General features: G+C 51.7%; 61 protein-coding genes (2 of these 61 only partly in view). 40 read left to right on the top strand and 21 right to left on the bottom strand.

Annotation, left to right across the window (positions count from 1 at the left end):
* A protein-coding gene (gene flgB, locus OGX93_RS07875; protein ID WP_012133701.1) for a flagellar basal body rod protein FlgB crosses the window boundary here: on the bottom strand, positions 1-290 show its 5' portion. It extends 61 nt beyond the left edge of the window; only the first 290 of its 351 coding nucleotides appear in the window; it begins with the start codon at positions 288-290; the stop codon falls past the left edge of the window.
* Between the two features lie 78 nt (positions 291-368).
* On the opposite strand from flgB, the gene flgA reads away from it, so the two are divergent.
* The 5 genes from flgA (at position 369) to OGX93_RS07900 (ending at position 4,417) form a co-directional block, all read left to right on the top strand.
* Entirely contained in the window at positions 369-1,160 is a 792-nt protein-coding gene (gene flgA / locus OGX93_RS07880) for a flagellar basal body P-ring formation chaperone FlgA (RefSeq protein ID WP_115626404.1), read from the top strand.
* A gap of 131 nt (positions 1,161-1,291) precedes the next feature.
* Positions 1,292-1,564: a flagellar biosynthesis anti-sigma factor FlgM gene (gene flgM / locus OGX93_RS07885; RefSeq protein ID WP_286449389.1), complete on the top strand. Its 273-nt coding sequence runs from the start codon at positions 1,292-1,294 to the stop codon at positions 1,562-1,564.
* Between the two features lie 2 nt (positions 1,565-1,566).
* Positions 1,567-2,004, top strand: coding sequence for a flagella synthesis protein FlgN (locus tag OGX93_RS07890; protein ID WP_012133706.1), 438 nt, complete (start codon positions 1,567-1,569; stop codon positions 2,002-2,004).
* Positions 2,005-2,077: 73 nt separating this feature from the next.
* Complete coding sequence (locus tag OGX93_RS07895; protein WP_286449388.1) at positions 2,078-3,325, top strand: class I SAM-dependent methyltransferase; 1,248 nt, start codon at positions 2,078-2,080, stop codon at positions 3,323-3,325.
* An 18-nt stretch (positions 3,326-3,343) separates the two neighbouring features.
* Positions 3,344-4,417 carry a glycosyltransferase family 2 protein gene (locus OGX93_RS07900; RefSeq protein ID WP_286449387.1) on the top strand — a complete coding sequence of 358 codons (1,074 nt, stop codon included), beginning with the start codon at positions 3,344-3,346 and terminating at the stop codon, positions 4,415-4,417.
* A 99-nt stretch (positions 4,418-4,516) separates the two neighbouring features.
* Here the strand turns inward: OGX93_RS07900 and OGX93_RS07905 are convergent, their stop codons facing one another.
* The 10 genes from OGX93_RS07905 to OGX93_RS07950 form a co-directional block, all read right to left on the bottom strand.
* A complete protein-coding gene (locus OGX93_RS07905) occupies positions 4,517-5,416 on the bottom strand; it encodes a glycosyltransferase family 9 protein (RefSeq protein ID WP_286449385.1) in 900 nt (299 codons plus the stop codon).
* Between the two features lie 98 nt (positions 5,417-5,514).
* Positions 5,515-6,456 (bottom strand): hypothetical protein, encoded by a 942-nt coding sequence (locus OGX93_RS07910; RefSeq protein WP_012133710.1) that lies wholly within the window; start codon positions 6,454-6,456, stop codon positions 5,515-5,517.
* A 33-nt stretch (positions 6,457-6,489) separates the two neighbouring features.
* The gene (locus OGX93_RS07915) at positions 6,490-7,923 is read right to left on the bottom strand and encodes a glycosyltransferase family 2 protein (RefSeq protein ID WP_286449384.1); all 1,434 of its coding nucleotides are present in this window, start codon (positions 7,921-7,923) and stop codon (positions 6,490-6,492) included.
* 5 nt (positions 7,924-7,928) lie between these two features.
* Positions 7,929-8,372, bottom strand: coding sequence for a flagellar export protein FliJ (gene fliJ, locus OGX93_RS07920; protein WP_049009295.1), 444 nt, complete (start codon positions 8,370-8,372; stop codon positions 7,929-7,931).
* 6 nt (positions 8,373-8,378) lie between these two features.
* A complete protein-coding gene (gene fliI / locus OGX93_RS07925) occupies positions 8,379-9,698 on the bottom strand; it encodes a flagellar protein export ATPase FliI (protein WP_012133713.1) in 1,320 nt (439 codons plus the stop codon).
* Positions 9,685-10,443 carry a flagellar assembly protein FliH gene (gene fliH / locus OGX93_RS07930; protein WP_052194407.1) on the bottom strand — a complete coding sequence of 253 codons (759 nt, stop codon included), beginning with the start codon at positions 10,441-10,443 and terminating at the stop codon, positions 9,685-9,687. Before fliH ends, fliI begins: the two co-directional genes overlap by 14 nt.
* A 3-nt stretch (positions 10,444-10,446) precedes the next feature.
* Entirely contained in the window at positions 10,447-11,484 is a 1,038-nt protein-coding gene (locus tag OGX93_RS07935; RefSeq protein ID WP_012133715.1) for a flagellar motor switch protein FliG, read from the bottom strand.
* On the bottom strand, positions 11,456-13,147 hold the full coding sequence (gene fliF, locus OGX93_RS07940; protein ID WP_047458642.1) for a flagellar basal-body MS-ring/collar protein FliF: 1,692 nt from the start codon (positions 13,145-13,147) through the stop codon (positions 11,456-11,458). The genes OGX93_RS07935 and fliF overlap by 29 nt, the downstream gene beginning before the upstream one ends.
* Before the next feature lie 10 nt (positions 13,148-13,157).
* Positions 13,158-13,526, bottom strand: a complete 369-nt coding sequence (fliE, locus tag OGX93_RS07945; RefSeq protein WP_047458644.1) for a flagellar hook-basal body complex protein FliE — start codon at positions 13,524-13,526, stop codon at positions 13,158-13,160.
* Positions 13,527-13,545: 19 nt separating this feature from the next.
* The gene (locus OGX93_RS07950) at positions 13,546-14,577 is read right to left on the bottom strand and encodes a sigma-54 interaction domain-containing protein (RefSeq protein WP_049009539.1); all 1,032 of its coding nucleotides are present in this window, start codon (positions 14,575-14,577) and stop codon (positions 13,546-13,548) included.
* A gap of 510 nt (positions 14,578-15,087) precedes the next feature.
* Between OGX93_RS07950 and OGX93_RS07955 the strand changes: the two genes are divergently transcribed.
* The 7 genes from OGX93_RS07955 to OGX93_RS07985 are packed head-to-tail and all read left to right on the top strand — an operon-like array spanning position 15,088 to position 21,380.
* Positions 15,088-15,972 carry a FliM/FliN family flagellar motor switch protein gene (locus tag OGX93_RS07955; RefSeq protein ID WP_047458648.1) on the top strand — a complete coding sequence of 295 codons (885 nt, stop codon included), beginning with the start codon at positions 15,088-15,090 and terminating at the stop codon, positions 15,970-15,972.
* Positions 15,965-16,363 carry a flagellar motor switch protein FliN gene (gene fliN, locus OGX93_RS07960; protein ID WP_012133720.1) on the top strand — a complete coding sequence of 133 codons (399 nt, stop codon included), beginning with the start codon at positions 15,965-15,967 and terminating at the stop codon, positions 16,361-16,363. The genes OGX93_RS07955 and fliN overlap by 8 nt, the downstream gene beginning before the upstream one ends.
* A complete protein-coding gene (gene fliP / locus OGX93_RS07965; RefSeq protein ID WP_286449382.1) occupies positions 16,360-17,112 on the top strand; it encodes a flagellar type III secretion system pore protein FliP in 753 nt (250 codons plus the stop codon). The genes fliN and fliP overlap by 4 nt, the downstream gene beginning before the upstream one ends.
* A 2-nt stretch (positions 17,113-17,114) precedes the next feature.
* Positions 17,115-17,384, top strand: a complete 270-nt coding sequence (gene fliQ, locus OGX93_RS07970) for a flagellar biosynthesis protein FliQ (RefSeq protein WP_286449381.1) — start codon at positions 17,115-17,117, stop codon at positions 17,382-17,384.
* A gap of 6 nt (positions 17,385-17,390) precedes the next feature.
* Positions 17,391-18,164, top strand: coding sequence for a flagellar biosynthetic protein FliR (gene fliR / locus OGX93_RS07975; protein ID WP_049009537.1), 774 nt, complete (start codon positions 17,391-17,393; stop codon positions 18,162-18,164).
* Positions 18,164-19,297 (top strand): flagellar biosynthesis protein FlhB, encoded by a 1,134-nt coding sequence (gene flhB, locus OGX93_RS07980; protein WP_012133724.1) that lies wholly within the window; start codon positions 18,164-18,166, stop codon positions 19,295-19,297. Before fliR ends, flhB begins: the two co-directional genes overlap by 1 nt.
* A complete protein-coding gene (locus OGX93_RS07985) occupies positions 19,284-21,380 on the top strand; it encodes a flagellar biosynthesis protein FlhA (RefSeq protein WP_286449380.1) in 2,097 nt (698 codons plus the stop codon). Before flhB ends, OGX93_RS07985 begins: the two co-directional genes overlap by 14 nt.
* A gap of 60 nt (positions 21,381-21,440) precedes the next feature.
* Here the strand turns inward: OGX93_RS07985 and OGX93_RS07990 are convergent, their stop codons facing one another.
* Positions 21,441-22,430 carry a lysozyme inhibitor LprI family protein gene (locus OGX93_RS07990; RefSeq protein ID WP_012133726.1) on the bottom strand — a complete coding sequence of 330 codons (990 nt, stop codon included), beginning with the start codon at positions 22,428-22,430 and terminating at the stop codon, positions 21,441-21,443.
* Between the two features lie 168 nt (positions 22,431-22,598).
* Here OGX93_RS07990 and OGX93_RS07995 point away from each other — a divergent pair, with 168 nt between their 5' ends.
* Positions 22,599-22,856, top strand: a complete 258-nt coding sequence (locus OGX93_RS07995) for a hypothetical protein (RefSeq protein ID WP_024130634.1) — start codon at positions 22,599-22,601, stop codon at positions 22,854-22,856.
* Between the two features lie 126 nt (positions 22,857-22,982).
* On the opposite strand, the gene OGX93_RS08000 is transcribed toward OGX93_RS07995, so the two are convergent.
* Positions 22,983-24,524 carry an EAL domain-containing protein gene (locus OGX93_RS08000; RefSeq protein WP_012133727.1) on the bottom strand — a complete coding sequence of 514 codons (1,542 nt, stop codon included), beginning with the start codon at positions 24,522-24,524 and terminating at the stop codon, positions 22,983-22,985.
* Positions 24,525-24,675: 151 nt separating this feature from the next.
* On the bottom strand, positions 24,676-25,020 hold the full coding sequence (locus OGX93_RS08005) for an anti-adapter protein IraM (protein WP_047458657.1): 345 nt from the start codon (positions 25,018-25,020) through the stop codon (positions 24,676-24,678).
* Positions 25,021-25,331: 311 nt separating this feature from the next.
* Between OGX93_RS08005 and OGX93_RS08010 the strand changes: the two genes are divergently transcribed.
* Positions 25,332-25,862: a hypothetical protein gene (locus tag OGX93_RS08010; RefSeq protein WP_012133729.1), complete on the top strand. Its 531-nt coding sequence runs from the start codon at positions 25,332-25,334 to the stop codon at positions 25,860-25,862.
* Between the two features lie 115 nt (positions 25,863-25,977).
* On the opposite strand, the gene cueP is transcribed toward OGX93_RS08010, so the two are convergent.
* On the bottom strand, positions 25,978-26,526 hold the full coding sequence (gene cueP / locus OGX93_RS08015; RefSeq protein WP_071260005.1) for a copper-binding periplasmic metallochaperone CueP: 549 nt from the start codon (positions 26,524-26,526) through the stop codon (positions 25,978-25,980).
* Between the two features lie 422 nt (positions 26,527-26,948).
* Here cueP and OGX93_RS08020 point away from each other — a divergent pair, with 422 nt between their 5' ends.
* A complete protein-coding gene (locus tag OGX93_RS08020) occupies positions 26,949-27,140 on the top strand; it encodes a hypothetical protein (RefSeq protein ID WP_049009530.1) in 192 nt (63 codons plus the stop codon).
* 76 nt (positions 27,141-27,216) lie between these two features.
* Here OGX93_RS08020 and OGX93_RS08025 read toward each other — a convergent pair whose 3' ends face one another.
* Positions 27,217-27,972 carry a helix-turn-helix domain-containing protein gene (locus OGX93_RS08025; RefSeq protein WP_286449378.1) on the bottom strand — a complete coding sequence of 252 codons (756 nt, stop codon included), beginning with the start codon at positions 27,970-27,972 and terminating at the stop codon, positions 27,217-27,219.
* Between the two features lie 106 nt (positions 27,973-28,078).
* On the opposite strand from OGX93_RS08025, the gene OGX93_RS08030 reads away from it, so the two are divergent.
* The 16 genes from OGX93_RS08030 to OGX93_RS08105 all read left to right on the top strand — a co-directional run bounded on the left by OGX93_RS08030 (position 28,079) and on the right by OGX93_RS08105 (position 44,207).
* Positions 28,079-28,462, top strand: a complete 384-nt coding sequence (locus OGX93_RS08030) for a nuclear transport factor 2 family protein (RefSeq protein WP_233591099.1) — start codon at positions 28,079-28,081, stop codon at positions 28,460-28,462.
* A 773-nt stretch (positions 28,463-29,235) separates the two neighbouring features.
* Positions 29,236-29,814, top strand: coding sequence for a fimbrial protein (locus tag OGX93_RS08035; RefSeq protein WP_024130637.1), 579 nt, complete (start codon positions 29,236-29,238; stop codon positions 29,812-29,814).
* A gap of 181 nt (positions 29,815-29,995) precedes the next feature.
* Positions 29,996-30,694, top strand: coding sequence for a fimbrial biogenesis chaperone (locus OGX93_RS08040; protein ID WP_049009526.1), 699 nt, complete (start codon positions 29,996-29,998; stop codon positions 30,692-30,694).
* 31 nt (positions 30,695-30,725) lie between these two features.
* Positions 30,726-33,164 carry a fimbria/pilus outer membrane usher protein gene (locus OGX93_RS08045; RefSeq protein WP_286449376.1) on the top strand — a complete coding sequence of 813 codons (2,439 nt, stop codon included), beginning with the start codon at positions 30,726-30,728 and terminating at the stop codon, positions 33,162-33,164.
* A gap of 15 nt (positions 33,165-33,179) precedes the next feature.
* Positions 33,180-34,271 (top strand): fimbrial protein, encoded by a 1,092-nt coding sequence (locus OGX93_RS08050; RefSeq protein WP_286449375.1) that lies wholly within the window; start codon positions 33,180-33,182, stop codon positions 34,269-34,271.
* A 316-nt stretch (positions 34,272-34,587) separates the two neighbouring features.
* Positions 34,588-35,370 carry a hypothetical protein gene (locus OGX93_RS08055; RefSeq protein WP_130029234.1) on the top strand — a complete coding sequence of 261 codons (783 nt, stop codon included), beginning with the start codon at positions 34,588-34,590 and terminating at the stop codon, positions 35,368-35,370.
* Positions 35,371-35,422: 52 nt separating this feature from the next.
* Entirely contained in the window at positions 35,423-36,088 is a 666-nt protein-coding gene (locus OGX93_RS08060; RefSeq protein WP_286449373.1) for an EAL domain-containing protein, read from the top strand.
* Between the two features lie 45 nt (positions 36,089-36,133).
* Positions 36,134-36,721: a LuxR C-terminal-related transcriptional regulator gene (locus OGX93_RS08065; RefSeq protein WP_130029236.1), complete on the top strand. Its 588-nt coding sequence runs from the start codon at positions 36,134-36,136 to the stop codon at positions 36,719-36,721.
* A gap of 141 nt (positions 36,722-36,862) precedes the next feature.
* Positions 36,863-37,366: a DUF1543 domain-containing protein gene (locus OGX93_RS08070; RefSeq protein WP_286449371.1), complete on the top strand. Its 504-nt coding sequence runs from the start codon at positions 36,863-36,865 to the stop codon at positions 37,364-37,366.
* 366 nt (positions 37,367-37,732) lie between these two features.
* Complete coding sequence (locus OGX93_RS08075; RefSeq protein WP_012133744.1) at positions 37,733-38,614, top strand: glycine betaine ABC transporter substrate-binding protein; 882 nt, start codon at positions 37,733-37,735, stop codon at positions 38,612-38,614.
* Positions 38,615-38,623: 9 nt separating this feature from the next.
* Positions 38,624-40,168 (top strand): HAL/PAL/TAL family ammonia-lyase, encoded by a 1,545-nt coding sequence (locus OGX93_RS08080; protein ID WP_047458690.1) that lies wholly within the window; start codon positions 38,624-38,626, stop codon positions 40,166-40,168.
* Positions 40,168-40,791: an ABC transporter permease gene (locus OGX93_RS08085; RefSeq protein ID WP_286449369.1), complete on the top strand. Its 624-nt coding sequence runs from the start codon at positions 40,168-40,170 to the stop codon at positions 40,789-40,791. Before OGX93_RS08080 ends, OGX93_RS08085 begins: the two co-directional genes overlap by 1 nt.
* On the top strand, positions 40,788-41,420 hold the full coding sequence (locus tag OGX93_RS08090; RefSeq protein WP_286449368.1) for an ABC transporter permease: 633 nt from the start codon (positions 40,788-40,790) through the stop codon (positions 41,418-41,420). Before OGX93_RS08085 ends, OGX93_RS08090 begins: the two co-directional genes overlap by 4 nt.
* 11 nt (positions 41,421-41,431) lie before the next feature.
* Positions 41,432-42,403, top strand: coding sequence for an ABC transporter ATP-binding protein (locus tag OGX93_RS08095; protein WP_286449367.1), 972 nt, complete (start codon positions 41,432-41,434; stop codon positions 42,401-42,403).
* Positions 42,400-43,404 carry an ornithine cyclodeaminase family protein gene (locus OGX93_RS08100; protein WP_012133749.1) on the top strand — a complete coding sequence of 335 codons (1,005 nt, stop codon included), beginning with the start codon at positions 42,400-42,402 and terminating at the stop codon, positions 43,402-43,404. The genes OGX93_RS08095 and OGX93_RS08100 overlap by 4 nt, the downstream gene beginning before the upstream one ends.
* Entirely contained in the window at positions 43,401-44,207 is an 807-nt protein-coding gene (locus OGX93_RS08105; protein WP_199971290.1) for a phosphate/phosphite/phosphonate ABC transporter substrate-binding protein, read from the top strand. Before OGX93_RS08100 ends, OGX93_RS08105 begins: the two co-directional genes overlap by 4 nt.
* 52 nt (positions 44,208-44,259) lie before the next feature.
* On the opposite strand, the gene OGX93_RS08110 is transcribed toward OGX93_RS08105, so the two are convergent.
* The gene (locus tag OGX93_RS08110; protein ID WP_047458702.1) at positions 44,260-45,192 is read right to left on the bottom strand and encodes a LysR substrate-binding domain-containing protein; all 933 of its coding nucleotides are present in this window, start codon (positions 45,190-45,192) and stop codon (positions 44,260-44,262) included.
* A gap of 171 nt (positions 45,193-45,363) precedes the next feature.
* Between OGX93_RS08110 and OGX93_RS08115 the strand changes: the two genes are divergently transcribed.
* From OGX93_RS08115 to OGX93_RS08155, 9 genes are all read left to right on the top strand, one after another.
* A complete protein-coding gene (locus OGX93_RS08115) occupies positions 45,364-46,314 on the top strand; it encodes a branched-chain amino acid ABC transporter permease (RefSeq protein WP_200023551.1) in 951 nt (316 codons plus the stop codon).
* A 10-nt stretch (positions 46,315-46,324) separates the two neighbouring features.
* Complete coding sequence (locus tag OGX93_RS08120; protein ID WP_049010604.1) at positions 46,325-47,431, top strand: branched-chain amino acid ABC transporter permease; 1,107 nt, start codon at positions 46,325-46,327, stop codon at positions 47,429-47,431.
* Positions 47,428-48,195, top strand: a complete 768-nt coding sequence (locus OGX93_RS08125; RefSeq protein WP_012133754.1) for an ABC transporter ATP-binding protein — start codon at positions 47,428-47,430, stop codon at positions 48,193-48,195. The genes OGX93_RS08120 and OGX93_RS08125 overlap by 4 nt, the downstream gene beginning before the upstream one ends.
* Complete coding sequence (locus OGX93_RS08130; protein ID WP_071260035.1) at positions 48,188-48,907, top strand: ABC transporter ATP-binding protein; 720 nt, start codon at positions 48,188-48,190, stop codon at positions 48,905-48,907. Before OGX93_RS08125 ends, OGX93_RS08130 begins: the two co-directional genes overlap by 8 nt.
* A 27-nt stretch (positions 48,908-48,934) precedes the next feature.
* Complete coding sequence (locus OGX93_RS08135; protein WP_153258139.1) at positions 48,935-50,092, top strand: branched-chain amino acid ABC transporter substrate-binding protein; 1,158 nt, start codon at positions 48,935-48,937, stop codon at positions 50,090-50,092.
* 17 nt (positions 50,093-50,109) lie between these two features.
* A complete protein-coding gene (locus OGX93_RS08140) occupies positions 50,110-50,592 on the top strand; it encodes an L-2-amino-thiazoline-4-carboxylic acid hydrolase (protein WP_012133757.1) in 483 nt (160 codons plus the stop codon).
* Entirely contained in the window at positions 50,589-51,812 is a 1,224-nt protein-coding gene (locus tag OGX93_RS08145; RefSeq protein WP_286449365.1) for a Zn-dependent hydrolase, read from the top strand. The genes OGX93_RS08140 and OGX93_RS08145 overlap by 4 nt, the downstream gene beginning before the upstream one ends.
* A gap of 269 nt (positions 51,813-52,081) precedes the next feature.
* Complete coding sequence (locus tag OGX93_RS08150; protein ID WP_200023549.1) at positions 52,082-53,065, top strand: DUF1852 domain-containing protein; 984 nt, start codon at positions 52,082-52,084, stop codon at positions 53,063-53,065.
* A 27-nt stretch (positions 53,066-53,092) separates the two neighbouring features.
* A complete protein-coding gene (locus tag OGX93_RS08155) occupies positions 53,093-54,124 on the top strand; it encodes a methionine synthase (protein ID WP_130029246.1) in 1,032 nt (343 codons plus the stop codon).
* A 253-nt stretch (positions 54,125-54,377) separates the two neighbouring features.
* Here the strand turns inward: OGX93_RS08155 and OGX93_RS08160 are convergent, their stop codons facing one another.
* The 4 genes in view from OGX93_RS08160 to radC are tightly spaced (at most 20 nt apart) and all read right to left on the bottom strand, a layout consistent with a single transcriptional unit that may run on beyond the window.
* Positions 54,378-54,746 carry a TA system toxin CbtA family protein gene (locus tag OGX93_RS08160; RefSeq protein WP_286449363.1) on the bottom strand — a complete coding sequence of 123 codons (369 nt, stop codon included), beginning with the start codon at positions 54,744-54,746 and terminating at the stop codon, positions 54,378-54,380.
* 20 nt (positions 54,747-54,766) lie between these two features.
* The gene (locus OGX93_RS08165; protein WP_031601943.1) at positions 54,767-55,084 is read right to left on the bottom strand and encodes a type IV toxin-antitoxin system YeeU family antitoxin; all 318 of its coding nucleotides are present in this window, start codon (positions 55,082-55,084) and stop codon (positions 54,767-54,769) included.
* A gap of 18 nt (positions 55,085-55,102) precedes the next feature.
* Positions 55,103-55,324: a DUF987 domain-containing protein gene (locus tag OGX93_RS08170; RefSeq protein WP_023233115.1), complete on the bottom strand. Its 222-nt coding sequence runs from the start codon at positions 55,322-55,324 to the stop codon at positions 55,103-55,105.
* Positions 55,325-55,332: 8 nt separating this feature from the next.
* Positions 55,333-55,542, bottom strand: the 3' portion of a protein-coding gene (gene radC, locus OGX93_RS08175; RefSeq protein WP_286449361.1) for a RadC family protein. The gene runs 273 nt beyond the window's last position; only the last 210 of its 483 coding nucleotides appear in the window; the start codon falls outside the window, past its right edge; the stop codon is at positions 55,333-55,335.

The raw sequence follows: 55,542 nt of genomic DNA on the forward strand, positions 1-55,542 counted from the left end.
ATCTGATAATCCTGGGTATTCTTCGCAAACTCAGCCTGCTCGACGTTCAGCGCAACGGTGTTGCCATCGGAAGAGGGCTGATAAGGCACGCGGTACATCTCTTGCGGCGCTGACGGATTCGAAAAACTCCACGATGAACGTTGCATCTCAGCGGCAAAATCAATATCTTTAGCCTGGAAATTGGGGGTATCGACGTTTGCCAGATTGGCTGACAGCAACTCTGCTCGGGAAAGTCGAAGCGCTACAGCCTGTGGATGAACGCCCAATGCTTTGTCAAAAGTAATACTCACAACTCACACCCTCGTGATGCTAAACCTGCAATGATCTGCTTCCCTGTATAGCAATATTCATGCCAAGGTTTTAACATCATGATTTTTAATGACTTTATTGGTTTTATCCCTACACGAGTGAAGCGTTGCTTCCGCCCTGGAACGTTATCCTTCCTGCTGATGCTTTTTACGGCGCTGCCATCCTTCGCCGCCCCGGAAAAAGTGCAGAGCGCGCGTAAGCAGGTCACTGCCGCCGTTCAACATCACGCAGCGCAAGCCCTTCGCCAGGAGGCCGGGCGCCGCAAGTGGCCCGAGTACCAGGCGAAGATGAACCTGTTTATCCCTTCCGACGTCTCCCGGTACGCTCCCTGCCCTGACGCGCTAACCGTGTCGCTGCCCGGCGGCGAACGCATCGATCTCAACCGCCTGCGTTTTGATGTGCGCTGTGAAGGGCCGCAAGGCTGGGATGTCGCCGTCACCGTCAAACCGGATGTCTATCTTCCGGTGGTGATCGCCAAAAATTCGCTGGAGCGCGGCCAGGTGTTATCCGCCAGCGACGTATCCATCAAAAAGCTCAACATCAGCAGCACGCGCGGCAACTACCTCACCGACCCGGATGAGGCCATTGGGCTGACCGTGAAGCGCCGCATTCGTGAACTACAGCCGATCACCCTGACGCAACTGGAATCTCCGGTGCTGGTTGAACGCGGTCAGCGCGTTCTGATGATCGCCGAACAGGGAGGCGTAGAGGCCCGTACGATGGGGGAAGCCATGAAAAAGGGACGTAAAGGCGAAATGATTAAGGTGAAAAATGAGAGCAGCGAGCGGGTGGTAAGCGCGATTGTCGCGGACGCTGGCGTCGTCAAAATGGTCTACGCCAGCGGAAACTAAAAATATTCATTCACGGTTTAAGTTTTACCGGCAGCAGGCCGCTCTTTAACGGTGAGGGCATCGGAAGTCCTCCTTCCGCAGGGCAGGATTCATCCGCAACCATAACGAAAAGATGAAAAAGAGGCGAAGCGATGAAAGTAGTAGCGAATCAATACAATCTGGCAACCGCAATCAACAAGAGCAGCACCGCAGAACAGACCCGCACTGTCGCTCAGGAAGGCACGAAAATTGAGCGCAGCGCCGCGATCGATCCGGTACTGGGCGATGCGCAAACACAACTCTCTGCGCTGCCGGAAGTGGATATGGCGCGCGTAGCTGAAATGAAAGACGCTATCAGCAGCGGTAAAATCGCGGTTAACCTCGATTCGCTGACGGATGCGATGCAGAAGTATTTCCAGAGGTAATTATGACTAACGCCGCTCAGAGCGTTAAAACACTGATACAGGACATGGCCGAAGACCGTAAGCATTACCATGTCCTGAATGATTTACTCATACAGCAGCGCGACCACATTATTGCGCGCCGCGCCGCAGAGCTTGACGTGCTGAACGCGCAAATCATGGCATGCTACCAGCACTTGTCGCAGCACAGTCAGCAACGTTATCGCCTGCTTGAGCGGTTAGGCATTAACGCCAACGCGCAGGGCATGCAAACGCTCATTGCCCGCCTGCCTGCCGCCCACCAGCCTTCCGTTTCCGCTCTCTGGCAAAGTCTCCAGCAACAGGTCGCGCAATGTCAGGCCACCAATGAATACAACGCCATGCTGATGAATATGCAGCAGGAGATTCTGACCAATCTGTTGAATATCAGCGAACCCGAAAACTGGCTGTATCAGCAGGGGTAATGCGCTGTAATTTATTGATTTGTAGCTTTGTTCCGTTTGCGTTCTATCCGTAATTTTCATCGAGGCCAATATTATGGGGCAATTACGACGCTTCAACCTTCCCCACCTGATTCGTCACTATCGTGTTACTCATGTAATTGAAACAGGTTTTGGTAAAGGTGCATCAAGTGTATATGCCTTACGCTCAGGTGCTGAAGAAGTTTATTCCTGTGAAATCTATAAACCGTTATTTGATGCCGCGCCAAAAATAGACAATCTGTATCTGTACAATGAAGACAGCCTGACATTTTTGTCCCATGAAGAAATTAAACGCACTCTTTTCATCAAGCGCGCCGTTGTTTTTCTGGATGCACACTTCCCCGGCGCGGATTTTAAATTCGAGGACTACCAGAGCAATAAATACAATGAGGAAACGCGCCTTCCTCTGCTCAATGAGTTACGCCAGCTAAAAGAATTTGCGGATAATGCGCTGATTATTATTGATGATAGCCGTATCTATCTTCGCGTTATGCATGAGGCCACCGGCTGCAAAGCGCTCCCTCCTCCCACAGAAGACGCTGAGAACGCGTTTCTGGAAGCGCTTGAGGCCTATAGCGGGACGCATATCATCAAACATTATCCCGATGACCAGGGCTACGTTGTACTTTGGCCTAAAAGCTGGCGAGAATTCGGCGTTGACACCCATATTCTGGCAGGAGACCGGACTGCGGCCCCCGTATTTCGAACGGGGATACCAGGATCAACCTGTATGTCAATTAACAGGCGATTGCTTGATGCACGTTTCAGTACTCGCTGGCTGTCAGGAAAAGGTCTGGATATTGGCGGCGGCGATGACAGTATTGCGTTGTATCAAAGCCTGTTTCCTTTAATCCAATCAATAACCGTATTCGATCTTCAACAAGGTGACGCGCAGTATTTAGCCAGAGTACCGGATAACGAATTTGATTTCGTTTATTCAGGGCATTGCCTGGAGCATGTTATGGACCCCTATGTCGCGCTGCCTCATTGGTTAAGGGTCGTAAAACCCGGCGGTCATCTGGTTTTAACCATTCCAGACGAAGATTTATACGAGCAAGGCGTTTGGCCATCAACCTTCAACGACGATCATAAACATACTTTTACGCCCTTTAAGCATCGGAGCTGGTCGCCTGTTTCCGTCAACGTATTATCGTTATTACAAACCCTGCCAGGGAACTTCAGCATTGAGAAAATAGAGAGGCTGAATCATAGCCATTTAAAAGGTATGCCTCGATTCGATCAAACGCGGACGGCGTTTGCTGAATCCGCAATTGAGATAATCATCCAAAAGCTGAAATCATAGCAACAGGGAGAGTAGCCAATGAATCACCCTGTCGTATCGATTATTTTGCCGGTCTACAATGTCAGCGCATACCTTGAGCGCTGCCTTGATTCACTCGTTGCGCAGACCTGGCGGCATCTGGAAATTATCGCGGTTAATGACGGTTCGACAGATAACTCCCGGGATATTCTGGCGCGTTATCAGAACCGTCTGCCGGGTATGCGTATTGTTGACCAGGAAAACAGAGGACTCGCCGAGGCCCGCAACGTCGCGTTAGCAAGCGCATCAGGCGAATATATTTATTGCCTGGACTCTGACGATCATATCGCTTCGGATGGTATCGAAACCATTGTGCGCGAAATGGAAAAGCATCACCTGGATGTCCTGTTTTTCTCCACCCATCTGGAATTTCACCTGCACCATATCAGCAACAATATGGTTTCCGGGTATTATCAACGGCCGCGTAATCTGATTAATAAAACATTTCATGCCGAAACGTTCTTTAATCACTGCATTACCGAACGCGCCCGAACAGGACACGGTTACTCCGTTGTGGTCTGGGGATATGCCTGGCGGCGAAAAACATATGCTCATATGCGGTTTAAGACACCGTTTTTTGAGGATGAATACTTCACCACCGAATTGCTGCTCAGCGTGCCCGACGCAAAAGTAAGGTGCCTTGCCGACAGACTGTATTTCCATACCATTCGTAACGGCTCAATCACCACTTCCAGCAGCAAAGCAAAACGCGCGCTGGCTATCCTTGATACCTTCCGACTGCTGCTTCCCCGGGCCGGAAATATCAGCAATCCCCGAACCGTACAATGTTTAAACCGATATACGGGTATGCTATATCAGGATGCGATAATCCGTAATTTGCCCGAAACGCTGCCTTTATTTTCCGCACAGAAGATGATTCACTATCTGGCATCCATTTTTCATGAACTGTATGTAGACACGCCAACAGAGAATGGGCTTGTGTTGCTGCATGCCTTGATTAACCAAATTGCTCGCGACAGCAATATTATTGATGAGAGCGAATTCATCGCGCTATCAGGCAGAATTGAACTGGCGATAAAGAACAAAAGAAGAATATTAGCCGAAGGTTTTTAGTCTTCATACCACGCTATTTAGCAATACGATTGGCTATGCCGCATAGCCAATCGCTTTTACCAGATATTCCTTCTGGAACCGACACGACAAGAAATAACGTTATTCCTGGAGCGATAAAACAAAACTGACCATTTGAGTATACAGCATCGTCGGTTCATATTGCCGCAGACAACGGAAAGGGGTTTTATGAACGCACCAGTTTGCAAATTCCTGAGTCGTCGGCACATCAAAAGGGCGTTTAAGCACGGTGGTGAAAATGACATCGTTCATCAGCAAACGCGCACATGGCCCATGACTACAGGCAAGATCAATTCCCATACAACGCCAGCCCGCTTCCCTACGGCGAAACGGCAACCGGTGTTCCGCAGCCACGGTTGAATAGAGGGCTACCACAGGGATATCTGTTGCCGCCGCAAGCATGACCGGCCCTGAATCACAGGAAACCAGCATGTTCGCTCGCTGCATAAGCGCAACCGTTTCCAGCGCTGAAAAGCGGTCAATAGCATTGATAACCCCGGTCGGATACGCTTCCGCCATCGATTTTCCCGCCTCAGAGTTGTTATTGCTCCCAATGAACACAACTTGCCACCCCGTTTGCAGCCACATTTGCGCCAGCTCATGCCAGTTATTTTGCGGCCAGGTCCGGTTTGGGTGTCCGATATTAGGGTGCATTAATAACACCGGCGCGTTCTCTAATTTATGTTGCTGCCAGAACGCGTCAACGGCACTGTGGGCAGATTCTGGAATGACCAAATCGAGGTGTTTATCCGCTGCGGACGCCTCAAGCCCTGCCTGCGCGAGAAAAGCATCGATCATATGTCGCGGTCTGAGCGCATGGGCCCAATGCGTAAAGTCAAAAAATCGCCCTTGCGCCTGCGCCCGCTGAATGCATTGATGCTGCTCCGCATTAAGAGAATCCACCGGCCAGACCTCGCTGATATGCGGGCATGCCCGCGCCAGCGCGCTAAAGTGCGGCTGGCTCAGCATAACAATGCTCACGCCTGTTTTATTTTTGATGGCTCTGCACGCTGCCAGGAGATACAGGGTATCTCCCATTGCAGCATTAAGATGTAAATAAACAGTATCCATATGATTTATTACAACAGCGACAACCCGCACAGCAGGCTGTAGTCAGAGGTATGCGCCGCATTCGCGGAGAACGGATTCTGCTGCTGCCACCCCTTCAGCGCGTTAATCAGCAGCACGACATCATCCTGCGTCAGCGCTCCCTGTTCGCAGCGGATTGCGCACAGCATTTTGATCTGGAAGAACTGGTTGGCCAGCCCCAGTAGCGCCTCACCGTAGTTGGTGCATTGAATGCCGGGGAATACATCGTTATACAGTTGATAAATCAGCGCATTACGCAGGATGTGTGGCTGTTCATCAAACAGCGGAATGGTTGACCAGAGCGATTCCAGTTGCTGAAGACGATCCGCCAACCGCGCTGGCTGCATCACCGACAGCTCGCTCATTTTCAGCGCCACGCTCATTTTTTCAGTCAGCGGCAGATTCAGATTCAGGCGTACCCGGCCCATCTCTTTTAGCGCGGCAATGCGGTTTTCAGCAATCGGAGGCAACAGCGCAAACTGCTGTGTCAGCACGCCTTGTTCTGCCAGCATTGCCAGTTGCTCTCCCATAGAGGACAGCAGGGCCGGATCGTGCTCGCCGCCGTCCAGATACTGCTGCGCCTTACTCAGCAAAACGCCGATCGCATACAGGCTGCCTTCCAGCGACAGCGCAGGATGTACCGCCAGGTTAATACATTGCTGGTTCAGGGTTTCGCTCCAGGCGGATAACTCATCTTCGCCCTGCGCCTCCCCTTGCGAGGTGTGCAGGATAAAGGCCTCCGGGTTAAGCAGCATCTCTCTGGCCGCCGCTTCACAGGTGATATCCAGACTTTCACGCTGCTGGTTTTTCAGCTTCACGCTAATACGCGGCCAGTTTTGCTGCGCATGCTGGCAAGCCGGGCACTGGCACGGGGTTTCTCGCGCATCAAAGCGTGACACAAATTCAGGTTGGTAATGTTCTATCAGTTCCATGTTTGCTCTCTCCAGGCGTATTCTGGCCTGCGGTTAGCGGTGTTTACGGAAAAACCAGTGCGTACAATCGATGATTTCGCCACTTTTAGGGTCCGGGTGATGTTGCAGGAAGGCAAAGCTCGGGCTGAATCCCAGCCACAAATCCCCCTTATTCATTAATGCCGCCCAGCAGCGATCCAGGCTTGCCGGATAGTCCATCGCCTGGCGATAGGCGTCCAGCAGGGCATCGTAATAACCCGCGTTAACGGCATACGCGCAGCCGCAACCCGCGTTATAGATCCGCGCTACGCCCTTCAATGACTGGGTGAGCGTAAAGTTTTCATAGCGCCCGCCGAGCAGAAGCACCTGCCAGTTAAGCTGGTTCAGGCCATTCAGCAGCTTGTTGATGTCGTTAACGGCGTTCTCTTTTTTGACGAACTGCACGTCGGCATCCAGCAGCAGCACATTTTTCCAGCCTTCTTTCTGCGCCCGCTCAAGCACCTGGCAGTGCGTTGCCCGTTCCGCCCGTTCCGCCGACGCCTCCGCGTTTTTCGCTACCGGCCAGATCTGTTCGCCGCGCAGGCCAAAATCCAGTAAAGCCTCGCAGCGACGGGCCAGCTCCGCCTCTTTTGCCGGGTCGTAGAGCACCGCCACCTTTTCAAAAGCCTGCCAGTTCACCTGAACATTCAGCGGCGCATGACTCAGTCGACGGTAGTGCGCCAGCAAGTTCGCGTCATCGACAATGTCTTCCAGCGTCAGATCCACCGGCGTGGAGCTGCCCATGATGAAATCTTTGTCATAGGTATTGCTGCTGTGCGAAATACAGAGAATGGCGCGCTTCGGATCTATCTGGTGAACCGGCGTGGTAAAGCCTTTCAGGAATCCCGTCTCTTCCGCTTTTGTCGCATCGTCGTCATAACGATTTTTTTTCAACAAATTGCGGTGATACCCAAAAGTGCCGTTCAGCGCATGTCTCGGCCCGAAAGGGTGCGTGATATAGATTTTGTCCAGATGGCTGTACCAGATATAAATCTGATCGCTGCCGGAGAACAGCGCGTTGCTGGCCTGCATCTGCGCCACCTGCCAGGAAATTTTATCCGGCGGGTAATAATCGTCATCGTCAAAACACAGGATGTACTCTCCCTGCGCCATCGCATTGAGCATGTTACGTTTTTGCCCCAGTACCAGGCGCGCTTCACTGTGGACATAACGCACGTTGGGCTGCGACGGGTCCGTCATCATCTCAATCAGATCGGCATTGCTGACCGGAGAATCATCCAGAATAATCAGTTCGCGTTTGTCAGCCGGATAGTCCTGGTACTGCCAGATATACAGCAGATACGGCAGGAACTCGCGTCGGTTATACGTCGGGCAGACGACGCTAACGAACGGCGTGCTGTGAACGCGCGCCGTCTGCTGACGGTGAATCAGCGTCCCCATCAGAGAACGCGAAGACGTTTGCGGGAAACCCGGTTTGTTTCTTTTCATAGCGCTTATCGTTGACGAATCAGACGTTGTTGACGCAGCCAGCACTGGGCAGAGAGCGAATCGGTCATTTTCTGTTCCCGACGGTTGATTTCAGCCTGCCGGTCAGCGCGTTTAGCGTCGAGAACCAGCTCAATGCTTTTTTCCCGCTTCGCCTCCGCCAGCAGGTTGCCCTGAATTTTTTGCGCTTCCAGGTGCGCCAGCGCCTGCTCCTGTTTTTGCCAGTCGATAATGCGTTGAATGTTATGTTTATATTTCGACTGGTTAATCATCATGGCCGCACTGTTGGCGCTCTGAGACACCAGACCCGCAGCAAGCGACGTCAGCGTATCGATATTTTTCTCAAACCGTTGGCACAGCTGGTTTTGCGATGCCAGCTTCGTGCTTAAGTCTTCTACCGCGCGGGCGCGCAGCAGGTGAAGTTGCTCAAGCGTAGAAATCAGTTTGCTCATCGTGCATTACCCTGCCTGCGCCAGGGCGCACAGATCGCTGATTGTCGGCTCAAGCAGCGCGGCATCCTGGACTTCCTGTTGTAAGAATTGATTGATCGCGGGCGAAAGGCGTACCGCTCTGTCTGCCAGCGGATCGGCGCCTGCAACGTATCCCCCCAGCGGGATCAGCGGTTTAATACTTTGGTATTCGGCATACAGCTGTTTCAGCGTGCGGGCGGCGAGCTGGTGCTCACGCTCCGTCACCTGACTCATACAGCGGCTGATAGACTGGCCGACATCAATCGCCGGATAATGCCCGGCCTCGGCAAGGTGGCGCGAAAGCACGATATGCCCGTCAAGCACCGCGCGGGCGCAGTCCACAATCGGATCTTGCTGATCGTCCCCTTCCGCCAGCACCGTATAGATCGCGGTCATCGATCCCTCGCTTTCGCTGTTTCCGGCGCTTTCAACCAGCCGCGGGATCATCCCAAACGCCGATGGCGGATAGCCTTTGGTCGCAGGCGGTTCACCAAGCGACAGGGCGATTTCGCGCTGCGCCATCGCGTAACGCGTGAGGGAATCCACCAGCAGCAGAACGTCTTTCCCTTTATCGCGGTAATAGCTGGCAATGGTGTGGCATAACTCGGTGGCTTTAATGCGCATCAACGGCGATTCATCCGCTGGCGCGGCGACAATCACCGACTTCGCCAGCCCTTCAGCCTGCAAAGCATTTTCAATAAACTCTTTGACTTCACGGCCTCGCTCACCGATCAGCCCTACCACCACGACTTCCGCCCGGGTATAACGCGTGATCATGCCGAGCAGAACGCTTTTACCGACGCCGCTGCCCGCCATCAGCCCGACGCGCTGGCCTTTACCAATAGTCAGCAAGCCGTTGATGGCGCGAACGCCAACGTCCAGCGGCGCATGAACAGGCTGACGCTTAAGCGGATGCACCTGCGGAAGCTGCTGCGCTAACAGCGTATCTCCGCCGAGCTTTCCTTTATTATCAAGAGGTTCGCCAAGACCGTTTACCACGCGTCCCAGCCACTGATCGCCGATCATAACCCCTTCAGTTTTGCCTGCGGGAAACACGCGGGCGCCAGCGATCAGGCCAGAGGGATGCTTGAAGGGCATCAGGTAGGTCACGTCACGATCAAAGCCAACCACCTGCGCATCCATCATCTCCTGATCGACGCTTTCAACATGGCACATCTGCCCTACCGCCAGACGACAACCGACGCACTCCAGCAGAATGCCGTTGACCCTGACCAACCGCCCGGCGACGCGCGCCAGATCGATCTGCTCGATAGAGCGCAGCGCCTCTTCAAAATCAAGGCTGCTCATGCGGCGATTCCGGCAGCAAACTGTTTTTCAGTACATCTACGCACTGATCGAGACGGTGCTGACAGCCCACATCCATCTCCGTGGTATCGGTGATAACGCGGCACTCTCCCGGCTCCAGAGAAGGATCGGCAACCAGTCCCCACTCACGCGCTTTCTCCGGTTCGGCCTCGCTGATGCGCATAAATTCTTCGCTGTTCAGCTGAACACGTACCTGCTCCGGCTGATGCGGCAGGCTGGTCAACGCCTCTTCCACCAGCGCCAGCAGTTGCGTCGGGTGCAACGCCAGTTCACAGCGGATCACCTGGCGGGTCACTTTTTCCACCAGTTGCAGCAACTCTTCGCGGCGACGCTGCTCGTAACGATCCAGGTAGTTCTGCACCTCTGCGGTCAGGCGTTCAAACGGGGCGGCGGCGTCCAGGAACTGTTGACGCGCCTGCTGTTTACCTTCAATCAGCCCTTTGCGCATCCCTTCGTCAAAACCAAGACGAATGCCTTCCTGGTAGCCCTCTTCCCGGCCTTCTTCCATCCCCTGGGCAAACCCCCGGTTCATCCCTTCCTGGAACCCCTCTTTTACCTGTAACTGGTAGTCGGCGGGGTCCAGCGTCGGTGCGGCGTCTTCATCAGCGACAACACCGGCAGGCATCCTGCGATTACGCAGGGGCGGGAAGCGGTATAAGCGTGGCTTAACCACCGCCTGGCGGCTGGCGGTCAGGGCATCCAGCGGTAAACTCCGTTTCTTGAACATGGTTTACTCCACCGTCTGCTCGGCAAACAGTTGCACCTGAATTTCACCTTCTTCAGCCAGCTGGCGCACAACCTGCATGATCTCTTTGCGCACCTGCTCTATACGGCTGATCGGCACTGGCCCCAGGCGGGTCGTGGTGCTTTGCAGCAGCGTGACCTGGCGTTTCGGCATCACGTTAAAGATGGCCTGACGCAGAACCGGCTCCGTCCCTTTCAGGGCTACCGCCCACTCTTCGATCGGGATTTCATCCATCAGACGCTGCAACGTCACCGGCGTCTGACGACTGAGAATGTAGAACTCGTACATCTCGTCTTTCAGATCTTCGACCACTTTCTCGTCGCGCTCGCGCAGTTGATCCAGCAGCTGTTGCTGATTGCTGGGGATACGGTTAACGATGTTGGCGGCATGTTTGAGGCCAATCACTTTTGAACCATGCTCGGAAAGCACCGCGACGCCGCGATCGATCAGTCTGTCCAGTTCGTCGATAACGTCACGGTTGATGTCGTCCAGACGCGCGACGCGATAGATAATTTCATCCTGCCGTTCTTGCGGCAGAACGCTTAACACGCTGGCGGCAATATCCGGCGGCAGGAAGGCGAGAAAAACGGCCTGGAGCTGGAGATGTTCCTGCTCAATCAATGCCGCCAGCTGTGGGATATCGACCCATTGCAGGCGTGCCATACGGTAGCGAATTTCATCGCCGTAGATACCGTTGATCACGCTGCGGGCAATCTCACCGCCCAACGCTTTTTCCAGAATGCTGCGCAGATACGTGCGTGAGGCGCCGTTGATCCCGCTTTGTTCGCGGTAATCAGAGAAAAAATTGTTCATTGCCAGACGCGCCTGATGCACCTTCACATCATGGAGACGCGCCATCGTTTCGCTCAACAACATAACCTCTTCGCGGTTCAGCTTCTGCATCACCTGCGCGGCGGCCTCTTCGCCTACGCTCATCAGCAGGATCGCCGCCTGCTCCAGACGGCTGCGCCCGGCTGAGGCTGAGTGGTTTTTATCATTCCGGCTTACTGTTGCTTCGGTCATTGCTGTTGATCCATTGTTTCAGTACTTCTGCTACGCGCTCGGTTTCGCTCTGGGCCAACAGCTGGAGGAATTCCACTTTGGCTTCCAGGCCGGAGCTTTGCGGCGGCAGCAGATCTTCATTATTGTTGAACGCCGCTTTCGACAGGCTGGCGAACTCGTCATCGTTCATCACCACCCCATTGTCAGGCGCTTCCAGCTCTTTCTTCGTCGCCTCGCCATCAAGGGTGATCGGGTCGCGACGTCCAAAGCGCTGTACCAGCGGGCGAACGCCAAACAGCAATGTCAGCAAGGCCAGCAGCCCAATTCCGCCATTCTGCCCCCAGTACTGCATGGAAGGGTCTTGCCACCATTTCAGGTCTGGCATGACATCGTCTGCCGGGGCCGTGAAGGTCAGAACATCCAGCGTTAAGGCATCGCCGCGCGCTTTTTCGATACCCGCCGCGCTTTCCACCAGGCGCGTCATCGACGTCAGTTGTTCCGGCGTAATTTTCGCCAGCGCAGGAGCGGCCTGGTTCAGCACCACCGCGACACTCAGTTTTTCCAGCTTGTAACCCGGGTGGCGGATATGGCGAATATCACGATCAAACGCGTACTTACGCTGTTCCTGACTGCGGCTGGAAAGCGAGCGCGGGTCGGTGTTATTCGCGGCGTTTGCAGCGTTTTCAGCGGGCGGATTGCCCTCCGCCGGGTTGGCGGGAGTCTGCGGCGTCGGGTTGACCGGACGGTTACTCAGCGAGCCGGGAATGCCAAACGCCATTTCATTGGTGGTGTTTTCCTGGCTCAGTTGTTCATCGCTGACGCGCGGATCTTTACCCAGCCGTTCCTGAGTCTCTTCCACACGGCTTAAATCTACGGTCGGCGCAACGCTGATACGGAAGTTGCCCGGCCCCACTAACGACGTCAGCAGGCTGGTGATATTTTTCGTGGTATCCTCGCGAATGCGCTGCATGACGTCATCGCCCATGCGCTTGCTCGTCATGCCGCCATCCGTGCCTTCGATGCCGTCAGACAACAAATTACCGCTCTGATCGACCACCCGCACCGCGCCAGGCTGCATACCCGGTACGCTTCCGGCCACCAGTTGAATGACAGAAGCGACCTGCTGCTCATCCAGTTTTCTGCCATAGTGCAGTTGCACCATGACCGATGCGCTGCTGGTCGGTTTATTGGTCAATACAAAGGAGCTGGACTCGTTAAGCCCAAGATGGACGCGCGCGTTTTCCACGGGGTCCAGCGCCATAATGCTCTTCGCCAGTTCCCCTTCCAGGCTGCGTTTGTAACGGACATTCTGAATAAACTGGCTGCTGCCGAGCATCTCTTCTTTGTCCATCAACTCGTAGCCATCGGGCGTCGCCGCGCTGATGCCTTTTGCCGCCAGCGCCATTCGCGCCTGCGGCAGTTTGCTTTCGCTCACCAGAATCTGGCCATTGTCCGGGTTAATGCGGTAAGCGATGTTTTCTGCCCCCAGAACGTCCACCACCTGTGACACCGGCAGATGTTCCTGCGAACCGTAGAGCGCGACATAACCCTGATTGCGGTTCCACAGCGACAGAATAATCGCGGCCGCCAGCACCACGCCGCCCACAATCGCCATGAGCTGGGGCTTATTCAGACCGGATGGCACCGACACGGAAGGGAGACGACTTTTAATCTTAGTAAGCACGGTTAAAACCTTAGAGCGGAATATTCATTACTTCGTCCAGTGCCGTGGTGAGCTTATTACGCACCTGCATCATGGCCGAAAAAGCCACGCTGGCTTTCTGACTTTCGATCATCGCACCGGCTAAGTCGTCGCTCAGCCCCATATCAATCGCTTTTTGCTTTGCGCCTGCGCTGTGTTGAATCGCATCGACGTTATCGATAGCGTTATTCAGCGCGCCCGCAAAGGAAATCGGTTCACTGACGCCAAACGCGTTGCTGGCGGGAGCAATAGTTAAAGAGGCGTCAACCGAACCGGCTGACGCTAATGAAGCGGTTTGCTGCATTCTGTTCAGCAACGCCTGGTGTGTCGTGTTAATGCCTGCGGCAGTAATCTTATCCATTCATCAATCCTTCCTGGCCTCAGGAATAACATTCAATATCAATACCCTCGTCGCGCATGGAGGCGAGACGATAACGTAGAGCGCGTGGGGTGATGCCTAAAAACTCTGCGGTTTTGGATTTGTTGCCTTTATGGCGTTTAAGCAGATCGATGATGTACTGGTATTCCGCCAGCCGTCCGTGCAGTTTGACATCGCGGATCGACGGGTTGCCCGTCTCCTGCTCGCGATAGGCAGGCATCATTTCGATAACCGCCGCTTCAGGCTGGGAAGCGCGAACGGCCAGGCCAAAGTCGGCGGCGTGAATCTCTTCGCCGTTGCACAAAATCATGCCGCGCTGAATCACATTCTCCAGTTCACGGACATTACCCGGCCAGTCGTATCTGAGCAGGACGGTACGCGCCTCATCGCTCAGACGCAGATCGCCTTTATGAAAAGCGCGGTATTTAGTGATAAAACGCTGGGCCAATGGCAGGATGTCCTGCCTGCGTTCACGCAGCGGCGTAATATGAATAGGCACGACGGAAATACGGTAGAAAAGATCCTGGCGGAAACGGCCTTCGGCAATTTCCTGCTGCAAATCTTTATTTGTAGAAGCGATCAGGCGAATATCCAACGGAATACGCTTATGGCTTCCCAGACGTTCAACTTCCTGCTCTTGCAATACGCGCAGTAATTTTGCCTGCAACGCCAACGGCATATCGCCAATCTCATCAAGCAGCAGCGTGCCGCCATTAGCTTGCTCAAATTTACCGGCGACGCTCGCAACAGCGCCGGTAAACGCGCCTTTCTCGTAACCAAATAAAATGGCTTCCAGCATACTCTCTGGAATAGCTGCACAGTTAACGCCGACATACGGGGCGTCACTGCCGCAGGCATTCTCGTGAATGTATTTGGCGATACACTCTTTCCCTGTTCCCGTTTCGCCCGTAATCAGTACTGATACATTATACTTAGCAACGCGACGCGCTAACGACATTACGCTAACGCTGGCAGGAGAAACGGCGATAAAGCCATTTCTATTACGATCTTCGCATTCAATGATAATACTCATTTAGGTGTACCAACAGAAAAAACAAAATAAGAAATATGCTGTTCAGCCATTATTCAAAGCATCTTTTAAAAACATCACAAACCCAGTTTGTTAATGGGTTTTCATAAGATGTTAATAAAAATAAACAGTTTTTTTAACTCATGAATCAGGCAACTTTCATAAAGTAAAGGCAGTATACGTAGCGAATAGGAATTGTCTTGTTTTTAATGGGTATTAAAATATTAATCTATAGAAATCAATAAATTAAAAAAGTTATTAATGAGAAAATTCCTAGAGAAATAATGGATTAATAACCCCTGGATGCTTGCAATAGCAGGGTTAAGATTGTCTAATCTACATCCTGACGTAATGTGTGAGAGTTTTCGACAGCGACGTTTCTTCTGTGTTGTTCAAGAGCGACACATAATTTTTAAAACTCAAATACCTCCAGGAAATTTTACGGTTCACGCTACACAACAACCAAAAAGTGGCGTTATTTTTCATCTAAACTTTTGGTAACCCGGAATAATCATGAACCCTGCATCACAGCGAGTCAGAATTCATCAGAGAAAGGATTTACCTTCTCTGGTAAAGCTCGACACCAGTAAACTCGGTCGGCCGTGGCACAAGTTACCCAAGTTGATGAATGACAGTTTTGACATACTTGATGCACGCCTGAGCATTTATTTTCTGAAGAAACTCCGTGTTAATGCCGCGTTGAAGTCGATGACCTTCGCAATCGACCAGCAATATAAGAATGCGCAGGTTTTTTCGACACCTTACGGAAATGTCGCCTTTGTTATTGATCGCATCTTATTGCTGAACATCCTTCATGATTATTACGGTTTAAGTAAAGACAGCAGTCATGTTGCGCCAGATGAATCGTTGCGTGTGACAAAAACAGAAGAACGCCTGAGAAGTAAACTGGGTCAGGAACTCACGCAACTGGTGATTTGCAAAGAAACCTTTGGTGAAAATCTCGATATTAAGGTCGATTATTCAACGGTCATTAGCCACTGGTCCTGGTGCATTACCTTTACCCTCGAAGGGTACGATCACGGCTCTTTTACCATTCTGCTCGATCACCACCATGTTGATCAGATGCTGGCGATACTCCGTTCGCCAGATGCGGCCGATAGCCGCGCCGTGAAAAGCGTGCCGCTGAGCCCTGCGCAGATAGAACGGTTGTTCGACAGTCTGCCGTTAAAACTGAGCGGGCGTCTGGCCAGCCTGAACCTGACCGTCGCCCAGATTTCCGATATTAAACCCGGGGATATCATCCCCATCGCCATTAACGAACCTTTACCGGTATTTATCGGCAAAGAACAGATTTTTGAGGCTGCTATCGTTGAAGATCGTAGCAAGCTGTTTTTGTGCGATATCTATGATAAGACAACCGAGAAGCAATATGAGTGATTTGCAACACGAGCTAAGCCAGTCTCTTGACCTGGATGACCTGAACCTTAGCGATATGACGCAGGAAGACACCGTCGAAGGGAATATCCGCCTGGATTTGCAGCCTGAAACGCGCAACACCGCGATGACGGATATCCGTAAAATGGCGCTGTTTAGCCGCATTCCCGTGACGCTGACGCTGGAAGTCGCTTCCGTAAATATCTCGCTTGCTGAATTAATGTCAGTCAACAGCGATTCGGTGGTCGAACTGGACAAGATGGCGGGCGAGCCGCTGGACATTAAAGTGAACGGCATTCTGTTTGGTAAAGCAGAAGTGGTGGTGCTCAACGATAAATACGGCCTGCGAATCATTGAATTCAACGCCAAAGAACTCGGTGAGCTCACGCGATGAACCGCTTGTTTAACAGAAGCGGCATCGCTCTGCTGCTCCTGGGTCTGCTTGTCGCACAACCGGCACTGGCTGCAAATGGCGACATTACCCTCTTTAGCACCGCCGCCAACGGCGCAGGTCAGGATTACAACGTTAAAATTGAGATCCTGATCCTGATGACTTTGCTCGGCTTATTGCCGATCATGGTGCTGATGATGACCTGTTTCACCCGCTTCATTATCGTTCTGGCGATTCTGCGCCAGGCGCTCGGGCTGCAACAAAGTCCACCCAATAAAATTCTTACCGGGATTGCGCTGGCGCTGACATTGCTGGTGATGCGCCCGGTCTGGACCACGATTTATACTGACGCCATTGACCCTTTTCAAAAAGATGAAATCACGCTGAAACAGGCGCTGGCGAAGGCGGAAGTGCCGCTGAAGAACTACATGCTGGCCCAGACGAACAATAAAGCGATGGCGCAAATGATGAGCATCGCCGGGATCAAGGGCGATGCGCGCGAGCAGGATCTCACGATCGTGACTCCGGCCTATCTGCTGAGCGAACTGAAAACTGCCTTCCAGATCGGCTTTATGATCTATATCCCCTTCCTGGTGATCGACCTGATTGTCGCCAGTATCCTGATGGCGATGGGGATGATGATGCTCTCGCCGCTGATCGTCTCGCTGCCCTTTAAGCTGATGCTGTTCGTCCTGTGCGATGGCTGGACATTGATCGTCGGTACGCTGGCCTCCAGCGTTCAGGGTCTTTAGCGATGATGAACATGGACACGGCAGGCGACATCATGGCGACCGGCATCCATCTGGTGCTGCTGATTTCCGCCGTCGCCATTATTCCCAGCCTGATTGTCGGGCTGTGCGTCAGTATTTTTCAGGCCACCACGCAAATTAACGAACAGACGCTGAGCTTTCTGCCGCGACTGGTCGTCACCCTGGGCGTGCTGATCTTCGCCGGTAAGTGGATGCTGACGCAACTGGTGGATTTTACGATCCAGATCTTTCACCAGGCGGCGCTGGTCGGTTAAGCGGCGATGGGAATCGATATACAGGCGCTGTTCACGCCGCTGATGGCTCTGGTGCTACCCTTTTTCCGCATCCTGGCGTTTTTGCAGTTCGCGCCCGTGCTGGACAACCGGGCTTTTTCCCGTCGCATTAAGATTGCCGCAGCGCTGGCGCTGTCGATCATTATCACCCCCATGCTGCCCAATAATGTTGTACTCAGCGAACTGCTTTCGATGCGCACCGTCTTGCTGATCGGCGAGCAGCTCCTGTGGGGATTCCTGTTCGGCATGGCGCTCCAACTCGTCTTTGTCACGCTGCAAACCGCCGGGCATATTCTGTCGATGAACATGGGGCTGGGGATGGCGATGATGAACGACCCGGTCAACGGCAGCTCCACTACGGTGATTTCGCAGATCATTTATGTTTTCTGCGCACTGCTCTTTTTCATCATGGATGGGCACCTGCTGCTGGTCACGATTCTGTTCAAAGGCTTTAGCTACTGGCCTATTGGTCAGGCGATTAACCAGCCAACGCTGACGCTGATTGTTCAGGGACTGGGCTGGATTATGGCATCCGCGACGCTTATCGCGCTGCCGACGACGTTCGTCATGCTGATTGTGCAGGGCGGATTTGGCCTGTTAAACCGCGTTTCACCGACGCTGAACCTTTTCTCGCTGGGTTTTCCGATCAGTATGCTGTTTGGGTTGCTCTGTATCTCAATGATGGTGACCAACATTCCTGATCACTATCTCAATCTCACCAATGAAATACTGGCGAAGCTCGACGCCATAAGGGTGCCGTAATGTCCTCCAGCGGCGACAAAAGCGAAAAACCCACCCCCGGAAAACTGCGCAAAGCGCGTGAAAAAGGCGACCTCCCGCGCTCAAAAGATCTGACGATGGCGGCGGGACTGCTGGCGTCGTTTTTCACCCTTGCCGCATTTCTGCCCTATTACCAGCAGTTAATCCGTGAATCGTTTGCCGCTGTCGGTGAAATGGCGGGCAGGCTCGACGATCCCACGGCGCTGAATCAGTTTATGCTGCTGAACGTCTGGGTTGTACTGCGCTTTATCGCAACGCTGATTCCGATTCCGCTGTGCTGCATAGTGGCAAGCCTGGTGCCTGGCGGCTGGATTTTTACCCCCACAAAACTGAAGCCGGATTTTAAAAAGCTCAGCCCCATCAGCGGCATCAAGCGGATGTTTTCCGCCAGCCACTACACGGAAGTCGGCAAAATGCTGCTCAAGTGCGGCATTATTCTTACCGTGTTGTACATGATGGTGCATGACTCCATGCACGCTCTGCTGCACCTGCAACAGCTTTATCTTCGTCAGGCGATCGGACAAGGGTTTGCCATTTTTCGTCACGTCTTCAGCTACTTCATCGCCGTTATCGTCATTTTCGCCCTGCTGGATGTACCGCTCAGTAAGTTCATGTTCACCAAAAAAATGCGCATGACCAAACAGGAAGTGAAAGAAGAGTATAAAAACAACGACGGTAATCCACAGATTAAAGGACGCATCCGCCAGCTTCAGCGTCAGATGGCGATGGGGCAAATCGCGCGAACCGTACCAACGGCAGACGTTATCATCACCAACCCGACGCATTACGCCGTTGCGCTGAAATATGATCCACAGCGTGCCGAAGCCCCTTACATCGTTGCTAAAGGAATCGACGATGTTGCGCTCTGGATCCGTGAAGTGGGCGCTAATCACAATATCGAGGTGGTGGAATTTCCGCCGCTGGCGCGGGCAGTTTATTACACCACCCGCGTTAACCAACAGATTCCCACGCAGCTTTTCCGCGCGATTGCCCACGTACTGACCTACGTCATGCAATTAAAATCCTGGCGCGAAGGCAACGTGGAACAAAAGCCCCGCCTGAACAGGCAAATCAACATTCCTCAAGAGGTACTGAAAGCCAATGGCGAACAGTAAATTGCGCAACGCGCTGAGCGTGCTCCGTCAGGGGCAAGTCGGCGTGCCTATTCTGCTTCTCTGCGTGCTGGCAATGGTTATTCTGCCGTTGTCGCCGCTGATGCTGGATATTCTGTTTACCTTTAATATCGTCCTGGCGGTCATCGTGCTGCTGGTATCGGTGAATATGCAGCGTCCGCTGGACTTTGCTATTTTCCCGACGCTGTTGCTGATCACGACGTTAATGCGTCTGACGCTGAACGTCGCCTCTACCCGCGTGGTGTTGCTGCACGGTCATGAAGGCGAAGGCGCGGCGGGTAAGGTCATTGAAGCCTTTGGTCAGGTGGTCATCGGCGGCGATTTCGTCGTCGGTTTCGTGGTGTTTATCATCCTGATGATCATCAACTTCGTGGTGGTCACCAAAGGGGCGGAACGTATTTCCGAGGTTTCCGCGCGCTTTACCCTGGATGCGTTGCCGGGCAAACAGATGGCTATCGACGCCGATCTGAACGCGGGTCTGATTAACCAGCAGCAGGCCCGAAACCGCCGACAGGAAGTATCGAAAGAAGCAGACTTCTACGGTGCGATGGACGGCGCGTCGAAGTTTGTTCGCGGTGACGCCATCGCCGGGATCATGGTGCTGATCATCAACGTGATCGGCGGTATCTGTATCGGTATTTTTAAATACGATCTCGATGCCAGCCACGCGTTCCGCCAGTACGTACTGCTGACCATTGGTGACGGTCTGGTCGCCCAGATCCCGTCGCTGCTGCTGGCGACTGCCGCAGCGATTATCGTGACCCGCGTCAGCGAAGGCAATGACGTCAGCGATGAGATAAAAATCCAGCTTCTCTCTCGCCCGAAGGTGCTCTATACCGCCGCTTTCGTGATGTTTATTCTCGCGATTGTGCCGGGAATGCCGCACATTGCCTTCCTGAGCTTCACCGCCCTGCTGCTGTTTGCCGCCTGGCGGCAGAGCAAAGCGGTGCAGCCCGCCCAGGAAGAGACGGATATGGAGGCCATCACCGAAGCCATCGCGCCGGATGCGACGCCAGGCGTCTCTTGGGAAAGCATTCCATTGGTGGAGCCTATTGGCCTGAATCTCGGCTATAAACTGGTCACGCTGGTGGATGAGTCGAAGGGCAGTCCGTTGTCACAACGTATACGCGGCGTTCGCCAGGTCATTTCCGAGCACTGCGGCGTACTGCTGCCGGAGATCCGCATCCGGGAAAACTTCCGCCTGAAACCGGCGCAATACGCGATTCATATCAACGGCATTCGTACCGCGCTCGGCGAAGTCCAGGCTGAAAAACTGATGGCGATTCCCGGCACTGAATTGTACGGGGAGATCAACGGCATACTGGATACCGACCCCGCTTACGGCATGGCAATTGTCTGGATCGACCCGGAACAAAAGGCGAAAGCGCTGAATCTTGGTTATCAGGTGGTTGACTGCGCGAGCGTGGTGGCGACGCACGTCAACAAGGTCGCCCGCGAACATCTGCCAGATCTGTTTAACTATGACGATATTACCCACCTGCATGCGCGCCTGGCGCTCCAGGCACCAAAGCTGGCGGAGGATTTAAATGCCGCGTTTAGCTACAGTCTGCTGCTGCGCATTTATCGCCAGTTATTGCTGGAGCAGATTTCACTGAAGGATATCGTCACCATCGCGTCCACATTGCTGGAAAGCGTCACCGTGACGAAAGATCCCGTTCTGCTGACCTCCGACGTGCGCTATGCTCTGCGCCGCGCCATCGTTCACACCATTAACGGCGATCGTCAACAACTCGCGGCCTACACCATCGACAGCCAGCTGGAGAATATGCTGCTGGGCGCGCTCAACCAGGCGCAGCAGGCCGGAAAAGTGGCGCTGGATAGCTTCCCTGTCGATCCGAACATTCTGACCCAGTTGCAGACGACAATGCCGATGATTTACGAGCAGATGAAGGCGAAAGGGCTGCCGCCGCTGCTGCTGGTAACGCCGCAGCTACGTCCGGTGATCTCCCGCTATGGCCGACTGTTCGCCTGCGGGCTGCATATTCTTTCTTATAATGAAGTGCCGGATGACGCGGATCTGAACGTCGTAGGGACGCTGGCATAACCGGCAGGAGATCGACAAAGGAGATCGCGATGACGATCTCCTTTCCCATAACGACAGGTTTTATTGATCCAGGTAACGCAGTTTCCAGCCAGCGAGCGTACGCGGCATTTTCTTGATATCGTTACCTCTGGTGCTGAAGTAGTACAACTGCATTTTTCCGGCGCTGTCGCGTTCTACCCTCGCCGCCCAGATATTGCTTTGCGTGTACATAATAATGGCCGTATGGTTGTTCGCCGCGCCACGCACCCACATAGAGACGACCGTTGCGCCGATGTTATCTATATCATCCTGATAAATGTAAACGTTGGCGGTATCCACAAACTTCTGGTAATCATCCCCCACCAGCGCGCGGAAGCGCTCATCCATTTTGGGGTCGGAGAAAATTCCCAGCGAGTACAGCGTCGCCTTCGGGCGGGGATCGTGATCCGAGCGCAGATAGCGCCCATCAATAAATGCCCCCGTCGGCATCGAAATCCGGCATCCCCAGTCCGCGTTGCTGTAGACCTGAAGCGCGCCGCTTTTACGGGGGATAAACAGCAGTTTGCAATTACTGGTATCGGCAATACGTTCGACCAGCGCCATGCCGTACAGTTTTCGGGCTTCGGCCGTAAACTCATCTTTATTCAATCCCGACCAGACGCGAATATCCGTCGTGACTGACCATTCCGCGCTCCGGCTGAACTGGATCATTCCGCCACTTAAATTGGACACACTGGTGTTCCACCACAGCCCTTCCCAGTCAAAATCCGGGGCAACGTCTGAAATAGAACTGATGCCCTGATAGTAGGCACGCTCAATGCAGCTGTCGGAGGTACACGCCTGTAGCGACTTTTCCCATTCCTGGTACTTCTTGTGAACCTGTTGAGAAGGGTTTCTGACCAACATCGTGTGATAGATAACCGTCATTGTGCTGTCCAGCCAGTGAAGATTGTCGTTGTTACAAATGGTGTTTTCTAAAGGCATAGAAGCACGCTGACAGTTAACCGCATAAGCGCTGGCAGCGGAGAATGACACAAGGAGTATCAGACAGTTAATCAGGCGACCAATCATTATGAATAATCTTTAACCAATACAGGGGCTTATTTTGGCTAAATTATGTTTTATTTGCAATAAGTCACAAGATTTTATTCACATTATGAATAATCACCTCCCTGATTTAAGTTGTTGCCGGTAAATGCCGCTTGATAACAATATGTGTTCCTCATGGATTGTTAGGTTATGAAGATAGACAGTAGTAATTACATGCTTTCGACACTCTCCTCAGGTTCGTCACAAAACGATGCCAGTCGCAAACCTCTCGGCATCACGCGTAACAGCGGGCAGGCCAGTCCACAAAGCGGCTACTGGCAATTGTCCAGCACCGCGGTATCGGCTGTAGTGAACCTAAAAAAAGGGGAAATGATGCCTTATTATCAGGGCTCGCCCGTGCAATGGCAGTTAATTCAGTATGATTTAGGTAAAGAGACGCCAGTCTGAATCATCGCTATACAGCATAATTATTATGAGCGGTAATCTGTCACGCACTTGAGATAGCTTATCGTTCATATCACGCCCCCTCCCCCGCGCAGAGTCCTTCAGGATATAATTCCTATAATCAGTATGTTACGTGACAACCTGATAACCTCTGATAAAGCGGATAAAATTCGCGAATGAAAGTGGCCGGGAGAAGAAATAGCCCTGGAAGAAATCAACATTTTTAGATCGAAGATAATCAACCTGGTACTTATGCTCCACCCCTTCCGCAGTCGTTTGAATACGCATTCTTTGTGCCATCTCGACCACACAATCAACAAGCGGCGTATTTTTCCCTTCCGAAATCAGATTAATAAACATGCGACCTATTTTAATATTCTCTGGCCGCAGGCCAGTGATATAAGACAGGTTAGAAAATCCCGTGCCAAAGTCATCCAGCGACAGCCCGACATTATGAATCTTCATATAATCAATTTTATTGGAGATATCATCATTCACTTCGATCTCTCCACGCTCGGTGATTTCAAAAACAAGTTGCAGGTTCTGTTCGCGAAACACACCTGAATACGTCCCGATGAATGAATAAAAAGAGTCCTTCACCAGATGAGCATGGCTGATGTTCAGGTTAAATTTAAAACCCGGTTTAAATACCGTGACCGAGCGTTGAATATCGATAACCACCAGATCCAGTAATCCTTTCGTCAGGTCGGCAATCAACCCGGCACGTTCTGCCACCGGGATAAAGATATCGGGAGAAACAGAACCCGCTTCACAATGTTGCCAGCGGGCCAGAACTTCCGCGCCAATCACGCGGTTTGTTTTGGCGCATACAATCGGCTGGTAGTAAGGCTGGATTTCATTTCTTCTGATGGCCACCGCAAGGTGATGAGGTAATGATGCCCGATGCGATAACAGTAACCAGAGCAATATGGATGATACGAGCGCACTGGCGATAATCATCGCAATATAGCGCCATGAGTGGGCGATCACGACCAGCGCATCCCCCAGTTCGGTTTTTCGCCAGGCAATCGTATAAAGTTTGTTATAACTTTCCGCTTTTATATAGTGTGAAAAATGCGACTCCTGCAAACTCCCCGGTTTAACGCCAGAGGCGGTTAAAATTTTATCGTTCATGCGTAAAACAATACGATCGCTGAACGCCATATTTTTGATGCGCTCAACAATAATGCGCACATCAGAAGCCGCAAATATTCTTCCCGCCGGATAAGAAACATAAAGCATCATGATGAAATCATGCGGAGAGGTGATCACCCGATCAACCCTTATGCCCTGCTGTAAAGAGAGAGCAGGACTCAGGGTGTACCCTTTGTTGTAGAGTAGCGAGGAACAATAAATCGTATTGCCCTGCGTAAAGTTAAGCGACTGAAGATGCGGGTAGCGTGTGGGGATAATATTGAGCTTTTTTTCCAGTGTCGTATTACAGGGCTGACCCAGTAACGGTTGCGCCTGCGCAATCGCCAGTCGGGCATCGCCTAATACTTTATCGACGACAAAAGCCAGACTTTTGACCTCAGATTGCAGCAGCGCCTGCTTACTTTGCTGTACGCTCGTTAACTCCAGCCACAGCACGCTGGCAAATACCAGAAAAAACAGAAAGACAGAAGCTGTAAGGATTCTTTTATCTGATTTTGTTATAAACCTTAAAGACATATCAGGTCGCTTCTTTTCTACTCAGGGCACTCTGTGTTCAGGCGACACAAAACCGGCCCGTCTTAAATGACAGCAATAAAAAGGATGGATACCCAATCTGCATGTAACGACGACGTTCTGCGATGCCAGAATAGTCACGCCATAAATTATTTTATCCGGTGACAGTCCTCGCGCCATACGGACAAAGCGTGAATACGCACCGCTGCTGTCGCGCACAGTGATTGATGGTAACAACGCCATTTCCCGGGCAGTCAATTCGGTTATGAAAAGAGGCCCATAACGCATTGCTGTAGGGGAAAACGTGCAGGATTTTGATGTTTCTTTTTTTCCCGTTCGCCAGGACGCCTGAATCCTCCGGGGAGATAACGGAACCTGTGCGTAAAAAATAATCGCCCTTATACCACAGAATGAACTTAAGATTTTCCGCTCCGCTGGTCAGCGCAAAGGCGGTTCCCGTTGTCGGGCACACCAGGTTATTTTCGACGCTCCACTCCATAACAAACTCCTTTTGTTGTATGTTCGTCCATTAACGCCCTAAGAGAATTACTAATACTCTGCCTCATGTCTAACAGAAATAAGAAAAATCAAAAACCTTACGCTTGAACAGAAAACAAATACTTTATTTACACATTGACAAGGCGATCTGATTTGACTTAATGAAACATATCAGCTAACTCTGCATCTATTTTTTAAAATATCAACAAAATTTATAGCAATCATACAACATAAGATTTAAGTACAGGCCGGATTGTGTCGCAATGGTACTCAGGCAATTTGAGCAAAATAACAAATGAAGGAGTCTGATGTATGGACATAATATTTATTATCTCCTTAATCATAATTGGCTGCATCCTGGCGCTGTCTGGAGGATGGATACTCATTCTGAAAGCCGAAGCTAAAATAGAACAAAAAATAATGGATGGGTTGGAACTCAAAAGGAAAGAGGATCAGAATAATAAAATTCTGCAAAAATATGAGGAGCTGTTAGCAATGGAAATCGAATGGCATACGTATCGAATATCCACCATTGAGTTTTTCATTACAAAAGTGAAGAGTAAAAGCGCCACAGAAACGCCGATAACACAACCGACAATAAGCGGCGACAGCAAACTTTACTCTAAAATAAAAGCATTAATATCTATTTACTTTCCGCATCTACAGGATGATTATAATACGCTGTGTAAAGTTTCAAACTGCTCTATCTATTTTGACTTTATCTACGGCAGATGTACCAGCAGCAATAAAGTCATTACCACACTGACAGAAAAGCGAGCGCAATTTAAATCGCTGTCTACGGAATTTCAAAACAAAATCCGAAAAGAAGTCACCATTACATGATACGTGATTCGCACCCGATGCGGGGCTGAGTCACCGGCAAGGGAATCGCCCTGAAGATAGAGACTGGCGAAGAATGCAGCACATCGTCAGTCATCTCTTCAGGCTGTTTATCCCTTTACGAGGCAGCGCGTAATTGCAGGTCGGTCAGGCAAGTCTGACTGTCATTCGCGGTTTTAAACGAATAAGCCGCTTTTTTCCCCTCATGACTGATTTCAATCATCCCCTCAGTGTTACGCGGCAGCCATAACCCGATAAAGCCATTCTGATAACTTTTCATTTTCTTATGTATCAACACCGTACCGTTCCGATCTGTCACGTTCACATCAAACCAGCTGTCCGGCATTTCTCCCTGGCAACCTGAAAGACTGTGGTTAAAACAGGGATGGGTTTGATATTCATAAGGCGCCAGCGAGAGATAAAATTTCTCACCCAGCGGAAAGGTGTACGTTTCGCCATTCGCCGACAGTTTCAGATCCGTGCTGGTCACAGAAGCGGTATACGGTAAAGGACGCGCCTGAGGGTTTTGATCGATAGCATCCACCATTTGCTCAACCGATTTTCCCGCCAGCCCGCGTTCAGCCAAAAACGCCGTTTCCTGCGTCGATGCCATTGAGATATTACTTAGTGCAATAAATAATAATAAAGACTGAATGATTTTCGGCATAATTATTATCCTTGTACGAATTGTGTTTCACAATTATACGTCTTTTCAGGAAGAAGAAGACAGGCGCACATCAGGTAAAGTTTAGAAAAGATCTGTATGAGCGTGCTAAATAAGCAAAAAAATGAAAGACATGCAGTCTAATAAAAAAGAGTTCAAGTGACCATATCACAATTATGAACTTTTCCCTGTAAAATATATGTTATATAAACAACTAACTGATAACATGTCAACACTGATAAAAGCGTAATACATCAATGTAAACAGAACCGCCTGAGTCCAGAGTCTCATTTATTCTCTCCGGTACATTGTCCTTGCATCTTAAATCCAATGAGAAAAAATAATAATCTTGACAAGATAATTACACAGCATAAATATGAGCAACAAGAAATAAAGGCATAACCTTATAAGCATAAGGAATATTTATGGAAAGGGAACTGTTAAACATAAAAAAAACAGGAAGAAATAAAATAGACCACGACCTTAACTTAAAAATTAATGTCTTTAAAACGTTGCGACAAGAAAATGTCCTGATGAAGGATTATATTAATCTGCTGGAAAACAGAATTATTTTTCTGGAAGGCGTCATTCTGGAGAAAACGAAGAACAAATCATAAGATTCTATTATACAGGCAGGGATGTCTGACTCCGTGTGCCTTGTCGCATAAGTGACTCTATTTATGCGACCTTTTTTTAAACCACATTCGTACCATGACCGAAACGCAGATAGAACTGCCCTGGCGTCATTCCCATAAAACGCCTGAACACGGCAATAAATGCACTCACATTCTCATAACCCGCTAATTGCGCGACAAGGCTGACAGGCTCTCCGCGCAGTAAATATTCCAGAGACAAAATGACTTTCGCTTTTTGCTTCCACTGACCGAATGTTAATCCCGTCTGCTGTATAAAAAGGCGGCTCAACGTCCTGACGCTCAGCCCGGCCTGTTTCGCCAGCTCTGCCTGACTCAGCGTATAGGCCCTGTCGGCCAGTATTTTTTGCGCAATCTGTCTGACCCTTCTGTCGTCGGGAAGGATCAATTGTGAAGAGAGCGCATCAGCATAGCGAATCTCATCGACCATAACCTGCAACAGGTGAGCCAGCCGCTCTGAAGGCTCTCCGATGGTTCCCTCCCCACAAATTTTCTCAAGCAACAGCAGTAAAAAAGGCGACGCTGCCCGAACGCACGGTGAGGAGGGAAAGACCCCGCAATATTCCACGCTGAAGTGCAGACTGGCGCCATATGCACTCACCGGCATCCACGCGCAATGGGGTAACGACGGCGGAATCCACCCTACCGAACCGGGCGTCAACGCCCACTGCCCTTGTTCCGTTTCGACCATCACCATGCCACGCGTGATCCAGTACAACTGCCCGCCAGGGTGATGGTGCCACTGAGTCGTATGCTTAGAGGAGTGATGTAAAGGTTGAATGTTTTCTATCATCATGGCCGATTTAGCGTATTTATTGTCTTACTACGGTTACTTTGCCGCTTCAGTCTGAGGGTAATCTTCCCTGTACGCAATCACGATAAGGAAGAGAACATTGGAAAATATGATGCAACGCATTGCTCAGGCGCTTGATGCCGTTATTTCCCGGCCCGGGCACGATGAACACACTATCGAATTTTTTTTCACGCCCGATTATCGCCAGACGGTAAATGGCATCGACCTTGATTACGATAACTTCGTCACGCACATGGCAAAACTAAAACAGGTTACTCGTACCATGAAGGTGAACATTCTGGCCATCGCTCAGCAGGGCAATCACGTTCTGACCCATCACCTGGTGACCGTCATCAAAACGAACGGCGAACAGGCACAAACCGAAGTCTTTGCCTGTTTCACATTAGAAAATGGCCGTATTGCTGCCTGTCAGGAATTAACCCGGTTAATCAGCGGCGCCGAAGAAGATAAAATGCTGGGAAGTCTGCGGTGATCGGGAGCGAATTAAGGGACAGATAAAGACCGGAATGCAACGACAGAACGCAGCCCCGCCTATAAAAATACGGAGTTTGCGGTATATAACAGTCCCCATATGGCAAAGCCGTACACTCTGCTCCCCTGCCATTGCGCTATTTAGTTAGCGTCAGTGCGTACCTGCAAGAATAAGCAGCAATCCCCCTCCGCTCTCCTTTTTATTAAAACGCCATTTTATATTGCATGCCTGGGCGTTTTTATCCCTTTTGCTCATCCTCTTCACCCACTTTCATTTTAATAAATCTTATTAATTAAAATAATTCACCCCGAACAATGAAACAAAAACAAAACAAATAAAGAACATTTAACTACTTTTCTTTATAAATATAACATTAGTGCGCAAAATATTCTCTTTTTTTGTCGTTACCTGATTGTGTAAATCAATATTACTGAATGTAAGCATCAGATTTTTTCCATTTTACCTTTCGTTTTATAAGAATTTTAAAATTTAAAGTTACATCTCAGTTACACGATCAGTGCCATATGCTGATAAACAAGAAAAAAAACCAAAACAGCAGACTTATACACTTAATTTAAGTAAATTCTTAAACTGATATTTTAAGATTGTGTTACATCAATTAGGATCATCACCTAACCTGATGGAAATAATGATGCAGGCTCCATTTTTCCGTTTTCAGGGATTTTACGGATGTAGACAGCAAGACCAGGACGGTTTTGTGACATGAAATGTTCGTCCCCAGGACGGGAGCAAACATACTGGAGTTAATATCAATGAAAAAGCTCGCTATCTCTTCTTTCGTTATCGCGTCATCCTTCGCAGCCTTTAATGTCAGCGCTGCAACCGAGGCTTCTGGCGGTACTATCACCTTTACCGGCCAGGTTACTGATACAACCTGTACAATTAACGGCGGAAACTCTGCTGACCTGACGATTCCATTAGATCCCATCGCCGTTAGCGATGCATCTACCGCAGGTCTGATCCAGAAAAACCGTAAACAATTTACTCTGGAATTTACCGGCTGTACTTCTGCTTCCCTGGGGCAGGACGATGGCGCGGGAAATAAAAATACCCTGAATCTGATCCTGAGTTCAGACAGTATTTCTAACGATGGTCTGTATCTGAACAACACACAGTTGAGAACCGACGGCACGAAGAAAAACGTGGGTATCGCACTCAGCACGCTGGCCAATAGCCAGACGCCGCTGAACCTGCATACTAACCTTGATACGAATGTTGAAGGTGATAGCGCCACTGTCGATCTGTATGCGAACTACTATAAAGTCGGTTCAGACGCTGCCGATACCGGTGCCGTTAACACCATGCTGACTTATACCGTCGCGTATTTATAAGCAACGGGTTAATTTACTCATATAAATAAAGAGCCTGATCCGTCATTATTGACTTATTGTATTCGCGAATTATTTTCACCTTCTGGTGAGGTATTCTTGTACCTGTAATTCAGGAGGGAAGAGAGAAAATAAACGCGACCAGGTATATTGATTAGATTAGGCTCTCTTTTTTCAGGTTAATATGAAACGTTCTCTCATTTTTCTAACGCTTATTGCCTTCAGCTTTAGCAGTCTGGCGAATGTTATTATTAGCAATACCAGGGTTATCTATCCTGAAGAACAAAAAGAAACAACGGTTCAGCTGATTAACCGTGGCAACAGTCCGGCGTTAATTCAGGCCTGGATAGACGAAGGTAATCCAGACTCTACGCCAGAAACCGCTCAGGTTCCCTTTTTGCTGACGCCGCCAGTGGTGAAAGTTGAAGGCGGTAGCGGCCAGCAGCTGCGCATTCGCTATACCGGTTCAGCCAACGCGCTGCCTCAGGACAGGGAATCCGTTTATTACCTGAATGTGCTGGATATTCCGCCAAAACAGGAAAATCTTGATGGCAAAAACACGATGCAAATCGCCATTAAGTCGCGCATCAAATTATTTTATCGCCCGACCGAACTCACGATTCCGGCCAGCGATTTACATAAGTATTTATCGTTTAGCGCGCAGGGTAATCAACTTGTCGCCACAAACCGGGCTCCTTATTTCGCATCGATTGCCACAATGAGTTCACGAGGTAAATCTCTTACTGGCGAACCGAAAATGATTGCGCCATTGTCAACACTGACAATACCCACGACAGGGGCGGTTTTATCGGGGCAGGCTTTGGATATTCTGTTAGTTGATGATTACGGTTCATATCAAAAATATTCATTCACCACAAAATAATATAATAATGTCCAAATGAATGGGGATGGCAATGGCTGGTAAAAAGAGTCAATACGCATGTTTATTGCCAATACTGGCGATGATGTCTATTTATAGTCGGGCGTATGCCGTGGCTTTCAATACTGACTTTTTAGCCGGTGACTCTAAAAATGCCGATATGTCGCGTTTTTATCGTGCCTCTGCGCTTCCTCCTGGTGAATACCCGTTTGATGTTTTTATTAACGAGGAGTGGAAAGGCCGCCTTCCCGTTTATATCACGGATAAAGGAACGTTTTTCCAGCATGAGAATATTGCCCAGCTTGGGCTTCTTCCCTCAATAGTCCCTGCCGCAAATAGCGCCAGCGAGCGAGTGGATGTGAATACGTTACTGCACGGAGGCAGTATGAAAGTCAATGCGGCCGATATGTCGCTGCGTCTGACCATTCCCCAGGCGTATATTCGCCAGACGCTGCGCGGTTATGTCGATCCCGTCTTTTGGGATGAAGGCATTCCGGCGCTGATGCTGGGATACAATGCCAACTATAACTACAACGAAGCCAAAGGCGGAGGACGCAATCAGGAAAACGCCTATTTCCAGTTAAACAGCGGGCTGAATGCGTTTGGCTGGCAATTTCGCGATAGCTCCAGCTATAACAAAAGCAAGGGCGTGGAAGGATCATGGACAAACAATACACGCTACGTTGAGCGCGGGATCGCTGCGCTTAAATCGATCATCCGCATGGGCGACAGCTATTCCAGCAACGATCTTTTTGATTCTTTGCGTTTTCGCGGCGTCAGCATGGGCACAGATATGCGCATGTTACCCGATTCTCAGCAGGGCTTTTCCCCGATTGTACGCGGCGTCGCACAGTCTAACGCGCTGGTTAAAATTAGTCAGAACGGGCAGGTTATTTATCAGAAAAACGTGTCGCCTGGCCCGTTTGAAATTGCGGATATCCTTCCTACCGGCTCAGGCGGCGATCTGAATGTCGAAGTCATTGAAGCAGACGGGCGCACCAGCAGTTTCATCGTCCCCTTTTCTTCGGTGCCAAACATGCTGCAAGAAGGGATTGGGAAATATGGTCTGTTGCTGGGGGAAGCGCGCACGGAAGAAAGCCGCTATCGCCCCCAGTTTGCCCAGGGCAGCTATCAATACGGGATCAATAACCTGATCACCGGTTATACCGGGGTAATTTACAGCGAAGACTATAACGCGTTTCTTCTCGGGAGCGGCCTTAATCTCCCGTTTGGCGCGCTGTCTTTTGACGTCACACAGTCACAAACGCAAATTCCGGCAGATAAAAAAGTCCGTGGGCAAAGTTACAAAGTCGCCTTTAGCCGTTTCTTCAATGTCACCGGGACGAACTTTGCGCTGGCGGCGTATCGCTATTCCACGAAAAACTATTACAGCTTCAATGATGCAATCGCTTTGCACAACTGGCAAAAAGAGAACGCTGACAGCCCTAATGCCAGATATATGCGCCAGAAAAACACCTTTAATATCAACCTGAGCCAGTCTCTGGGTGAGGAACTGGGTTCCCTTTACTTATCAGGAACCTGGCGGGACTACTGGAATGGTCATGGCACAACAAAAGAGTATCAACTGGGGTATTCCAACCACGTTGGCGCCGTAAGTTATACCCTCTCAGCCAGCAGCATGCGTAACGATAATCAGCGCGAAGAGCGACGTTATTACCTCACATTCTCGGTGCCCCTGAGTCTCTTTGAACGGCCCGTTTTCCTCAACAGCAGCGTTACATTTAATCGTGACGGCTATTCCGACACGAACGTGGGGATCAGCGGAACCGCAGGCGAATTTAATCAGGCGACCTATAGCGTCAGCGGCAGCAACCGTCGCGGTGGAAATAACTCGGCCAGCAGCAGCCTGAGCTATCGCACTGCGTTTACCACCTTAAACGGCAGCTATAGCGAGTCAGGAGACTATCGTCAGATCGGCGCGGGAGCCAGCGGTAGCCTGGTGGCTTATCGGGGCGGCCTGCTGACGTCCAGCCAGTTGGGCGATACCTTCGCAATTATCGACGCGCCAGGCGCTCAAGGGGCCACGCTGGGCGGCGACGGCACACGCACCACGAATACCGCCGGGAAAGCGTTGGTTCCTTACCTGTCCCCGTACCGTAAAAACCGAATCCAGTTAGATACCACCCATATGAAGGAAGGCGTTGAGCTGAAAGGCAATATCCAGGAAGTGGTGCCTTATGCGGGTTCCGTCACCTATGTGCGCTTCGATACCGACCAACGGCGGCAGTTCATGTTGCCAGCACGGGCCGTTAACGGGCGCCCTCTCCCCTTCGGCACCGAAATTTTTGACGATGCTGGCGCCAGCGTCGGATATGTCGCCCAGGGAGGAATGTTGTACCTGAAAACGGAACAGCTCCCGTCACGTTTACATATCAAAACCAGCAGTGACGGCCGCCAAAGCTGTGTTATTAGCCAGCCGACCCACGATGGTCAGATAAATATTTGCCGCTAATGGCAGGAGCAGAGGATGAAAATCACTATGCGTACAATAACGTTAATTCTTGCCTGGCTACTGGGATCGATAAGCTATGGCGTACAGGCCTCCTGTACAAGCGATTCCGGCGCGCAAAAAGAGAGCAATCTGGTGCTCAACCTGGATTCACTTTCCCTCAGCAGCGAAACCACAGGTTCGCAGAACCTGTCGCTGTCATCCGGTACGTTTAGCTGTACCGGCGAATGGATTGGTTATGCTAACCGTGTTGCCATTATCTCTGAAATGGCCAACAGCACGGCCTATATCAATTATGGTAACTATGTATTGCAATTCACCATCGGCAATATTGTACCCACGAAAAAAGACTATAGTCGCTCTGGAGAAAGTTATATTCCCGGTACTTCGCTGAATAACGTGGTCTATACCTATAAGGCTAAGTTACTCAAAAGCGTACCGAGCGGCGCCAACCCGGCCTATGTCTATAACGTTGGCCCGGACGCAACCAGTATTACTCTTGCTCACGCTATATCCGTTGTTGATGCTTCAGGTATCGATTTCTGGTTTCCCGGCGTTAATTTAGCCGAATTCATTAAATGGATATTAGGCCTTATCGGTTCTGACGAAGAGAAACGCCTGTTCTACCAGAATATCACGATCAATTATCGTCCTCATGTCAGCACCTGTAGCATCCCGGATACGACGGTCACGCTACCGGAAACCGATCTTACCAGCCTGATATCCGCAGGAAAGGAAGCGCAGTTTTATGAAAACTTCACTCTGCATGCCGAATGCAGCGACCTGTTAGAAGGCATGAGCACACGCACCATTCAGTTTTATCTCAGTAGCGCCAGCGTCGATACGGATAAATACACCCTGAAAAACACCCAGGGAACGGCAAGGAATATTGGGGTGCGAATTATGCGTGCCGATACCAGTAAAAAAATTGCCATCAGCCAGACAGAGCTTACCGCAGGTAATATTACCAGCGAGTATGAGCTCTATAAGATTGCGCAGTGGGGAAGCAATTTTGATATTCCACTGAGAGCATATTATTACATCTATGGTGCAAAACCGACGGAAGGCAGAATACAAACCACGGCGAAAGTAAACATCATTTACCCATGATAAAAGGCGAGAAACAGAATAGTCATCTACTGAAATAATCAGAAGCCTCAACAAAAAAAGAAAGATATTTATACACAAAATCATTTGAGAAGCATCGAGACGGCAAGTGAATGAGTCCCAGGAGCGTACACGTAGTACGTGACAGGGGTGAATGAGCGCAGCCAACAAAGAGGCAGCCTGAAGGATGAAGTGTATATCAACGCCTTATCATGGTGTGTTTTAATAGTATCACTATTATTTTCTTATTTTATAAATAGTTACAGTTAAATTTTACATCTTGTCATTATTGTAAACGATATGCGGATCGAAAAATATAATGCGTACACTACAGAACGATCAATTTCTTTATCTCAGCAGTGAGGACTCATCCTGTAATCCTTCCACTGCAAGATTTGATTTAGTTATGATAGAAAACTCTGTCAAGTCATTAAATAGCGTTACGCAGCCGCTCCATTCAACGTTAATTATTGATACCGATAACTATATGATTAATTTTCTTTGCAAACACCTGATCAACCCTTTGGTACTACACACCAGCCCGACATTCAGAGAAGCAAAATACAAAATAGAAAACCATATTATTGATAATGTCGTCATGGAAGTTTTTACGCTGGAGGAGAGTGCGCTGGAGGCGCTTAATTTCATTTATGATATGCAGATAAACTATCCTGGCATTCGCTTAACGGTGTTTACTTTTACGCGTAACAGTTACCTGCTTCAGGTTTTGCGAAGTTTTCATTATATCAATATCGTTTCTAAGTATGAACCCATGTCCGAGCTTAATCATGCCGTTCATGCCTGCTGGCTGGATGAGGCTTTTTACAGCCAGTACATTAACGATCTCATGGCTGAAATAGAACAGCCGGATTCTTTTGACGACATTGAATGGACCGTTCTGACCGAACTGGCCCACAGCACGCCTACCCATGACATCGCAAAAATAATAAATAAACGCTATCACACGCTTTTTTACTACATCAAAAAGATCAATAAAAAGCTGCATCTAAGCACTAAAAATGAACACATAAAAATGCTGAAAGCGATAAACAGTAATCCACTAAAAAGTGCAAGCATATCTTATCGCGACCGATTTAATTAATCCCAGAAAAGCCCGATGCACCGTTTATAATTAAAAAGGATATGCCATTATTATGAAACTCATGTGCCGTATCGAACCTATCATTCATGTCCAGACCGGTAGACGGATTGGCGGTGAGGTGCTCTGCCAGCCGGAAGGGGCAGATCCAGAGCTATTTTTCCGCTCTGTTTCGCCAGAACTCCTGTCACATATTGTTCAGGAACAGATATGCACGGGAGTAGCAAATCAGCACGATCGCAATGGCATTTTATTTTTGAATATTACGATTCCATTGCTTATGAATCTGGTGTGGCTCAGATCGATTCTTGCCATGTTACCCGGCCCAAAGGTCATTGAAATTGATTGCCAGCAAAGCGAGTCTTATTTTCCGCAACTTGTGCTGCATATTGATGCAATTCTGACCCTAATGCGCGCTTTTAATACTCAACTTTGGCTGGACGATCTCTATGTCAGGCATATTCCGTTAATTGCGCAACTCCCCTTTCGCTTTGATGGGATTAAGATTGATAAACATGAACTCTGGAGAATATCCGCTGAACAGGATACCTCAGCAATGACAACGCTGGTAAGACAGGTGGAATACCTGACGGATCATGTTCTGGTGGAAGGCGTTGAAAACGAATACCAGCACCGCTTTATTTCGGAGAGCGACGTACATTATGCCCAGGGATTTCTCTGGCCCGTTGATGAGCGAGAATCATTCGTAATAACGATTTAAATATTAAGGAAACCAGCATATTTCAAATATAAAAAAGGGATTCAAATGAAGTTGAAAATAGTGATAGTGTCTGATGACGTCTATTATCTGACGGGTATATCGAAAGGGATGAAAGAGTCAGGTACGCGTGTTGAGAGCATTTTTTTAAGCGATGCTGCCGAGTTTGAACGTTTCACGCTAACCACCTCTTTTTCGCTATCAAAAGATACCGTTGTGTTGCTCTCCGTCAGAGAGCCGGGTTTACTCGACAGGTTAATAACCTTTTTCTTTAGTAAGGTTACGCTGTGCATATCACCGTCAGGCCTGCATTCCCGTCGCCATTTCTTTTGCCAGTACGGTGTATATTACTTCAATAAAAACAAAACATTATCAGAATTAAACGATATTCTGATAGCTATTTCAAATAGAAAAAATACGGAAAGTAACACCATCACTGACAAAGAGTTTTTTATTCTCAGCGAGTTAGTCCGCGCCGGGAATGTGAAACGAATGTACAGCGCAATAAACATCTCTGAAAAAACGGTCTCTTACTACAAGAGGTCGGCATTAAAAAAGATGGGATTACTGAGCAGCCAAAATTACTTATGTATCCACCCGGCACTCTCCGCCGTTAAGACCATTCAACGGCACTGAGCCCCGTCTGAAACTTGTCTGGCGATGCTGGTACGCTTTGATACCGGGGATACCCAGACTCCCGATATTGTTTATCAGGTTGCGACCACAATCGTTATGTAGTCAAATGCATAACGACATCAATGCTAAAAGAGAGTTTCCATGAACCTGTATATGTTTTATATCGGTGGAAATGCCGGTAAATCCAATATCGAAGTACACGATATTCAGTTTGTCGCAGCCAACGAGCCACAAGACGCCTGGCCTGCGCTAAGAGAAGCATGGTTTGGTGACAAGGATAAGATTCACATTGATGGTTACAGCCGTATTACGTGGGTGAATGGCTATTCTGTCACACTCTCTCCTGAACCCTCCCCAACGGCGAACAGGTTATTTTTTGTTAACGTTGGTAGATATCGGCCTGATACGTTAGCTGAATTACATGAATTTGATCTTTTTGTCGCGCAAGACGCACAACAGGCCAGAAAGAATGCACTACAAACGTTGCTCTGCGGCGTTGAACAGCAACATAAAGACAATCTGAAGGATGTCGATGATTGCCTGTTACTTGAAAAGGTAGGCGGGCTATTTATTCATCTGACACCCTGCCCGACAGGACGTCGTGACCAACCAGAATGGCAGGGTTATCAACCGATAGGTGAATAACATTCAGGAGCCTGCTCTCCGGCCTGCGTATACATTCTGCGGCAATCGGGTCTTTACCCTTCATCATTTAGCGGGGTAAGCGGGTATTCCCCATTGACTAAGCCATTATCAAAAAATGGCTTTACGCCTTTCCATAATACAACTCCCTTCCCTGAAATTTACGGTTTCACACGTTCGAACCCATTATCCATATTGTAATCAGCATCAATAAACGGCACATCATGGAGAAGTCAGCCAAATAGTAAACATTTAAAGTTTCGTTATAAGAAAGAACGAATCCCTATTTCATGCGCCGTCAATATGCTGCTAGCTTCGCTGGTTTGTATATACAAGTAAATTCATGCATTTCTTTGCGGGGAAACGGGGATGAGCATAAAAAACAAACTGGCAGCCTCCTGGCTGGCGCTGGGGTTGTTCGCAGCGCAGGCGCAGGCAGCGGATTTCGTTGTGGGCAGCAAAAACTTTACCGAACAATATATTCTGGCGGAAATCTATGCCCAGGCACTGGAGCAATCCGGGCTTTCCGTTGAACGCAAAACAAACCTGGGCGGGACGTTAATCGCCCACGCCGCGCTGCTGAAAGGCGAAATTGATATGTACCCGGAATATACCGGTACGGCGCTCAGCGCAGTGGTCAAAGGAAAGCCCTCCTCCGATGCCGCACAGGTGTTTAAGCAGGTCAGCGACGCCTACCAGCAGCAATATCATCTCACCTGGCTGCAACCAGCCCGCGTGAACAACGGCTACGCACTGCTGGTGAGCAAACAAACCGCAGAGAAATACCACCTGAAAACGCTCTCCGATCTCGCCAAAGCCGCGCCGGAACTGACCATCGGCGCAGGTGCGGAGTTTGGCGACCGTCAGGACGGCCTGAAAGGGCTGGAGCAGACCTACGGCATTAAATTTAAAGCTTTCCGCCAGTTTGCCAAAGTCGGCCTGCGCTACGACGCCCTTGCTGCCGGGCAAATAGACGTCGCAAACGGCTTCGCAACCGACTGGCAAATCGCGGAAAACCAGTATGTCGCACTGGAAGACGATAAACACCTCTTTCCTCCCTACGAAGTTGCGCCGGTCGTGCGCGATACAGCACTACAGGCACATCCCCAGGTTCGCGACATTTTAAATAACATCAGCCAGTTGCTTGATAACGCCACGATGCAAAAACTGAATGCGGAAGTGGAAAAGAATAAAGAAGAACCGCGCGATGTGGCGGAAGACTTTTTGCGCGCAAAAGGCGTAATTAAATAGGGTACGACCGTGACAACGACACTTTTTCTGGGCGACGCGCCGCTCACGCTTGATGACGTGCGAGCTGTTGCTGACTGCGGGCAGACTGTCGCGCTGGGGGCGCAGGCGCAGCAGGCCATCAGCGCGTCCTTTGATTTTCTGCTGCACAGCATCAGCGCCGGAAAGCATATCTATGGCGTCACCACCGGGCTTGGCGCTAATGTCGATACGACGCTGCTGCACACGCAAAATGACCGTCACGATGAGGATCTGCTACAGGCGATTCAGCGACGGATCCCGCTGGCGCGGGCGGTCGGCGTCGGCCAGCAGGCAACGCCCGCACAGGTTCGCGCGATCATGCTGGCGCGTCTTGCGGGTTTCGTGCAGGGCGCATCGGGTATTTCTCTGCCCGTGGCGCAGACGCTGCTGGCCTTTATCAACGAAGGCATCCATCCGCGCGTTCCGCTTATCGGATCTATCGGCGAAGCGGATCTCGCGCCGCTGGCGCATATCGGATGCGCGCTCATCGGCGATGGCGAAGCGGAATATCAGGGTACGGTGGCGCCAGTCTCCGCACTGCTGAACCAGACGGGTCTGACGCCTGCGCCGCTGCGTGGAAAAGACGGGCTGGCGCTGGTGTCGTCTAACGCCGCCAGCGTTGGCCTCGCCGCGCTGCTGCTGCACGACGCCGCCCGGCTTATGAACGCTCACGCGGGCGCTATCGCGCTCTCGTTTGAAGCGTTTCGCGCTAATATCTCGCCGCTGACGCCCTGGGCGGCACGGATGCGCCCCGCACCGCAACAGGCTAAGACCGCCGCGTATCTGCTGGCGCTGCTGGAAGGCAGCCCGCTACTCCAGCCCGGCAGCGCGCGTTCGTTGCAGGACCCGCTCAGCTTCCGCTGCGTCGCGCCGGTGCTGGCCTGCGTTTGCCATGCCTGGCTGAATGCCCGCGCGGCGGTGGAACTGGAACTCAACAGCGCCGACGACAATCCCGGCCTGCTGGCTGAGTCTGAACAGGTTCTGGCAAATGCCAATTTTGATGCCACACATCTGGCGCTGGCGCTGGAAAGCCTCGGGCTGGCTCTCGCCCGCCATGCCGCATGCAGCGGCGAACGCATCATGAAACTGATGTCACCCGCCGCCAGCGGCCTGCCGCGTTTTCTCACCCGCCACGCCGGGCAGACAGGCTTCGCCACGCTGCAAAAAACGGTTTCCGCGCTGGTCAGCGATATCGCCCATCATGCCCAGCCGCTCTCCCCGCTGACGATGCCGGTAGCCGATCGGATTGAAGATTACGCTTCGCAGGCAATGGGGGTGGTCGCCAAAACCACACGACTACTGGAAAGCCTGCGCTATCTGGTGGCCATTGAACTGCTAGTCGCCGCGCAGGCGCTGGATCTTCAGGCGTCGCCACGGCCAGGACGCTATGCAACGGCATTACACGACAAGATTCGCGCTCGGGTGGCGCCGCTGGATGAAGATCGCGCCAGCGCTGGCGATATTTCCGTTCTGGCCGACGCAATAATGCAGCCGGAATGGCTTGCAGGCCAGGCCGTATTGCTGGAGACCTCCTGATGCGCTGGGCGACGCGACACTATGACGACATTCTGCTGGCACTCTGGCAGCATCTGGTACTGGTCGGCACCGCAATGCTGGTGGCGTTCGCTATTTCACTGTTTCTCGGCATTACCACCGCCCGCCGCCCGCGACTGTATGCGCTGGTGATGGCGGTCACCGGCATGATTTTTTCCATTCCAGGGCTGGCGCTATTCGCACTGCTCATCCCGTGGCTCGGCATCGGAATGCTCCCGGCGATTGTCGGGCTGACAGCCTATGCGCTGATGATCCTGACCCGCAATATTGCCACCGGTTTTCATGCCATTCCGCTGGACGTCCGCGAAGCGGCGCGCGGAATGGGATATGGCGCCTGGCGCAATCTGCGCGAAGTGGAACTGCCGCTGGCGCTACCGTTCATCATCACCGGACTGCGCATTGCCACCACCACGCTTATCGGCATCGCTACGGTCGCGGCATATATCAACGCCGGTGGACTTGGCGCAATTATTCTCGCCGGGCTGGATCAGCGCTATCCAGAGAAAATATTTATCGGCGGCGGCCTGACGTCGCTGCTGGCGATCGGCGCGGATCTGTTTTTTGTCCGGCTACAGCGGCGCGTTTTACAGGGGAGAGACCAATGATAACCCAGGCATGGCTATGGGTGCTGGATAACCAGCCGCTGTTCTGGCAGGCAGTGTGGCAGCATCTGATGATGTGCGGGCTGGCGCTCAGCATCGCCCTGATTATTGCTATCCCGACGGGCGTGCTGATCGCGAACATCCCTCGCCTCGCTTTTATCATCACCAGCGGCGCCAGCACGCTGCGGACGATCCCAAGTCTGGCGATCCTTGCGGCGATCATGCCGTTTCTCGGTATTGGCCTGCTGCCTTCAGTCGTCGCGCTGGTGGTGCTGGCCGTGCCGCCGATTTTGCTCAACACCTGCACCAGCATTCAGTCCGTGAACCCGGATACGCTCTCAGCGGCGCACGGCATGGGACTCACGCCCTGGCAGGTCACAGGCAAAATCGTACTGCCACTGGCGGCTCCCGGCATTCTCGCCGGCTGCCGTACCGCCGCCGTACAGGTTGTCGGCGGCGCGGCTCTGGCGTCATTTATCGGTGGCGGCGGTCTGGGGGATTTTGTCACCACCGGCATTGCCATCATGGACATGTCGCGCCTGCTGGTCGGCGCGGTGCCGATTATTCTGCTCGCTGTGGCTATCGAAGCGCTTTTCGCCCTGCTTGAGCGCCTGTATTCTCAGCCGACGTAAGGGCTAATACAATGATTACACTGGAAAATATTAGCAAAATTTATCCTGGTTCGCCGCGTAAAGCGCTTGACGATCTCTCCATGACGTTTGAAGAGGGAACCACCACGGCCCTGATTGGCCCTTCCGGCTGCGGTAAAACCACCACCATGCGCTTAATCAACCGGCTGGAACAACCCACTTCCGGGCGTGTCCGGGTAAATGGGCGCGACGTCGCAACGGAAGATCCGGTGATGCTGCGTCGGCATATCGGCTACGTTATTCAGAACGTCGGACTGTTCCCGCATATGACCGTCGCCGACAACATCGCCACGGTGCCGCGCCTGCTGGGCTGGAGCGCCTCGCGTATTCAGGCGCGAGTGGAAACATTACTGGAGCTGGTCGGGCTGGATGCCCGGCAATACGCCAGTCGATTTCCTGCCGCGCTTTCCGGTGGTCAGCGGCAACGGGTGGGCGTTGCCCGCGCACTGGCGGCGGACCCGCCGGTCATGCTGATGGATGAACCGTTCGGCGCCATCGATCCGCTGGTTCGCGGGCGATTACAGACCGAGTTTAAGCAGATTCTGCAACGCGTGAAAAAGACGGTGATTATCGTCACTCACGATCTTGATGAGGCCATCAAAATGGGCGATCGCATCGCCATTATGCGCGAAGGACGCCTGTGCCAGTATGCCCCGCCCGCTGAAGTGCTCTCGGCCCCGGCAGATGAGTTCGTCGCGGCTTTTGTCGGCAGCGATGCGGCGCTGAAACTTCTTGCTATTACCCCGGTAGCCCAGGCGATGGAAACGTCTCTGAGCGCTGACCACCCACAACGGCTTGACGTCAACGCTACCCTGAAAGACGCGCTGGCGCTGATGCTTTCCCGGCGCGCCGACAGCATCACCGTCACCAAATGCGGCGCGCCCGTTGGCGTATTAACTCGCCAGCGGCTTTTCACCCACGTACGACCCGATGCGAACCATGTTACCAGTGAGAGAAATTTATGACTCAACCCATCCATTTAACCTGGCTAAACGGCCCCGACGTTGACCAACTGAAGCTCACGGATACAGAAATCCTCACGGCGGTGGAGGACGGGCTGCGGGCACAGGGAGAGAAAAAAACAGTCATTGAACCGCGCATGCATTTAATTCCCGATAAAGCGTTTAACGGCCACTTTAACGTGCTGCGCGGTTATATCGAACCGCTGGGACTCGCCGGGGTAAAAATCGTCGGCGATTACGTCAATAACTATACGCTCGGGCTGCCCTCGGAAATGGCGCTGCTGAACCTGTTCGATCCGCGCACCGGGATGCCGGTCGCCATTCTGGACGCGTCAGCGATCACCGATATGCGCACCGGCGCGCTTACCGCGCTGGGCGCACGCCACCTTGCCCGCCGCAACAGTAAAGTGCTGGGACATATCGGCGCGCGGGGAACCGCCTGGTGGAACGTTCGTCTGCTCAACAGCATTTATGATTTTGATGAAATCCGCATTCATTCGCGTCGCCCGGAAAGCCGTACCGCATTTGCCCGCCGTCTGGAGCAGGATCTCGGCAAAAAAATCATCGTTACCGATGACTGGGAAAGCTGCGTGCGCGGCGCGGATATTGTGGTCGAAGCCTCGCGTCTTAATGCGCCGACGCCGCTGTTAAAAACAGAATGGATAAAGCCCGGCGCCTTTGTTGTGCCCTACGGCACCATGAGCGCCGTGGAGCTGTCGCTCACCGACATGATGGACAAGCTGGTGGTGGACGACTGGGGGCAGTGCAAAGGCGGCATGTTTGGTTCACTGCGAGCCCACGTAGAAGCGGGAAAATTAAGTGAGCATACCCTGCATGCCGAGCTGGGCGACATTGTCGCGGGCACGAAGCCAGGCCGTGAAAATGATGATGAAACCATCCTCTTCTGGCACCGGGGGCTGTCGCTAAGCGATATTGCACTGGGGCATACGATGCTGAAGAAAGCGCGTGCGCTGGGTATTGGTCAGGAGCTACGTTACCGATGATTGTTAACGCAAGAATGTACTCGGTAACTCCGGCAGCGGCGGAGGGGTGGAAAAGACTCCTGTCCGAAGCCGTGCGCCGCGCCGGGCTGACGGCAGAGATTGTTGACTACCCGGCCCCGGCCAGGCTGGAGGGGCTATGGGCTCGTTCCGATCTGCTGGCGGTATTCATGTGCGGCTGGCCCTTCGCGCAGCGGCGCTTTCCGGTACGCCCGGTGGCCGCGCCGGTTACGGAAGAGGCCGCCAGGGAAGGGATTCCAGGGCACTACCGCACCCTATTTATGGTGCCGACATCGTCTACCGCCAGATGTCTGGAAGAGACGTTCGGCGGGCGGCTGGCGTATACCAACCCGGAGTCGCACTCCGGCTATAACGCGGTACGCTATCATTTGTCGGCATACATTAACGAGACGCGAAAGACGCTCTATCGCACGCTTGTCGGGCCGCTAATCACCCCGCGACGCGTGGTGGAAGCGCTGGCGGCGGGCGAAGCGGATGTCGGCCCGTTGGACAGCTATGCCTGGTCGCTTCTGTGCCGGTATGAGCCGGAATTAACGCGCCATGTGCGCATACTGACGCGCAGCGTTCCCGCACCGATGCCTTTACTGGTGGCAAGCGATACCGTTAATCCACAGGCCATTACGGCGCTGCAAACGGCGCTGCTGACGCTGAACACAGAACGCGACGCCACGCTATTACGGCCTCTGGGGCTGCGGGGATTTATCACCCCGTCAGCAGACGCCTGGCAAGTCGTCTGCGACCGGGAAGAAATTGCGTTCTCCAGAGGCTATGCAACGCTGCGCTGAAAACGGCATTTCATTATGTCGCCCCTTATTCGCTTCATATGCGGTGATATCGTTATACGGTAGCCGCTTCGCGCCTTAACCAGTTCTGTAATAGTTTGCCATCCTGCGTCATTTCACTATCCTGGCGGACGCACAAATAGTAGTCGCGCCCGTCATCTATTGGCAGATCGAAAATCTTCACCAGCTCGCCTTTATCCAGGTACGGCATAATGAGGGGTTCGCGCATCAGGGCGCATCCCAGTCCTGCCTGTACGCCCGCCAGCGTCAGCAGACCGTCCTCAAACAAGGGGCCGCTGCGCGGCGGGGAACGCTTCACGCCCTGCTGAATAAACCATTGATGCCAGGTGGTTCGTTCTTCATCATGCAGCAGCGGCATCTGCATCAGTTGCTCCGGGGTATCAATATGACCATGCAGTCGCAAAAACGCCTGGCTGCATACCGGCACCATGCGCCCGGAAATCAGTTTTTCACTCTGGTATCCCGCCCAGTTGCCATTGCCGAAGCGGATCGACATGTCTGAAGCATCACTCAGATAGTTGCGGTGATTGGCATACACCACGTTAATCTCGGTATGCGGATTCGCGCGCATAAACATCGGCAGGCGAGGAATAAACCAGCCCATCCCAAAAAGCGGAATCAGGCTAATCGTTACCTGCCGGGTCTGCTCCTGCTCCACCAGATGCTCCGTCGCCTGACGCAAAACGTTAAACGCCGCACGGATCGAACGATAATATTCACGCCCTTGTTGGCTCAGCGCCAGTCGTCGTCCATGCCGTTCGGTGAGCGCGATTTGCAGATATCCCTCAAGTAACTTGAGCTGATGGCTAACCGCAGATGGAGAAATCGCCAGTTCCCTCGCGGCTTGCGTCACGCTTCCTAACCGGGCAATGGCTTCAAAGGCGCGCACCGCCCGCAACGGAGGATCGTTGGCAAGGCGACTCTCCGCAAAGGAGGGCAATGTCGTCAATTGTTCTGTTTTATTCATATATTGATTTCTTTAGGCTATAAGCTTGTTTTGTGATTAATAAAATAATCATATTAATCATTAAGATATGAAAATATCTGTTTATCATAAGAAATAATATATGTGTATTTTACAATTTTATTCAATTATTGGATGGTACCCACTGAAAGAGCAATTTGTCGGGTACAAACGTTGGACACACTCATACAACAACTGATAAACGGTGTGATGCTGGGCAGCATCTACGCGCTGATCGCGCTGGGCTATACCATGGTGTATGGTATTTTGCGTATTATTAACTTTGCTCACGGCGATATCCTGATGGTTGGCGCGCTCACTACGCTCTCCGCCATCAATGTCCTGAATCATACCTTCCCTGCTATGCCGCAGTTACTGCAACTCGGTGTAGCGCTGCTCATTGCGATGGCCGTCTGCGCCCTGCTGGCAATGGCGGTAGAACGTTTCGCCTATCGCAGGCTGCGTAACGCCCCACGACTGGCTCCGCTGATCTCCGGTATCGGCGTTTCCGTATTACTGCAAACCGTGGCGATGATCGTCTGGACCCGCAACCCGCTGATGTTCCCGCAGATCCTGTCGATGGCCCCGATCGCCGTGACCTCCGGCGGCGAAACTCACCCACCCGCGATTATCACTCTCACCGGCATTGCCACCGTCGGGCTGGCGCTGGCGGTCATGACCGGTCTGTGGCTGCTGGTTGAATACACTCGCCTCGGGCGAGGCATGCGCGCAGTGGCAGAGAATCCGCGGGTCGCCACGCTGATGGGCGTTAACCCAAACGCCATCATCACCCTGACGTTTGCTATCGGCGGCATTTTTGCGGCGCTGGCCGGCGTGATGATGGCGAGCAACTACGGTAACGCCAGCTTCTCAATGGGCTTTCTCCCCGGAATTAAAGCGTTCACCGCCGCCGTGCTTGGCGGCATTGGCAATATTCGCGGCGCGATGATCGGCGGGATTTTACTGGGTGTCATAGAAGCGCTGGGTGCGGGCTATCTCGGTGAACTCACTAACGGCGTCTTTGGCAGTAATTACCAGGACGTGTTTGCCTTCATCGTGTTGATCCTGGTGCTGGTATTCCGTCCGGCAGGTTTGTTGGGCGAGCGCGTGGCGCACAGAGCGTAAGGGAAAATCAATGACAACCGTACAACTGCAAGCTCCAGCCACGACGCGCAAATTCTGGTCAGGCATGACCTTGTTCTGCATCGCATTGCTGATCGCTCCTGTCGTTGCCAGCCAGCTTGGCGGTAACTACTGGGTCCGCGTGATCGATTTCGCCCTGCTCTACATCATGCTGGCGCTGGGGCTCAATATCGTCGTGGGCTATACCGGCCTGCTGGATATGGGGTTTATTGCCTTTTATGCCGTTGGGGCTTATCTGGCCGCTCTGCTGGCCTCTCCCCATCTGTCTGAGGTGTTCCCAATCCTCACCGTCTGGTTCCCGGACGGGCTACATACCTCGTATCTGCTGATCGTTCCGGCTGCGGCGCTGGTCGCTGCCGTATGCGGCATTTTGCTTGGCGCACCGACGCTGAAGCTGCGCGGGGATTATCTGGCAATTGTTACGCTGGGCTTTGGCGAAATTATCCGCATTCTGATGCGCAACCTCGATCGTCCGGTGAATATCACCAACGGTGCCAAAGGCATCACCGGCGTGGATACGCTTAATCTGTTTGGCCTGAAGTTCAGCGGTGTTTATCACTGGCTCGGCTTTAAAGTACCCGCGTTGTGGCTGTGGTACTACCTGCTGATGCTGGTCATTGTGGCGATCATTTTTGTCTGCCTGCGCCTGCAACACTCACGTATCGGTCGCGCCTGGCACGCGATTCGTGAGGACGAAGACGTGGCCCGCGCGATGGGCATTAACGTGCGTAACTATAAGCTGCTGGCTTTTGCTATGGGCGCCTCGTTTGGCGGCGTCGCTGGCGCACTGTTTGGCGCGTTTCAGGGATTTGTCTCCCCGGAATCCTTCACCCTGCAAGAGTCCATTGCCGTGCTGGCGATGGTGGTGCTGGGCGGTATGGGCCATATCCCCGGCGTGATCCTCGGTGCGGTGCTCCTGACCGCTCTGCCGGAACTGCTCCGTAGCCAGGCGGCCCCTGTTCAACAGATGTTGTTCGGCACGGTACTGATTGACCCGGAAATTTTGCGTCAGCTCTTCTACGGCCTTGCACTGGTGCTGGTGATGCTGGTTCGCCCATCCGGTATCTGGCCGGTTCGCCACAAAGAGGTGAAAGCATGAGCCTGTTAACCGTGAGCAATATGTCCAAACGCTTTGGCGGCCTGACCGCCGTGGACGATGTTTCGCTTTCCATCAATAAAGGCGAGATCTACGGTCTGATCGGCCCCAACGGAGCCGGAAAAACCACCTGTTTTAACCTGATTACCGGGCTTTACCCGGCAGACAGAGGGGCGTTTTTTATTGCAGACCAACCCTATTACCCAAAACAGATAGAGAAAGTCACCGCCGCCGGGATTGCACGCACTTTTCAAAACGTGCGTCTGTTCAACGAGATGTCGGTGCTGGAAAACGTGATGGTCGGTCGCCACGTTCGCACCCGTAATGGGCTATGGGCTGCACTGAGCCGCCATAAACGCGCCCGTGAGGAAGAAGCGCAAACCCGCGAACAGGCCTGGCGCTGGCTGGAGTACACCGGCATTGCTAAGTTTGCCCATTACCGCGCCTGCGATCTGGCCTACGGCCACCAGCGTCGTCTTGAGATCGCCCGCGCGCTGGCTACAGATCCGCTGCTTCTGGCGCTTGACGAACCTGCTGCGGGGATGAATGCCGCCGAGAAGGTCGCGCTTGGCGAGCTGTTAATTCGTATTCGTGAAGATGGCAAAACCCTGCTGATGATCGAGCACGACGTCAAGCTGGTGATGAACATCTGCGACCGCCTGACGGTGCTCGATTACGGCAAAACGCTGGCCTGCGGCACGCCGGATAGCGTGCGTCGCGATCCGGCAGTTATCGCAGCCTGGCTTGGAGGCAATAAGCATGTCTGAGTTACTGAAGGTGGAACGCCTGGATGTGCATTACGGCGGTATTCAGGCCGTTCGCGATATCTCCTTTACCCTGCATGAGGGTGAACAAGCCACGCTGATTGGCGCCAACGGCGCGGGTAAAAGTTCCACCGTACGCGCCATCACTGGGCTGGAAAGTTTTAACGGCAACATTGAGTTCAATGGCAAAGCCGTACGCAAACAGAAACCGGAGACGCTGCTGCGCAACGGGCTGGTGATGGTGCCGGAAGGTCGCGGCATCTTTGCCCGCATGACGGTGCTTGAAAATTTGCAGATGGGGGCATGGTTAAGGCGTGACGCCGCCCGCGTTAAGCGCGAAATGGCAGAGATTTTTGAGCGTTTCCCGCGTCTTGGCGAACGCCAGCACCAGCTTGCAGGACTGCTCTCTGGCGGCGAACAGCAGCTGTTAGCGCTCAACCGCGCCCTGCTGAGCCGCCCGCGTTTGCTGATCCTCGACGAGCCGTCTATGGGGTTAGCCCCCAGGATGGTGGAAAACATTTTTACCGTGATCGCCGGGCTGCGCGCACGCGGCGTCGCCCTGCTGCTCATTGAACAAAACGCCCGACTGGCGCTGGAAGTAACCGACAGCGCCTGGGTGATGGACAGCGGCAGCATTGTGCATCACGGCGAGTCGAAAGCGATGCTTAATGACGATCAAATTGCACAGATTTATTTGGGCGAAATGCCTGTTTAACACACTCACCAACAGCAGGGAAAAACAATGAAAACAGTAAAAATCAGTGCGCTCAGCGCCGCTATTCTGCTCAGTAGTTTTGCCGCTACAGGTGCATGGTCAGCTAAAAGCGAAACCGTGACCATCGGTCTTGCAGGCCCGCTTACCGGCCCGTCTGCCCGTATTGGTAAAGATCTGGAGAACGGCGCCCAACTGGCGATTGACGATATCAACAAGCAGCACCCGACCATCGGTGGTAAAGCGGTGACCTTCAGGCTGCAATCTGAAGACGATCAGTCTGACCCGCGCACTGCCGTGGCTGTGGCGCAGCGTCTGGTCGATAGCGGCGTGGCGGGCGTGGTCGGCCACTGGAATACCGGCACCAGTATTCCGGCGGCACGCGTTTATCACGATGCGGGTATCGCCCAGGTCGCGCCTGTTGCCACCGGTCATGCCTATACCAGGCAGGGCTTTGATACCAGCTTTCGTGTGATGGGGCATGACGATGACGGCGGCCAGTTTGCCGGTCAGTACGCGGTGAATACCCTGAAGGCAAAACGTATTGCCGTGATCGACGACCGTACCGCATTCGGTCAGGGGCTGGCTGACGAGTTTATAAAATCACTTGAAGCGCAGGGCGTGAAGATTGTTGACCGCCAGTACGTTGACGACAAAACCGTGGATTTCAGCGCCGTGCTGACCGCCATTCGTAGCAAAAACGCTGACCTGATTTTCTTCGGCGGCGTGGATAGCCAGGCCGCGCCGCTGGCGCGTCGTATCAAACAGCTGGGTATGAACGCCACGCTGATGGGCGCAGGCGGCTTCGTCAGCCAGACCTTCCTGCAACTGGCCCAGAAAGAAGGTGAAGGCGTCGTGGCGCTGGAGCCGGGCCTGCCGGTTGAGCAGATGCCGGGCGGTAAGGCGTTCGAACAAGAGTATCAGTCTCGCTACCACACCCATATTGAACTCCACGCCCCATTCGCCTATGACGCCACCCGCGTTCTGGTTGCCGCGATGGAAAAAGCCGACTCTGTCGATCCGGCTGAGTATCTGCCGGTTCTGCGCGCAATAAGCTATTCCGGCGTTACCGGGCAGATCGCTTTTGATAATGAAGGCAACCTGAAATCGCCGTCTTTCACCGTCTACAAAGTCGTGGATGGTAAATGGCAGCCGCAAACGGTACTGGGCGGCGCCAAAACGAAGTAACGCAGTGAGGCAATGTGATGAGTGATAATAATGAGCTGGGCATTCTCGCCCGCCGCAAAATAGAAGCAGAGATCATTAAACCAATCTATGAAATCCTGGTGCGCGAGATAGGGAAAGCCCGCGCCCAGGCGGTCATTGGCGAAGCCATTGAGCAGGCGGCGATCGATGCCGGTAAAGAATTTGCGCGCAAGGAGCCGAATGGCACAGACGTGAAGAGTTTTATCGCCCTGCAATACCTGTGGGAGAAGGATAACGCGCTGGATGTCAAAGTGATCGACGCCGACGACAAGCAGTACAACTATAACGTCACCCGCTGCCGTTATGCCGAGATGTACCACGAGATGGGCCTCGGTGAGATTGGCCACCTGCTCTCCTGCGCCCGAGATGAGAAATTTATCGTCGGCTACGCGCCCGACGTGGAGCTGACCCGTACGACCACCATCATGCAGGGTGGCGCATGCTGTGACTTTCGCTATCGCACCAAAAAGGAAGACGTATGATCCGCGTGAACGCAGAGCGTTTATGGTCAACGCTTGAGATAATGGCGCAAATCGGCGGCACGCCAGCCGGTGGCGTCACCCGACTGGCATTAAGCAATGAGGATCGCCTCGCCCGTGATTTACTGCGCGACTGGGCGTTGGAAGCCGGATTCCGCTGCGAAATCGATAGCATGGGCAACATGTTTATTCGCCGCACCGGTAAAAAACCACAGCTTGCGCCGGTGATGACCGGTTCACATGTTGATTCTCAGCCGCTGGGTGGGCGATATGATGGAATTTACGGCGTGCTGTCCGGGCTGGAAGTGCTGCGTACTTTAAACGATCAGAACATTGAGACCGAACGCGATATTGTACTGGTCAACTGGACCAATGAAGAAGGCGCGCGCTTCGCGCCAGCAATGCTGGCCTCCGGCGTCTGGAGCGGGCAGTTCACACAACAATACGCGTGGGCGCGTGAAGATCAGGACGGCATCAGCGTCGGCGAAGCGCTTGAGGCCATCGGTTACCGTGGCGACCAGCCCGCCGTCGCCTTCCCTGTCTACACCTGTTACGAGCTACATATCGAGCAAGGCCCGATTCTCGAAGAGGAAGGTATTGATATCGGCCTGGTGCATGCCGCTATGGGCCAGCGCTGGTTCAACGTTGTAATTCGCGGATTTGCCGCCCATGCCGGCACCACGCCAATGGCCAGCCGCCGCGATGCGTTGACCGCCTTCGCCCGTCTGGCGCTGGCGGTGGAAGACATTGGCAATCAGCACGAACCAGACGGCAGAGCGACAATCGGCATGGCGCAGATTTCACCGGGATCGCGTAACGTAGTGCCAGGGGAAGTACATTGCAGCGTGGAGTTTCGTCATCCACAGACTGCCGCCCTCCAGGCAATGGAAACGGCGCTTCGCAAGGCAACCGCCGATCTGAATCAGCGCGGCATTCAGCTCGACGTGGAGCGTATCTTCGATTACGCCCCCATCGCATTTGACGAGACCTGTCTACAGCGCAGCGCAAACGCGGCCCAGGCACTGGGATACAGCAGCAAACGGATGGTGTCCGGCGCCGGTCACGATACCTGTTATATCAGCAAAATCGCGCCCGCCAGCATGATTTTTATCCCCTGCGAAAAAGGCATCAGCCACAACGAGGCAGAAAATATTCAGCCGGAATGGGCAGAAAAAGGCGCTAATGTTCTGCTGCACAGCCTCCTGCCGGCTGCGCTTGAATAACAGAGCCAGGTGAACCGGTCAGTCAGAAGAATCACTATTCAACTTAATCGATTACAAGCATGACCGGGTTTGACCATACAGCAGACCATGAATATGACTCATGTTGTAATGAAATTAAGTCTCTTTCACTCATCCAGTGACTCTGGCATAAAAGAGACCTTACTCACTTATTGATAACATGAATACTGCTCAATAATAAAGTCAGGTAACTCTGTAAAATCAATAAATTAATTCAGTTTTCATATCATGACTTAGGATGCAGGATCACGATGAATAACGATTTTACATTTACGATCAAAAGCAGTCGCTTCGATGAACATTATAACCCTTCTGAAAATACGCGTATTACTACCAACTTTGCGAATCTGGCCAGAGGAAAGAACCGCCAGGAAAACTTACGCAACACGTTAGTGATGATTGACAATCGCTTCAATACACTGGCGTATTGGGATAACCCCAAAAGCGATCGTTATTCTGTGGAACTTGATATCATTTCTGTTGCGATGAATATTAACGTTGATAGCAACAGCGATACATTCCCCGCTATTGAAATATTAAAAACCAATATTATTGACAAAAAGAACAACGAACGTTTTGAAGGTATTGTCGGGAATAATTTCTCCTCTTACGTACGAGATTATGATTTTAGCGTATTACTGCCAGAGCATAACAAAAACAAACCTGAGTTTAGCATTCCAGATAATTTTGGTGATTTGCATGGGAACATATTTAAACATTTCATAAACTCAAATGAATACAAAGAGCATTTCAAAAAACCACCTGTGATATGTCTCAGCGTGTCAAGTAACGATATCTATCATCGGACTGGAAATCAGCATCCTGTATTGGGTATCGAATACCAGCCTGGTGGTTCTTCGTTAACTGAGAAATACTTCAAAAAAATGGATTTGCAGGTTCGCTATTTTATGCCCCAAAATAGCGTTGCACCTTTGGCCTTTTATTTTTCTGGTGATTTACTTAGTGATTACACGAACCTTGAGCTGATCAGCACCATCAGCACGATGGAGACGTTCCAGAAGATTTACCGACCTGAAATTTACAATGCTAACGCCGCAGCAGGTCAATGCTATCAACCAAATCTGAACCACCAGGATCATTCATTAACAAAAATTGTTTATGATCGGGAAGAACGCAGCCAGCTGGCTATTGAGCAGGGAAAGTTTACAGAAGAGCATTTCATCAAACCATACAAAGATATTCTTGAAAAATGGTCTGCTCACTACGCTCTTTGATTAACCGAAAATAAAAGGTCATCGATTATGAAAATATTACTACCCACTTCAACGGCTGGCAGTTTACCTAAACCTTCCTGGCTTGCTCAACCTGAGACGCTTTGGTCGCCCTGGAAATTGCAAAATGAGGAATTAATCGAGGGAAAACAAGATGCGCTACGTTTGTCCCTGGATGATCAACTACGGGCAGGTATTGATATTGTTAGTGATGGCGAGCAAACGCGCCAACACTTTGTCACCACGTTTATTGAACACCTCAGCGGCGTTGATTTTGAGAAACGTCAGATTGTTAAAATTCGTAATCGCTATGATGCGAGCGTACCGACCGTTGTTGATGCGGTAGCGCGTCAAAAACCCGTTTTTGTTGAAGATGCAAAGTATTTACGCCAGCTCACTCGTCAGCCGATTAAATGGGCGCTGCCAGGGCCTATGACGATGATCGATACGCTCTACGATGCCCACTATAAAAGCCGCGAAAAGCTGGCCTGGGAATTTGCAAAAATTCTCAATCAGGAAGCCAGAGAGTTAGAAGCTGCCGGTGTCGATATAATCCAGTTTGATGAGCCCGCATTTAATGTGTTTTTTGATGAAGTGAATGACTGGGGGATCGCCGCGTTAGAAAAAGCCATTGAAGGGCTAAAATGCGAAACCGCTGTGCATATCTGCTATGGATATGGCATCAAGGCCAATACCGACTGGAAAAAGACGCTGGGGTCAGAGTGGAGACAATATGAAGAAGCTTTTCCCAAACTGCAAACGTCTAATATCGATATCATCTCACTGGAATGTCATAACTCGCATGTTCCAATGGATCTGCTTGAACTGATTCGCGGTAAAAAAGTCATGGTAGGGGCCATTGACGTGGCAACCAACACCATTGAGACACCAGAAGAAGTCGCCAGTACGTTACGTAAAGCGCTTCAGTTTGTCGATGCCGACAAGCTCTATCCTTCTACCAACTGTGGTATGGCTCCCTTATCTCGTCAGGTAGCCAGAGGTAAGCTCGATGCCCTAAGCGCAGGCGCAGAAATCATCCGAAGAGAACTTTCGGCTAAATGACTCTGTTAATAAGATACGGGCTTTGAGTTGATTTCGGTAGATCTGAGAGGAATTTGAAATGGTGCGATAATAGGAACATAACACAACACAAAAACCCATTGATAAGTATATATATTTTCTTGTTTCATCTTTATAAATGCCCCCTTTTGTGCCCCCACCTTGTTTTTCATGCGACTCGATGAGCCGTTCATCGAGTCGTTAATCTCATCAAATTCTTCACGTATCGTGGAAATGTTCGCAGATCTCCATCCCCTCACAGCCGTGATCGGCTAAGAACAATATTACTTACCTCCCCGTAAGAACACCGGCTCATCAACCCACACGCTTTCCTGGCTTGAAGAATGTCTGTCGCAGTCAAATATGGTGCTTGTACCTGAGAGGTAAATCCATTGCTGTCGATACGAACTAACTCATATTTCTCTACAAGAAAGTTAACGGCATTAGCCAGAGTGATACCGGCATCGATATGCTCTTTTATAACGGTTTCATCGCTAAAAGGTGTGTCGCTTAGCATTAGGCCATAGTGCTGCTCAAGCAGACGAGTAAGTAACATTTGCCAGACTGCAACGGGCGACAGACAGGGCTTCGCCGCCCGCGAAATTGTAGCAGGTAGATTTTTCATGTTTGCTCTCGTGAAATTTGTTAGCGTTGAGTGGGATAAATGGCGATGTATACGTAGCCGCAACTACCAAGGGTATCGGCTTCGCAGGTGAAACCGTTGTGGTACAGGGTGACACAGTGGGCATGGCGGGGATTCATTTCACCAGTGGTCAGCATCGATTCCATCTGGCTGATAAAATGCGGAAATGCCACATCCAGCTTAAGACATTCTGCTTCGCTGAACTTACCGGTGATACTGGCCCGGTCAGCCAGATAATGCAGCCGGTTCCCCTCCTGCACCAGACGGGCTCCCAGGCGTGGCGTGATATTCCGCTGCAGGCCCCAGGTGATGTTACTCATTACAGTTCTCCACTATTGTCAGTTCAGGGTGATACTCATCAGGCAGGCATAAGGCCCGTTGCGGTCCTGGCGGCGTTCGGCGTATACCGCCAGCACGCCGGGAATGTCAGGAACTACCTTACCGGTGTAATGACAGACACTGCCGTGCCACTGGTATCTGCCGGTGCAGTATCGAAAAATGCGGGAGGCCGGATGCTGACGGTAAATCGTCATCGCCCGGCGTTTACTGATAATTTTCATGTCATACCTCAAAGCAGACCATGTTCAGCGAACGACAATATCTGCGTACCACCGACGATGAGGTGGTCAGGCACTCGGATATCAACGAGCTGAAGCGCCTGCACCAGACGCTGCGTTATAGTCTTATCTGCCCGGCCGGGCATGGTGTCGCCGGAGGGGTAGTTATGCGCCAGAATCACGGCTGCTGCATTGAAATACAGGGCGCGTTTGACCACCTC

This window comes from Citrobacter sp. CK195 (assembly GCF_030333365.1).
GTDB lineage: Bacteria > Pseudomonadota > Gammaproteobacteria > Enterobacterales > Enterobacteriaceae > Citrobacter_B > Citrobacter_B koseri.

What these genes read in the sequence shown, in the direction of transcription:
- flgA (WP_115626404.1), top strand. Translation starts at nt 369, where the DNA reads ATGATTTTTAATGACTTTATTGGTTTTATCCCTACACGAGTGAAGCGT.
- flgM (WP_286449389.1), top strand. Translation starts at nt 1,292, where the DNA reads ATGAAAGTAGTAGCGAATCAATACAATCTGGCAACCGCAATCAACAAG.
- OGX93_RS07890 (WP_012133706.1), top strand. Translation starts at nt 1,567, where the DNA reads ATGACTAACGCCGCTCAGAGCGTTAAAACACTGATACAGGACATGGCC.
- OGX93_RS07895 (WP_286449388.1), top strand. Translation starts at nt 2,078, where the DNA reads ATGGGGCAATTACGACGCTTCAACCTTCCCCACCTGATTCGTCACTAT.
- OGX93_RS07900 (WP_286449387.1), top strand. Translation starts at nt 3,344, where the DNA reads ATGAATCACCCTGTCGTATCGATTATTTTGCCGGTCTACAATGTCAGC.
- OGX93_RS07910 (WP_012133710.1), bottom strand. Translation starts at nt 6,456, where the DNA reads ATGGAACTGATAGAACATTACCAACCTGAATTTGTGTCACGCTTTGAT.
- OGX93_RS07915 (WP_286449384.1), bottom strand. Translation starts at nt 7,923, where the DNA reads ATGAAAAGAAACAAACCGGGTTTCCCGCAAACGTCTTCGCGTTCTCTG.
- fliJ (WP_049009295.1), bottom strand. Translation starts at nt 8,372, where the DNA reads ATGAGCAAACTGATTTCTACGCTTGAGCAACTTCACCTGCTGCGCGCC.
- fliI (WP_012133713.1), bottom strand. Translation starts at nt 9,698, where the DNA reads ATGAGCAGCCTTGATTTTGAAGAGGCGCTGCGCTCTATCGAGCAGATC.
- fliH (WP_052194407.1), bottom strand. Translation starts at nt 10,443, where the DNA reads ATGTTCAAGAAACGGAGTTTACCGCTGGATGCCCTGACCGCCAGCCGC.
- OGX93_RS07935 (WP_012133715.1), bottom strand. Translation starts at nt 11,484, where the DNA reads ATGACCGAAGCAACAGTAAGCCGGAATGATAAAAACCACTCAGCCTCA.
- fliE (WP_047458644.1), bottom strand. Translation starts at nt 13,526, where the DNA reads ATGGATAAGATTACTGCCGCAGGCATTAACACGACACACCAGGCGTTG.
- OGX93_RS07950 (WP_049009539.1), bottom strand. Translation starts at nt 14,577, where the DNA reads ATGAGTATTATCATTGAATGCGAAGATCGTAATAGAAATGGCTTTATC.
- OGX93_RS07955 (WP_047458648.1), top strand. Translation starts at nt 15,088, where the DNA reads ATGAACCCTGCATCACAGCGAGTCAGAATTCATCAGAGAAAGGATTTA.
- fliN (WP_012133720.1), top strand. Translation starts at nt 15,965, where the DNA reads ATGAGTGATTTGCAACACGAGCTAAGCCAGTCTCTTGACCTGGATGAC.
- fliP (WP_286449382.1), top strand. Translation starts at nt 16,360, where the DNA reads ATGAACCGCTTGTTTAACAGAAGCGGCATCGCTCTGCTGCTCCTGGGT.
- fliQ (WP_286449381.1), top strand. Translation starts at nt 17,115, where the DNA reads ATGATGAACATGGACACGGCAGGCGACATCATGGCGACCGGCATCCAT.
- fliR (WP_049009537.1), top strand. Translation starts at nt 17,391, where the DNA reads ATGGGAATCGATATACAGGCGCTGTTCACGCCGCTGATGGCTCTGGTG.
- flhB (WP_012133724.1), top strand. Translation starts at nt 18,164, where the DNA reads ATGTCCTCCAGCGGCGACAAAAGCGAAAAACCCACCCCCGGAAAACTG.
- OGX93_RS07985 (WP_286449380.1), top strand. Translation starts at nt 19,284, where the DNA reads ATGGCGAACAGTAAATTGCGCAACGCGCTGAGCGTGCTCCGTCAGGGG.
- OGX93_RS07990 (WP_012133726.1), bottom strand. Translation starts at nt 22,430, where the DNA reads ATGATTGGTCGCCTGATTAACTGTCTGATACTCCTTGTGTCATTCTCC.
- OGX93_RS07995 (WP_024130634.1), top strand. Translation starts at nt 22,599, where the DNA reads ATGAAGATAGACAGTAGTAATTACATGCTTTCGACACTCTCCTCAGGT.
- OGX93_RS08000 (WP_012133727.1), bottom strand. Translation starts at nt 24,524, where the DNA reads ATGTCTTTAAGGTTTATAACAAAATCAGATAAAAGAATCCTTACAGCT.
- OGX93_RS08005 (WP_047458657.1), bottom strand. Translation starts at nt 25,020, where the DNA reads ATGGAGTGGAGCGTCGAAAATAACCTGGTGTGCCCGACAACGGGAACC.
- OGX93_RS08010 (WP_012133729.1), top strand. Translation starts at nt 25,332, where the DNA reads ATGGACATAATATTTATTATCTCCTTAATCATAATTGGCTGCATCCTG.
- cueP (WP_071260005.1), bottom strand. Translation starts at nt 26,526, where the DNA reads ATGCCGAAAATCATTCAGTCTTTATTATTATTTATTGCACTAAGTAAT.
- OGX93_RS08020 (WP_049009530.1), top strand. Translation starts at nt 26,949, where the DNA reads ATGGAAAGGGAACTGTTAAACATAAAAAAAACAGGAAGAAATAAAATA.
- OGX93_RS08025 (WP_286449378.1), bottom strand. Translation starts at nt 27,972, where the DNA reads ATGATGATAGAAAACATTCAACCTTTACATCACTCCTCTAAGCATACG.
- OGX93_RS08030 (WP_233591099.1), top strand. Translation starts at nt 28,079, where the DNA reads ATGATGCAACGCATTGCTCAGGCGCTTGATGCCGTTATTTCCCGGCCC.
- OGX93_RS08035 (WP_024130637.1), top strand. Translation starts at nt 29,236, where the DNA reads ATGAAAAAGCTCGCTATCTCTTCTTTCGTTATCGCGTCATCCTTCGCA.
- OGX93_RS08040 (WP_049009526.1), top strand. Translation starts at nt 29,996, where the DNA reads ATGAAACGTTCTCTCATTTTTCTAACGCTTATTGCCTTCAGCTTTAGC.
- OGX93_RS08045 (WP_286449376.1), top strand. Translation starts at nt 30,726, where the DNA reads ATGGCTGGTAAAAAGAGTCAATACGCATGTTTATTGCCAATACTGGCG.
- OGX93_RS08050 (WP_286449375.1), top strand. Translation starts at nt 33,180, where the DNA reads ATGAAAATCACTATGCGTACAATAACGTTAATTCTTGCCTGGCTACTG.
- OGX93_RS08055 (WP_130029234.1), top strand. Translation starts at nt 34,588, where the DNA reads ATGCGTACACTACAGAACGATCAATTTCTTTATCTCAGCAGTGAGGAC.
- OGX93_RS08060 (WP_286449373.1), top strand. Translation starts at nt 35,423, where the DNA reads ATGAAACTCATGTGCCGTATCGAACCTATCATTCATGTCCAGACCGGT.
- OGX93_RS08065 (WP_130029236.1), top strand. Translation starts at nt 36,134, where the DNA reads ATGAAGTTGAAAATAGTGATAGTGTCTGATGACGTCTATTATCTGACG.
- OGX93_RS08070 (WP_286449371.1), top strand. Translation starts at nt 36,863, where the DNA reads ATGAACCTGTATATGTTTTATATCGGTGGAAATGCCGGTAAATCCAAT.
- OGX93_RS08075 (WP_012133744.1), top strand. Translation starts at nt 37,733, where the DNA reads ATGAGCATAAAAAACAAACTGGCAGCCTCCTGGCTGGCGCTGGGGTTG.
- OGX93_RS08085 (WP_286449369.1), top strand. Translation starts at nt 40,168, where the DNA reads ATGCGCTGGGCGACGCGACACTATGACGACATTCTGCTGGCACTCTGG.
- OGX93_RS08090 (WP_286449368.1), top strand. Translation starts at nt 40,788, where the DNA reads ATGATAACCCAGGCATGGCTATGGGTGCTGGATAACCAGCCGCTGTTC.
- OGX93_RS08095 (WP_286449367.1), top strand. Translation starts at nt 41,432, where the DNA reads ATGATTACACTGGAAAATATTAGCAAAATTTATCCTGGTTCGCCGCGT.
- OGX93_RS08100 (WP_012133749.1), top strand. Translation starts at nt 42,400, where the DNA reads ATGACTCAACCCATCCATTTAACCTGGCTAAACGGCCCCGACGTTGAC.
- OGX93_RS08105 (WP_199971290.1), top strand. Translation starts at nt 43,401, where the DNA reads ATGATTGTTAACGCAAGAATGTACTCGGTAACTCCGGCAGCGGCGGAG.
- OGX93_RS08110 (WP_047458702.1), bottom strand. Translation starts at nt 45,192, where the DNA reads ATGAATAAAACAGAACAATTGACGACATTGCCCTCCTTTGCGGAGAGT.
- OGX93_RS08120 (WP_049010604.1), top strand. Translation starts at nt 46,325, where the DNA reads ATGACAACCGTACAACTGCAAGCTCCAGCCACGACGCGCAAATTCTGG.
- OGX93_RS08125 (WP_012133754.1), top strand. Translation starts at nt 47,428, where the DNA reads ATGAGCCTGTTAACCGTGAGCAATATGTCCAAACGCTTTGGCGGCCTG.
- OGX93_RS08130 (WP_071260035.1), top strand. Translation starts at nt 48,188, where the DNA reads ATGTCTGAGTTACTGAAGGTGGAACGCCTGGATGTGCATTACGGCGGT.
- OGX93_RS08135 (WP_153258139.1), top strand. Translation starts at nt 48,935, where the DNA reads ATGAAAACAGTAAAAATCAGTGCGCTCAGCGCCGCTATTCTGCTCAGT.
- OGX93_RS08140 (WP_012133757.1), top strand. Translation starts at nt 50,110, where the DNA reads ATGAGTGATAATAATGAGCTGGGCATTCTCGCCCGCCGCAAAATAGAA.
- OGX93_RS08145 (WP_286449365.1), top strand. Translation starts at nt 50,589, where the DNA reads ATGATCCGCGTGAACGCAGAGCGTTTATGGTCAACGCTTGAGATAATG.
- OGX93_RS08150 (WP_200023549.1), top strand. Translation starts at nt 52,082, where the DNA reads ATGAATAACGATTTTACATTTACGATCAAAAGCAGTCGCTTCGATGAA.
- OGX93_RS08155 (WP_130029246.1), top strand. Translation starts at nt 53,093, where the DNA reads ATGAAAATATTACTACCCACTTCAACGGCTGGCAGTTTACCTAAACCT.
- OGX93_RS08160 (WP_286449363.1), bottom strand. Translation starts at nt 54,746, where the DNA reads ATGAAAAATCTACCTGCTACAATTTCGCGGGCGGCGAAGCCCTGTCTG.
- OGX93_RS08165 (WP_031601943.1), bottom strand. Translation starts at nt 55,084, where the DNA reads ATGAGTAACATCACCTGGGGCCTGCAGCGGAATATCACGCCACGCCTG.
- OGX93_RS08170 (WP_023233115.1), bottom strand. Translation starts at nt 55,324, where the DNA reads ATGAAAATTATCAGTAAACGCCGGGCGATGACGATTTACCGTCAGCAT.